This is a genomic window from Phycicoccus flavus (genome assembly GCF_004025965.2).
Lineage (GTDB): Bacteria > Actinomycetota > Actinomycetes > Actinomycetales > Dermatophilaceae > Phycicoccus > Phycicoccus flavus.
This window is the reverse complement of sequence record NZ_SAYU02000026.1, coordinates 1-50,090: the sequence shown is the minus strand read 5'-3', so window position 1 is coordinate 50,090 and position 50,090 is coordinate 1. Positions and strand designations below refer to the sequence as shown.

Sequence of the window (50,090 nt, the reverse complement as noted above, 5' to 3'; positions counted from 1 at the left end):
ACCGAGTGGGCCTACCGGCACGCCTTCACCAGCAACACCGACCGCGCCACCGCCCTTGCCCCCTGGCTCCAGCGGTACAACACTCAACGACGCCACACAGCACTCGGCGGCCACCCCCCGACCAGCCAACTGTCACCAACCTGATGGCCGCGTACACCTAGGGGCCACCTCCGTCAGGCCCCCCGGTCAGGGCGCGGGCAGGTGGTCGCGCGCCCACAGCGCCGCGCTCGTGCGGTCGAGCACGCCGATCTCGCGGAAGACCCGACCGAGGTGGGCCTTGACCGTCCGCTCGGTGATGCCGAGGGCCCGGGCGATCTGCTTGTTGGCCAGGCCCTGGGCCACGAGCCGCAGCACCTCGGTCTCGCGTGGGGACAGCCCGAGCGCGGTGCCGTCCCGCTCGGCGTCGCCGGTGGCCGGGAGCAGGGCCCCGGCGACCCGCGGGTCCAGCGGGACGTGCCCGTCGGCGGCGGCCCGGACGGCGGCGAGCAGGTCGGCGGGGTCGGAGTCCTTGAGGACGTACCCGATGGCCCCGGCCTGGAGCACCTCGCGCACCCGCTCCCGGTCCGAGAAGCTCGTGAGGACGAGCACCCGGGCCGCGGGGTGGACCGCGAGCACCCCGCGGGTGCCGTCGACCCCGTCGACCCCCGGCATGGACAGGTCCATGAGGACGACGTCGGGCGTGGTGTCGGTCGCCAGCCGGGCGGCCTCGTCGCCGTCCCGGGCCTCGCCGACGACCCGGATGCCGGGGTCGGCGTCGAGCAGGGTGCGCAGCCCGGCCCGCACGAGCCGGTGGTCGTCGACGACGAGGACGCGGATCACGCGACCACCCCCAGCGGGCCGTCGAGGTCGAGGCGCCAGCGGCTGCCGGCCCCGGGCGCCGCGGCGACCCGGAGCTGCGCACCGGGGACCGACGCGAGGTCGGCGAGCATCCGCAGCCCGAGGTGGCCGGGCGGCGGGTCGGCGGGGACCGTGGCCGGGTCGAAGCCGGCCCCGTCGTCGGTGACCTCGAGGGTCACGGCCTGCGGACCGGTGCGGTGCAGCGCGAGGACGACCTCGGCCGGGCCGGCGTGCCGGGCGGCGTTGCGGACGCACTCCTGGGCGACCCGGTGGACCAGCCGCTGGGCGTCGTCGGTGAGCGCCAGGCGGTCCTCGGGGTCGGTGTCGAGCCGGACGGTGACGCCGTCCGCCCGCACCGACTGCGCGAGGTCGGCGAGGGCCGCGACGACCCCGGACCTCGACAGGCTCGGCGGGTGCAGGTCGACGAGCAGGGTGCGCAGCGACCGGATGCTGGCGCGGACCGCCCCGGCCGCGGACCCGAGGTCGCGGGCCAGCGCGTCCTCGCCGCGGGCGGCCGCCGTCGCGGCGGCGCCGGCCACGGTGAACGAGGTGGCGGCGAGCTCCTGGACCGGCCCGTCGTGCAGGGTGGCCGCGATCCGCCGCCGCTCGGTGGCCGAGGCGTCGACGGCCCGTTCCAGCAGCCGCAGCCGCTGCTCCTCCGCTCCCCGCAGCCGCCGGAGGAGGGTGAGGACGAGCGGGGTGACGATGAGGACGAGGAGGACGAGGCTGCTCGCCGTGACCCCGGCGAAGCCGCGCCACAGCTGTCCGGTGCGGGCGGCGACGGGCTCGTAGGACACGTAGATCTCGAAGAGCGCCGTCGAGCCGTCCGGCGCCCACACCGGGCGGTAGACCTCGACGAGCCGGTCGCCCTCCTCGAACTGGTTCTCGCCGGCCTCCAGTGTCGAGACCTCGGCGACGACCCGCCGGTCGGCCAGGGCGGCTCGCTGCTCGGCGTCGAGGGGGAAGGTCCGCCCGACCAGCTGCGGCTCGTCGGCGTAGAGCACCCGGTCGTTCGGGCTCCACAGCTTGACGCGGACGACGGTGTCGCGGTCGACGCTGCGGCGGACGGTCTCGTCGAAGCGGGCGACGGCGTCGGCGTCCCCGGCCATGAGGGCGGCGTCGAGGTTGGGCTGGACGACGGCCTCGGCGATGACGCCCGCCACCGTCGCGGCGTCGTTGACGGCCTCCCGCTCCGCGAGCTGGCGGGCCGCGAGCGCGCCGAGGACGGCGACGAGGACGACGGCGCCGAGCACCCCGAGCGCGAGCCGTGCAACCAGACGGCGCGGCCGGAGCGCCTCCGGGGCGGTGTCCGGCCGCACGACGCGCGAGACCCGCAGCCACGCCGGGCGCGCCGGCGACCCGGCCGACGCGGGGTCGGCCGGGGCGGGCGCGGCGGGTGCCAGGGGCTCAGTCGTCGGATCCGTGGCCACCCGAGCGGTCCCCGTCCTCGTGGTCGTCGTGGTCGTCCCGGCTCACGCCGCGGTCGTCGCCGCCGTGGTCGTCCCCGCTGTGGTCGTCACCGGCGTCGTGCGTCACGGGGTCGTCCGAGGCCGCACGCGGCCGGTCCCCGCCGTGGTCGTCACCGGCGTCGTGGGTCACCGGGTCGTCCGACGTCGTGGGCGTCGGGGTCGTGGGCGTCGGGGTCGCGGCGACCGCGGCCGGGGGACGGACGGGCAGGCGCTGGGCGAAGGAGGCGTTGCCGACGAGGCCGACCAGGGCGGGTGTCACGGCCACGGCTGCTCCGAGGGCGAAGAGGGCGATGCGTCGCATGGTGGGTCCTTTCGCGGAAGTGTGACAGCCCGGGCTCAGCCGGGGAGGACGACCCGCGCGCGGCAGGTCTGGCCGGCGTGCGTGGCCCGGGCCGTGACCGTGTCGCTCCCGGCCCGGTCGGGGATCCGGCGCTCGACCGTGAAGGACCCGCTCGGCGCCGTCGTCGTCGCGCTGCCCGAGCGGACGCGTACGCCGTTGTCCGCGAGGGACCACGCCCAGGTCTGGCCGCGGCGGCCCGAGTCGACCTCGAGCTCGACCTCGACCCGGCCGTCGTCGGCCTTGGCCGTGAGCTTCCACGTGGCGCCCGCGCTGCACGCGCCGGACGAGCGGACCTCGAGGTCCTTGGCCGACCCGGCGGGGGCGACGGCGGTGACGAGCAGGGCGGAGGCTGCGGCCGCGGCGGCCAGCCGGACCGCGGCGATCTGGTGCGACATGGGGGCTCCTCGGGGTCGTGCGGGCCCTCGTGACCCGCTGACCGGAAGCGTGCGCGGAGCCGGTGGACGGCCACCATCGGGCGATGGTCGTAGTACCCCGACCGCGTCGAGGGCCTACTCGCCGGTGCTGCCGTCGACCGCCTCGCGGAGCAGGTCCGCGTGGCCGGCGTGCCGGGCGGTCTCCTCGATCATGTGCAGGACGACCCAGCGGACGTTGCCGGGCTCGCCCGGACCGGACCGCGACCGGGCCCGCTGCCCGAGGTCGGGGACCTGGGCGAGGACCGCGTCGCTGCGCGCGCACGCCTCGTCGTACCGCGCGAGCAGCGCGTCCGGCGTCATCGTGGAGGACACGGTCATCTCGGCGTCGATGTCGGCGTCGACGTCGAGCGCCTGCCAGATCGGCGGCATCTCCCCTCCGCCGACGCAGACGGTGAACCACCAGTCCTCGGTGTAGGCGGCGTGGTGCAGCAGGGCGCCGAGGGTCAGGGTCGACGGGGGGTGGGCCGCCGAGAGACCGGCGGCGTCGACGCCGGTGCACTTGCGGCGCAGGGCGTCCCGCTGGCCGGCGAGGAAGCCGAGCAGCTGGGCGCGCTCGTCACCGGTGTCGGGGCGCGGGTCGGGCACGGTCTCGTCGTCGGCAGGCACCGGCCCAGCATGCCCGCGGACGGCCCCCGCGGCCACGGGGTCTCCCCGTGCCCGCGAGAGCGTCCGCCCGGGCCCTCAGCCGGCGTCCGGCCGCTCGCTGCGGTCGGCGTTGGCGTGGATCGCGTCGTGCACGTACCGCGCGAGCCCGGGCGCGAGGTCCTCGTAGGTCCTCGTGAAGCGCGGGTCGGCGAGGTACATGTCGGCCAGGCCGCGGTGGAAGCCGTGGTCGAGGTCGTAGAACCACCGCGCGATCTGCGCGCGGTGGGCCTCGGCGGCGTCCATCGCGCGCGGCGACGTCGGCGGCTCGCCGGACTCCAGCGCGGCGACGAACGCGGCGTTCACGGCGTCCTGCTCGGCCTTGACGGCCGCCCAGTCGGCCGTGGTGTAGGCATCGGTGCGACGCTTGGACTGCTTCCAGGCCTCGGTGTCGCCCCAGCGCTCCTGCGCCTCGGCGGCGTACTCCTCGCCGAAGCCGTCGCCGAACAGCTCCTCGAGGTCCTTCGTGGTCGCGGGCTTCTCCGTCATCTCTCGCTCCAGTGCTCGGTCGATGGCCGCGACGAGCTCGGTGAGCTCGCCCAGCCGGGACGTGACCACGTCGCGCTGACGCCGCAGGTGCTCCTCGGGCGTCCCGTCGCCGGCCAGCAGGTCCGCCACCTCGTCGAGGGGGAGGTCCAGCCGCCGGTACGTGACGACCGTCGCGAGCCGGGTGAGGTCCGCGTCGGTGTAGAGGCGGTACCCGGCGGGCGTCCGGGCGGACGGGACGACGAGACCGATGGCGTCGTAGTGGTGCAGCGTGCGCACCGTGACGCCGAAGGTCTGCGCGACCTGGCCGACCGTGAGCTCCATCCCGGCAGTGTGCTGGTCCGTCGTGGTCATGTCACCCACGGTCCGGCCTCACGCCGCGTGAGGGTCAAGCCCCGGTCTCGGCCCTTCGTTTCTCGCCTGATCCCGGAAGGTTCGGGTTCGCGCACCTTCGGAGGCTGCGCGAACCCGAGGGTCGAGGGATCAGGCGAGAAAGCTCGGGAGGGGCGGCGGTCAGGACTTCCTGGCCGGGGACTTCTTGGCCGTCGACGTCTTGGCGCTCGACGTCTTGGCGGTCGACGACTTCTTCGTGGCGCTCTTCGTCGTGCGCTTGCGGGCGGTCTTCTTCGCCGGCCCCTTGGCGCGCTTCTCCGCGAGCAGCTCGTAGCCGCGCTCCGGCGTGATCTTCTCCGGGTCGTCGTCCTTGCGCAGCGTCGCGTTGGTCTCGCCGTCGGTGACGTAGGGCCCGAACCGCCCGTCCTTGACGACGACCGGCTTGCCCGACACCGGGTCGGTGCCGAGCTCGGCCAGCGGCGGCTTCGCCGCGGCCCGTCCACGCTGCTTGGGCTGGGCGTAGACGGCCAGCGCCTCCTCGAGCGTGATGTCGAAGAGCTGCTGCTCGGACGTCAGCGACCGCGAGTCGGTGCCCTTCTTCAGGTACGGCCCGTAGCGCCCGTTCTGCGCGGTGATGTCGTCGCCGGACTCCGGGTCCTTGCCGACGACCCGGGGCAGCGACAGCAGCCGCAGCGCGGTGTCCAGCTCGATGGTCGCCAGGTCCATGTCCTGGAAGAGCGACGCGGTGCGCGGCTTGACCTTGTTCTTGCCCTTGCCCTGCTCCTCCTCGGGGACCACCTCGGTGACGTAGGGGCCGTAGCGGCCGGCCTTGGCGACGACGTCGCGCCCGGTCGCGGGGTCCTGGCCGAGCACCCGGCCGTCGTCGGCCGCCTGGTCCAGCAGCTCGCGGGCCATGGCCGGCGTCATCTCGTCCGGCGGGACGTCGTCGGTGATCGACGCGCGACGCGGCTGGGTCTCGCCGGAGGACGCGGCCTTCTCGTCGGTGACCTCGCCGGTCCTGGGGTCGATCCCGGCGGGCACGACCTCCTCGACGTAGGGGCCGTAGCGGCCGACCCGGACGACGACGCCGTCGCCGATGTCGATGGTCGAGATGGCCCGGGCGTCGATGTCCCCGAGGTCCTCGACGAGCGAGCGCAGCCCCTCGGCGGAGGCCGCCTCGTCGCCGAAGTAGAACCGCTTGAGCCACGCGACGCGCTGCTCGTCGCCGCGGGCGATGGCGTCGAGGTCCTCCTCCATCGACGCGGTGAAGTCGTAGTCGACGAGCCGGCCGAAGTGCTCCTCCATGAGCCGGGTCACGGCGAACGCCAGCCAGGACGGCACGAGTGCGTTGCCCTTGGTGTTGACGTAGCCGCGGTCCTGGATGGTGCCGATGGTCGAGGCGTACGTCGAGGGTCGGCCGATGCCGCGCTCCTCCATGGCCTTGACCAGCGTCGCCTCGGTGTAGCGGGCGGGCGGCGAGGTCTCGTGCCCGCCGGCATCGGCCTGCCGGACGTCGAGCTCGCGGCCGGCGCCCAGCTTCGGCAGGCGGCGCTCCTCGTCGTCGCCGCCGCGGGGGGCGTCGCGGCCCTCCTCGTAGGCGGCGAGGAAGCCGCGGAAGGTGATGACCGTGCCGCTGGCCGAGAGCTCGACCTCGCGGGCCGGCGCCGACTCCGGCAGCGTCGCCGTGAGGCGCACCGAGGCGGTCGAGCCTCGCGCGTCCGCCATCTGCGAGGCGACGGTGCGCATCCAGATGAGCTCGTAGAGACGGAACTCGTCGCCGCGCAGCTCGCCCGCGACCTGCTTCGGGGTGCGGAAGCGGTCACCGGCCGGACGGATGGCCTCGTGCGCCTCCTGCGCGTTCTTCACCTTCTTCTCGTAGCGGCGCGGGGCGTCCGGCACGGAGGCGGCTCCGTACATGTCGCGCGCCTGCTGGCGGGCGGCGGACAGGGCGGTGTCGGACAGCGCGGTGCTGTCGGTGCGCATGTAGGTGATGTAGCCGCTCTCGTAGAGCCGCTGGGCGACCCGCATGGCGTTGCGGGAGTTCAGGCGCAGCTTGCGCGAGGCCTCCTGCTGCAGCGTGCTCGTCGTGAACGGCGCGCTGGGACGGCGGGTGTACGGCTTCTCGCTGACCTCGGCGACGGTGGCGCGCACCTGACGCAGGGCCTCGGCGACGCCGGTGGCCTGCGCCTGGTCCAGGGCCGTCGTGCGCTCGGCGTTGCGCAGCGTGCCGTCGTCGGCGAAGTCGCGGCCGGTGGCGACGCGCTTGCCGTCGACGCCGGTGAGCCGGGCGGTGAACAGGTCCTCGTCGGCGCCCGGGGTCACCTCGGCCGAGACGTCCCAGTAGCCGGCCCGCACGAACGCCATCCGTTCGCGCTCGCGCTCGACGACCATTCGGGTCGCGACCGACTGCACGCGGCCGGCGGACAGCTTCGGGGCCACCTTGCGCCACAGCACGGGGCTCACCTCGTAGCCGTAGAGCCGGTCGAGGATGCGCCGGGTCTCCTGGGCGTCGACGAGCGCGACGTTGATGTCGCGGGTCTGGTTGGCGGCCCGCTGGATGGCCTCGCGGGTGATCTCGTGGAAGACCATCCGCTTGACCGGGATCTTCGGCTTGAGGGTCTCGAACAGGTGCCAGGCGATGGCCTCGCCCTCGCGGTCCTCATCCGTGGCGAGGTAGAGCTCGTCGGCGTCCTTGAGCAGCTTGCGCAGCTCGCTGACCTTCTTCTTCTTGTCGGCGTCGACGACGTAGTACGGGTCGAACCCGTCGTCGATGTTCACCCCGAACTTGCCGAACGGGCCCTTCTTGATCTCCGCGGGCATCTCGCTCGGGGTCGGGATGTCCCGGATGTGCCCCACCGACGCCTCGACGTCCCAGTCCCCGCCGAGGTACCCGGCGATCGTCTTGGCCTTCGCCGGCGACTCGACGATGACGAGCTTGCGTCCTGCCACTGCTCCCACCTGCCTGTTCCGTCCCACGTGCAGCGGATTCGTCGCTGCTCCGACGTGCGGACGCCGCTGACGGTAGCGCTCGCTGCTGACCGGGCGCACATCAGGGGCCGCGGGACGGGTCGCCGGCTCGCGACGCTGCCCGGCGCGGATCGTGGAGGAACACCCGGACCTCTCCTGTGGTTGAATGCTCAACTAGATGTCAGAGGAGCCGCCATGTCCGACCAGCCCGTCGCCGAGCGCCAGCCCGTCCTGTACCTGAGCCACGGCGCGCCGCCGCTCGCCGACGACGCGACGTGGACCGCCCAGCTCGCCGCCTGGTCCGCGGACCTGCCGCGGCCCCGCTCGGTCCTCATGGTCTCGGCGCACTGGGAGCAGGAGCCGGTGTCGGTGTCCGCCACGTCCGGCGACGTGCCGCTCACCTACGACTTCTGGGGCTTCCCGCAGCGCTACTACGAGGTGACCTACGACGCCCCCGGCGCCCCCGACCTCGCCCGCTCGGTGGCCGGGCTCCTCGCCGGTGCCGGCGAGGAGCTGCACCAGGACTCCGCCCGCGGCCTGGACCACGGCGCCTACGTGCCGCTCGTCGAGATGTTCCCCGAGGCCGACGTCCCGGTCCTCCAGCTGTCGATGCCGACCCTGGACCCGCAGCGGCTGTTCGACCTCGGCCGCCGGCTCGCCCCCCTGCGCGACGAGGGCGTGCTCGTCGTCGGCTCCGGGTTCACGACGCACAACCTGCGCTGGTTCAACCCGAGCGACGGGCCGGACGTCGCGCCGCCCACGCCGTCCGCCGAGTTCGACCACTGGGCCGCCGAGGCGGTCGGCCGCGGCGACGTCGATGCGGTCCTCGACGTCCTCTCCACCGCCCCCGCGGCGCACGAGGCCCATCCGCGCACCGAGCACTGGGCACCGCTGTACGTCGCCCTCGGCGCGGCGTCGGTCTCCGGCGACGTCGCGGGACGCAGCGTCGTCGACGGCTTCTGGTACGGCCTGAGCAAGCGCTCCTGGCAGTTCGACTGACCCGCCCCACTCGTCCCGTCCCGCCCCCGGGCCGGGGAGGTGTCGGAAGGGTCGGGTCAGGCGGCGAGGTGCTCGGCGAGGAAGGCGTCGATCCGGGCCCACGCGTCCGCGGCCGCCCCGGGCTCCGGACCGGCGTGCAGCACGAGTCGCGTCATCGGGGCGAGGTACCAGGCCGAGAGGTCCTCGGGGTTGAGGAAGGAGTGCCCGGCACTCGCGTACTCGCGGACGTCGTGCGGCACGCCGCGCGCGGCCAGCGCCGACTCCAGCTTCGCGGCGGACCCGCGCAGCCACCGGTCGCGTCCGCCGTAGCTCGCGACCACGGGGCAGGCGCCGTCGAGCACGTCCGGGGTGCGCGGCAGCATCCCGTAGTTGGGCGCCGCCGCGTCCCAGCCGGGCCGACCGGCGAGGACCAGCGCGAACCCGCCGCCCATGCAGAAGCCGATGACCCCGACCCGTCCGGTGCAGCGCTCGTCGCCGGCCACCTGGGCGCGCGCCGCCTCGATGTCGTCGAACGCCTGCCCGGAGCCGCGCCGCAGCGCGGTCATCGTCGCCCGCAGACAGGCCGTCCTCCGGCCGCGCGAGAGCAGGTCGGGGGCGAGGGTGAGGAAGCCGGAGCCCGCCATCCGGTCGGCGATGCCCCGCATGTTGTCGTCGAGCCCGAACGCCTCGTGGACGAGGACGAGCCCCGGCCACGGGCCGTCGCCGGCCGGGACGGACCGCCAGGCCGGGAGGTCGCCGACCCGCGTCGGGCCGGACGACACCGCCGTCGCGGACACGTGCTCAGTGCCCGGCGCGCCGGCGCTTCTTCGGCGCGGGGCGCGTCGGGTCGTCCCGCACCTCCTCGACGTCCTCGGGGACGTAGATGGGCCGCAGCCGGCTCCAGGCGATGAACACCACACCGACGACGAGGAGGGCGAGACCGGCCCAGAGGTTGGCGTTGACCCCGCCGGTCTTGTCCGTCTCGGGGTCGGCGAAGATGCCCATGAGCAGCAGGATCAAGCCGTAGCTGCCGATGAGCAGCCCGATGATGTTGCGGATGTCGAAGGCGCCTGCCTTGTGCGTGTCGGCCATGTCGGCGGTCCTCTCAGAAGGCGAGGTTGAGGGCGATGGTCATGACCAGCGCGATGATCGCGAGCGGGATGGTCCGCCGGAACCACGGGAAGGACGCCTCCTCGGGGTCGACGAGGTCCTCCTTCGGGGTCTCGGAGTAGACCAGGCCCTTGAGCTCGGAGACCGGCTTGGGCTCGGTCACCATCGTCACGGCGACGGAGACGAGGATGTCGACGACGAAGGCGGTGGACGCGGCGACGAAGGCCGCGCCCTGGCCGCCGATGGGGATGACCCCGAGGCTCAGCGAGCCCAGGGAGTCCTTGGCCAGGATGGCGACGATGATGGCCGACGCGGTGCCGGACACCAGGCCGGCCCAGCCCGCCGTCGGCGTCATCCGCTTCCAGAACATGCCGAGGATGAAGGTGGCGAAGAGGGGCGCGTTGAAGAAGCCGAACAGCGTCTGGAGGTAGTCCATGATGTTGCCGAAGTTGCTCGCCACGAGCGCGGTGAAGATGGCGATGAACGTCGCCGCCACCGTCGCGATCCGGCCGATCCGCAGGTAGTAGTCGTCCGAGCGGTCGCGGCGGATGTACCGCTCCCACAGGTCGTAGCTGGAGACCGTGTTGAAGGCCGAGATGTTCGCCGCCATGCCGGCCATGAACGCCGCGAGCAGGCCGGTGATGGCCAGGCCGAGGAGGCCGTTGGGCAGCAGGTCGCGCATGAGGTAGAGCAGCGAGTCGTTGTACGCCACCCCGTCCCCGGACGCGCCGCCCGGCGGGCTCTCCCCCTGCTTGAGCTGGACGATCTCGGTGACGAGGACCGCCGCGATCATGCCGGGCAGGATCGTGATGAAGGGGACGAACATCTTCGGGAAGGCCCCGATGATCGGGGTCTTGCGTGCCGCGGAGATCGACTCCGACGCCATCGCGCGCTGCACCTCGACGAAGTTCGTCGTCCAGTAGCCGAAGGACTGGACGAAGCCGAGGCCGAAGACGATGCCGACGACCGCCCAGAACGGGCTCTCGAAGCCGACGAGCGCCTGGCCCGGCCACGAGTTCAGCTGCTGCTCCGCGGGCGGCACCGCGGCCGACGCGGGCGCGCTCGTCGCCACCTCGGCCAGCTGCTGCTTGAGGCCGTCCCAGCCCCCGACGCGGTGCAGGCCGATGAGGGTGAGCGGCAGGAGGCTTGCGACGATGACGAAGAACTGGAGCACCTCGTTGTAGATCGCCGCCGACAGGCCACCGAGGGTGATGTAGCTGAGGACGATGACCGCCGCGACGATGAGCGCCAGCCAGAGCGGCCACCCGAGGAGGGCGTGGACGATCGTGCCGAGGAGGAAGAGGTTGACGCCGGCGATGAGCAGCTGCGCGACGGCGAACGAGATCGCGTTGAAGAGGTGGGCGCCGGTGCCGAAGCGGCGGAGCATGAACTCCGGGACCGAGCGGACCTTGGAGCCGTAGTAGAAGGGCATCATCACGACGCCGAGGAAGAGCATGGCCGGGATGGCGCCGACCCAGAAGTAGTGCACCGTGGGGACGCCGAACTGGGCCCCGTTGGCACTCATCCCCATGATCTCGACGGCGCCGAGGTTCGCGGAGATGAAGGCCAGGCCGGTGACCCACGCCGGCAGCGAGCGGCCGGAGAGGAAGAAGTCGACCGAGTCCGAGACCGAGCGGCGGGCCAGCAGGCCGATGCCGAGCACGAAGCCGAAGTACACGACGAGGATGAGGTAGTCGACCGGTTTCGCGTCGATGAGGGTGTCCGCCGCCGGGACCATGCCCGGCACTGCGGTACCGACTGCCTGCGCTGCTTCGACCACGGACACCACCTGCTCCTCGTCGAGTAGGGCACCCGGCCGGGCGCCGGAGGTCACGCTAGCCCCTCGCGCCTCCCGGGGCACCCCTCCGAGCGACCGGATTCGCGCGATGGATCAGGTCAGGTCCGCGAGCCGCCGCCCGGGCCGGCCGCCGCGCCCGCCGGGACCGGCGCGTCGCCCGGGTCGACGAGCGCTGACGCGAACTGGGCGGCGTGCAACCGAGCGAATGCCCCTCCGGCGGCGAGCAGCTCGGCGTGCGAGCCGCGCTCGACGATCCGGCCGTCCTCCATGACGAGGATGAGGTCGGCGTCGCGGATCGTCGACAGCCGGTGGGCGATGACGAAGCTCGTCCGGTCGGTGCGCAGCGCCGCCATCGCCTGCTGGACGAGCAGCTCGGTGCGGGTGTCCACCGAGCTCGTCGCCTCGTCGAGGATGAGCAGCGAGGGTCGGGCGAGGAACGCGCGAGCGATGGTCACGAGCTGCCGCTCCCCGGCGCTGATGTTGTCGGCCTCGGCGTTGAGCACGGTGTCGTAGCCGTCCGGCAGCGAGTGCACGAAGCGGTCGACGTACGTCGCGCGCGCCGCCTCGAGGATCTCCTCCTCCGTGGCGCCCGGCCGGCCGTAGGCGATGTTGTCGCGGATCGTCCCGGCGAACAGCCAGGTGTCCTGGAGGACCATGCCGGTGCGGCCGCGCAGGTCGTGCCGGGTGAGGTCGGTGATGTCGACGCCGTCGAGGGTGATCCGGCCGCCGTCCAGCTCGTAGAAGCGCAGGACGAGGTTGACCAGCGTCGTCTTGCCGGCACCCGTGGGCCCGACGATGGCGACGGTCTGACCGGGCTCGACGACGAGGTCGAGGTGCTCGATGAGCGGGCGGTCGGCCTGGTAGGAGAACGACACGTCCTGGAACTCGACCCGGCCGCGGGCGTCGTCGATGCGGGCCGGCACCTGCGCCTCGGCGTCCTGCTCGGGGGCGTCGAGCACCTCGAAGACCCGCTCGGCGGACGCGACGCCGCTCTGCATGAGGTTGGCCATCGACGCCACCTGGGTGAGCGGCTGGGTGAACTGCCGGGAGTACTGGATGAATGCCTGGACGTCGCCGAGGCTCATCGCGCCGGTGGCGACCCGCAGCCCGCCGACGACGGCGATGGCGACGTAGTTGAGGTTCCCGATGAACATCAGCGTCGGCATGATGATCCCGCTGATGAACTGGGCCCGGAACGTCGCCTCGTGCAGGGCGTCGTTGCGCTCGGCGAACTCGCGGTCGGCCTCGGCCTGCCGCCCGAAGACCTTGACCAGCTCGTGGCCGGTGAAGGTCTCCTCGACAACGGCGTTGACCTCGCCGGTGCTCTTCCACTGCTGGACGAAGTGCCTCTGGCTGCGCGAGCCGATCGCCGCGGTGACGGCCATCGTCACCGGGATGGTCACGAGCGCGATGACGGCGAGCAGCGGGCTGATGTAGAGCATCATCGCGATCATCGCGACGACGGTGAGCAGGGCCGTCACGAGCTGGCTCAGCGTCTGCTGCAGGCTCTGCGCGACGTTGTCGATGTCGTTGGTCACCCGGCTCAGCAGCTCGCCGCGGGGCTGGGCGTCGAAGTACGGCAGCGGCAGCCGGTTGAGCTTGTCCTCGACGTCGCGGCGCAGCCGGTAGACGGTGCGGTTGACGACGCCGACGAGCAGCCGCCCCTGGACGAGCTGGAGGGCCGCGGCGACGAGGTAGATCACGAGCACGACGACGAGCACCCGCCCGACGGCGCCGAAGTCGATGCCCTGGCCGGGGACGACGTACCGCATCGCCGCGAGGACGTCGGCCAGGCGGCCGTCGCCGGAGGCGCGCAGCCGGGCGACGGCCTCCTCCTGGGTGACGCCGGCCGGGATCCGGGCGCCGAAGACGCCGGCGAAGACGAGGTCGGTCGCCCGGCCGAGCACCTTCGGGCCGACCGCGTTGAGGACGACGCTGCCGAGCGCGAGGGCGAGCGCGGTGAGCACGACCGGCCGCTCCGGGCGCAGCAGCTCGAGGACCCGGCGGGCCGAGGGCCCGAAGTCCTGGGACTTCTCGGTGGGCATGCCGAGCTGCGCGTGCGGCGGGCCGCCGCGCCGCGTCGAGGCCGGACCGCGCCGGGCCTCGGCCGCCTTCTCCTCCGCGGACCTGACCTCGCTCACACCGCCACCTCCCGGGTCTGCTGGCTCTCGACGATCTCGCGGTAGGTGGGGCAACCGGCGAGCAGCTCCTCGTGGGTGCCGGTGCCGACGACGGCCCCGTCCTCGAGGACGACGATGCGGTCGGCGTCGAGGATGGTCGACACCCGCTGGGCGACGGTGACGACCGTCGCGTCCCGGGTGACCGGGGCCAGGGCCGCCCGCAGCCGGGCGTCGGTGGCGACGTCCAGCGCCGAGAAGGCGTCGTCGAAGAGGTAGACCGCCGGGCGCCGGACGAGGGCCCGGGCGATGGCCAGCCGCTGCCGCTGCCCACCGCTGACGTTCGTCCCGCCCTGGGCGACGGGGCTGTCGAGGCCGCCCGGCAGGGCGCGCACGAAGTCCTCGGCCTGGGCGATGCGCAGCGCCTCCCACAGCTCGTCGTCGGTGGCGTCGGCACGGCCGTGGCGCAGGTTGCTCGCCACCGTGCCGGTGAAGAGGTACGGGCGCTGGGGCACGAGGCCGATCCGGCTCCACAGGTCCTGCGGGTCGGCGTCGCGGACGTCGACGCCGCCGACGAGCACGGCGCCCCCGGTGACGTCGTGCAGGCGGGGGACGAGCCCGACGAGCGTCGTCTTGCCGGCCCCGGTGCTGCCGACGACGGCGGTGGTGCTCCCGGGCTCGGCCGTGAACGAGACCTCGCGCAGCACCGGGGCGTCGGCGCCGGGGTAGGCGAAGGTCGCGGCCCGCAGCTCGACGGCGACCGGGCCGTCCGGCAGGGCGACGGCGCGCTCCGGCGGCCGGACCGTCGTGCTCGTGTCGAGGACCTCCGCGATGCGGCCGGCCGAGACGGTGGCACGCGGGATCATCATCGACATGAAGGTCGCCATCATCACGGACATGAGGATCTGGATGAGGTAGGCCATGAAGGCCGTGAGGGCGCCGATCTGCATGTCGCCCGAGGCCACCCGGTGGGCGCCGAACCAGATGACGGCGACGGTCGAGGCGTTGAAGATGACCATGACGATGGGGAAGGCCAGGGCCATGAGCCGGCCGACGGCCAGCGCGGTCCCGGTGTAGGTGCGGTTGGCCTCGGCGAAGCGCTCGCGCTCGACGTCCTCGCGGACGAAGGCGCGCACCACGCGGATGCCGGTGATCTGCTCGCGCAGGATGCGGTTGACGGTGTCGACCGCCTTCTGCATCTCGCGGAAGTGCGGCACCATCCGGCTGATGACGGCGCCGACGGCGATGCCGAGGGCCGGGACGGCCACGGCGACGAGCCAGGACAGCCCGGCGTCCTCGCGCAGCGCCATGACGACGCCGCCGACCATCATGATCGGCGCGGTGAGCATCATGGCCAGCGCCATGTAGGTGACCTGCTGCACCTGCTGGACGTCGTTGGTCGAGCGGCTGATGAGCGTCGGGGCGCCGAAGCCGGACAGCTCGCGGGCCGAGAACGTGCCCACCCGGCCGAAGACGGCGGCCCGCAGGTCGCGGCCCAGCGAGGCGGCGGTCAGGGCGCCGATTCGGGTGGCGGCGACGGCGGCACCGATCTGCACGAGGGAGACCCCGAGCATCCAGAGGCCGGCGGTGAGGATGAAGCCGGTGTCGCCGACGGCCACGCCCTCATCGATGATCCGGCCGTTGAGGCTCGGCAGGTAGAGGGAGGCCAGGGTGCCGGCCAGCTGGAGGACGACGAGCACGACGAGCATCGGCCGGTAGGGGCCCAGGTGGTCGCGGACGAGGCGGTAGAGCATCAGCGGTCCTTCCGGACCCCGTCGAGGACGACGGAGACGATCTCGGCCGCGTCCAGGCGACCGGTGGACATGAGGGGGTGCACGCTCGAGAGGGTGAGCACGCGCAGGATGGCGATGACCTCGTCGACCGGCTTGCGCAGGCGCATGGCGTCGTCGCCGACGAGGTCGGTGAGGGCGGCGTCGACCGCCGGGTCGGACGGAGAGCGCCGCCGCTTGCTGTCGATCGGGGCCGGGGCGCCCGCGTGGTGCAGGACGGAGATGAGGCCGACGATCCGCTCGACGTGCCGCTGCATGACCGCGACGCCGCAGGTCAGCCGCTCGTCGAGGTCCAGCGTCGTGTCGATCCCCCGCAGCTCGGCGACGGCGGGGGTGGAGTCGAAGACCGCCGCCACGCAAGCCTGGACGAGGTCCTCCTTGGTCGGGAAGGCGCGGAAGACCGTGCCCTCGGCGATGCCGGCGGCCTCGGCGACCTGCTTGGTCGTGAGGCCGGGACCGTGCTCGCGCAGGAGCGGGATCGTCACCGCGACGAGGGCGGCCCGGCGCTCGTCGGGGCTCATCGCGGGGGCTCGGGGCGTCACGCCCTGCAGCATAGAGTGAGTGAGCACTCACTCACAACCGCGTTTCCCCGTCTCGACTTTCCCGCCCCATCCGGGTTCCCCGGGGTTCGCAAGGCTGGACCGGGCACGTGAACCCCCGGTTTCCCGGATGGGGCGGGAAAGTCGGGGTTCGCAAGGCTGGACCGGGCACGCGAACCCCCGGTTTCCCGGATGGGGCGGGAAAGTCGGGGTCAGCGGGGGAGGAGGAGGCCGTCGGCGGCGACGTCGCGGACGAACGCCACGACCTCGGCCCGGACCCGGGCGTCGTCGAGGTCGAGCAGACCGGCGATGGCCGCGGCCGCGGCGCGGGCGGTGAGGTCGCCGTCGCAGACCGACGCGAAGGCGGCCGTGACGGTGGTCATCGGGACCTGACGCCGCAGCCCGCCGCCCTGGCGCAGGAGGATGACCCGCGGGTCCGCCTCCCCGGGGACGGCGTGCCGCTCCTCGGTGACGTCGTCGGCCCGGTGCCAGGCGACGTCGAGCAGCGCGTCGTCGTCGTGCTCGGCCAGCCAGGTGCGCGCCGCCACCCCGGCGAGCACGGCCGGCCCCATCGGCTGCTCGACCGGCCCCGGCACGTCGACGAGATCCCGGAACGGCTCGCGGTCGGTGGCCGGGCGCTGGAGGGTGACGACGCCGAAGCCGATGGCCTCGACGTCGCGGGCGGCGAAGTCGTCGAGCCAGGCGGTGTACATCGCGTTGAAGTCGGCCGTGCCCGGGTGGTGCCCGCCGTCGCGGGTCCAGGTCTCGGCGTACTCGGCGGGGTCCTGGGTCTCGCGCTGGACGACCCACGCGTCGAGCCCGGTGCCCTCCAGCCAGCCCTCCAGGCGCTCGGTCCACGTCGTCCCGTGGGCCACCTCCCAGTTGCCGAGCAGCTGGGCGACGCCGCCGGGCTCGAGGTGCCCACCGAGCCGCCGGACGAGGTCGGCGACGACGTCGTCGCCGCTCACGCCGCCGTCGCGGTAACCGAACAGGGGCACGGCGCCCGAGCGCGGGGTGATGACGAACGGCGGGTTGCAGACGACGAGGTCGAAGCGCTCCCCCGCCACCGGGTCGAGCATGGAGCCGGAGCGCACGTCCCACGACAGGCCGTTGAGGGCGGCGTTGAACCGCGCGAAGGCGAGCGCCCGCTCGGACAGGTCGGTGACGACGACCTCGTCGGCGTGGGCGCCCAGGTGCAGGGCCTGGACCCCGCAGCCGGTGCCGAGGTCGAGGGCCCGCCGCACCCGGGGGCGCGGTGTCCAGGAGGCCAGCGTCGCGGACGCCCCGCCGACGCCGAGGACGTGATCGGGCAGCAGCGGCCGCCCGGTGGCGAGTTCGCCGAGGTCGGAGGCGACCCACCAGTCCGCCCCGTCTGCGGCGTAGGGCCGCACGTCGCACCGCGCGACGACGGCGTCGCCCTCCGGCTCGACGAGGCCGAGGTCGACCGCGCCGGCCACCCCGAGGGTCGGCAGCGCCGCGGCCACCTCGGTGGCGTCGACGGGGTCGCCGAGGGTGAAGAGCCGGACGAGGGCCGCCACCGGGTGGCCGGAGGAGTCGGTGGCCCGCTGCGCCGGCAGGGCCTGGTCGCGGTCCAGCGCGGCCGCCGCCATCGGGCCGAGCAGGTCGGTGACGCCGCCGACGGTGAACCCCGTCGTGCGCAGGTCGTCACCGAGCCGCGCAACCAGGTCGGCGTCGACGCGGGGCGGGTTCGCGGTCATCGCGTCCGAGCCTAGAGCGTGGCACCCGTCCCCGGCTCGGCGGTCCGGCGGGCCTCGAGCTCGGACTGCAGCCAGTCCGTCATCGCGTCTCGGTCGTAGCGGGCCGTCGTCGGCAGGGGCAGCGCGGGACCGCCGGTGATCCCCTGTGCGACGCCCGAGAACAGCCGTCCGCCGCGGCTGCGCGCCGCGATCCGGTCGTACTCGGCCGACGTGAGCAGCAGCATGACGGTGCGGTTCCGGTGCAGGTCCACCGCCTCGACGGCGAACATCTCGTTCCACGGCGCAGGCGGCCATCCCGCCCGCAGGACGACGCCGTCGGTGGTGACCGAGAACGCGAGCCGGGGCGCGACGATCATCCGCAGGGTCAGGATCAGGGCGACGCCGAAGAGGAGCGTCGAGAACCCGCCGAACAGCCGCGCCAGGAGGACCTCGACCCGGCCGTCGGTCGAGAGGTCCGGAGGGCCCCCGTCGAGCTGGACGACCCCGGCCAGGACGAGCCCGAACGCCACGAACACGACGGAAGGGAGCGCGAAACCCGCGGCCCACCGGCGCGACTCGACGAGGTCGACCCGGCCCTGCGACCGCAGCGTCCGCGCCCACTCCTCCCCCGGGTCGGTCATCCCTGGGCGATGGCCTTGATGGTGGCCAGGGTGAGTGGGATGCCCTCGTGGGCCGACCGGCTGCGGGACTCGATCTCGGCGTCGGCGCGGTCGCCGAACTTCTCGTGGAAGAACGCGATGCCGCCCTCGAGGAACTGCCACGACTCGGTGAGCCGCGTGCCGTCGCCCGCCGGCTCCATCGTGTAGCCCCAACGGACCCGGCCCGGGCCCACCTCCCAGGCGAACTCTCGCGGCCGGTCGGCGACGACGACCTCGGAGTGGGTGGTCCACGTCCGGTCCGGGGTCTCGTTGTGGCCGGTGAAGCCCGCGCCGACCTCGGCGCCGCGGGCGGGGTCGTCCCACACGCAGCCGCGGCAGACCGGGCTCCACTCGCCGGTGCGGGGGACGTCGGAGACCAGGTCGTAGACGACGGCGGGGTCGGCGGCGACGAGGACGGACTCGGAGTAGGAGAGCACGTGGTCCATGCGGGCGAACCTACGCCCGGCGGCCGCCCGGCGACGCGCGAAGGGCCGGCCCCGTCGCCGGGACCGGCCCCTCGTGGGTGCTGCTGCGGGTCAGACCTGCGCGGGCGCGGGGCTGTCCTCGGTGGACTGCACGTCCGGGTCGATCTCGTCCCCACCGATGGCGAGGTCGCGGCTCTTGGTCACCGCGACGGCCGCGACGACGATGAGGAACGCGACGGCGGCGATGCCGTACCGGATCGGGGCCGAGGCGCCGGTACCGATGCTCAGCGTGACGATCGCCGGGGCGACGAGCACCGAGACGAGGTTCATCACCTTGATGAGCGGGTTGATGGCCGGGCCGGCGGTGTCCTTGAACGGGTCGCCGACGGTGTCGCCGATGACCGTGGCGGCGTGCGCCTCGGAGCCCTTGCCGCCGTGGTGGCCGTCCTCGACGATCTTCTTCGCGTTGTCCCAGGCGCCGCCGGAGTTGGCGAGGAAGACCGCCATGAGGGCACCGGAGCCGATGGCGCCGGCGAGGAACCCGGCGAGTGCGCCGACACCGAGGCCGAAGCCGACGGCGACCGGCATGAGCGCGGCGAGGAGGCCCGGCGTCGCGAGCTCGCGCAGCGAGTCCTTGGTGCAGATGTCGACGACCCGGCCGTACTCCGGCTTGGCCGTGCCCTCCATGATCCCGGGGATCTCGCGGAACTGGCGGCGCACCTCGAAGACGATGGCGCCGGCCGCGCGGGTCACCGCGTTGATGGCCAGGCCGGAGAAGAGGAACACGACGGCCGCGCCGATGATGAGCCCGACGAGCGTCGACGGGATGGTGATGAGGCCGTAGGCGTCCTGCAGCCAGAGCGCCTCCTCGAGGCTGCGCGGCTGGAGGCCGGGCATGACCTCGGCGGCGGCCTGGTTCCAGGCGTCGGTGTAGGAGCCGAAGAGGGCCGTGGCCGCGAGGACGGCGGTGGCGATGGCGATGCCCTTGGTGATGGCCTTGGTCGTGTTGCCGACCGCGTCGAGCTCGGTGAGGATCTGCGCGCCCTCGCCGTCGACGTCGCCGGACATCTCGGCGATGCCCTGCGCGTTGTCGGAGACCGGGCCGAAGGTGTCCATCGCGACGATGACGCCGACGGTGGTGAGCAGGCCGCAGCCGGCGAGCGCGATGAGGAACAGGGAGAGCGAGACCGCGCCGCCGCCGAGGAGGAAGGCGAGGTAGACGGCGCCGCCGATGATGGCCGCGGTGTAGACCGCCGACTCCAGGCCGACGCCGATGCCCGAGAGGACGACCGTCGCCGGGCCCGTGAGCGAGGTGCGGGCGACGTCCATCGTCGGGCGCTTGTCGGTGCCGGTGAAGTGGCCGGTGAGCCAGAGGATGATCGCCGCGAGCACGATGCCGATGACGACGGCGAGCAGCGCGGTGAGACGCGGGTCGCCGGTGAGGGCGTTGATCTGCTCGTTCTGCGTCCCGAGCTCGCCGTAGGTGGCCGGGAGGTAGACGTAGGCGGCGATCGCGGAGAGCACCACGGAGATCCCGGCGGCGATGTAGAAGCCGCGGTTGATGGCGGTGAGCGCGTTCTGGCCGGGGCGGGCCTTGGTCACGTACACGCCGAGCAGGGCGGTGAGCGCACCGATGGCCGGGATGATGAGCGGGAAGACGAGGCCGTAGGCGCCGAAGGCGGCGGAGCCGAGGATGAGCGCGGCGACGAGGGTGACGGCGTAGGACTCGAAGAGGTCGGCGGCCATGCCGGCGCAGTCACCGACGTTGTCGCCCACGTTGTCGGCGATGGTCGCCGCGTTGCGCGGGTCGTCCTCGGGGATGCCGGCCTCGACCTTGCCGACGAGGTCGGCGCCGACGTCGGCGGCCTTGGTGAAGATGCCGCCGCCGACGCGCATGAACATCGCGAGCAGCGCGGCGCCGAAGCCGAAGCCCTCGAGCACCTTGGGGGCGTCGCCCTGGTAGAGCAGGACGACGACCGAGGCGCCGAGGAGGCCGAGCCCGACGGTGGCCATGCCGACGACGCCGCCGGTGCGGAAGGCGATCTTCATGCCGAGGTCGCGGCCGCCCTCCATGCGGGCGGCGGACGCGACGCGCACGTTCGCCTTCACGGCGAGGCTCATGCCGAGGTAGCCGATGGCCGCGGAGAACAGCGCGCCGACGATGAAGAACCCGGACCGGCCCCAGCGGATGCCGGCGCCGTCGGCCGGGAGGAGCAGGAGCAGGCCGAAGACGAGGACGACGAAGATGCCGAGGGTCTTGAACTGGCGCGCGAGGTAGGCCTGCGCGCCCTCCTCGACCGCCGCGCCGATCTCGCGCATCGAGTCGGTCCCGGTGTCGGCCGCGAGGACCTGCTGCCGGAACACGACGCCCATGACCAGCGCCACGAGCGCGATCACCGCGACCGTGACGACCAGGGTCAGGTTGGTCCCGGACAGGTCCAGGGCGCCCGACTCGGCGGTCGCGAGTGCGAGGGGTGCCATTCCATCCTCCTTGACGGCGGTGCTCCGTACCCCGGGCGCGGTCGCGCGCCGACGCGGGGACGGTCGGCACGGACTGTACCTTCCGGTTCAGGCCGTCCGCTCCCCAGGGTCGCCGTGACGCGCTTCACACGGCGCGGCCGGACGAGCGGGGTGGGGGCCGGTGCCGGGCTCAGGCGGCGAGGGCCTCGTCGACGCTGGCGTGGATGCCGAACACCTTGTCGAGACCGGTGATCCGGAAGACCCGCAGGATGCGCTCGCTGGAGCACACGATGCGCATCCAGCCCGAGGCGTTGCGGACGAGCTTCAGGCGGCCCACGAGCACCCCGAGGCCGGTGGAGTCCAGGAAGGTGACGGCGTCGAGGTCGACGACGAGCCGGACGTGGCCGTCCGCGATCTCCTGGTCGAGGGTCTGGCGGAGCTGGGAGGCGCTGTGCACGTCCACCTCGCCCTCGACCGTCACGACGGTCACGTCGTCGTGGTGGGAGGTGGTCACGGAGAGCTCCACGCTTCTGGCTCCTCGGATGGCCGATGGCGGTCGATGTCGTCGTGGTCGCCGACCCCGGGGGGTGTCGGCACCAGGGATTACCGTAACCGGCGTGTCCAGCCCTGCCCAGCACCTCCTGCGGGTCGCGGGCGGTGCGGACGACTCCCGCCTCGTGCACGTCGAGGTCCTCCCCGCGCGTCCGGCGGTCGTGGCGGACTGGCCGGCGTCGGTGCCGCCGGTCCTGCGCGGGGCCCTGGAGGGCGCCGGCCTCGCGCGGGCGTGGAGCCACCAGCGGGAGGCCCTGGACCTCGTGGCCGATGGCGAGCACGTCGTCCTCGCCACCGGGACGGCGTCCGGGAAGAGCCTCGGCTACCTCGTGCCGGTCCTCGGCGCGCTGAGCGACGGCCGGTCCGGGGGCGTGGGGGTCCACGGGCCGACGGCGCTCTACCTCGCCCCCACCAAGGCCCTCGCCGCCGACCAGCTGGCGCGGGTCGAGGGCTTCGCCCTGCCGGGGGTGCGGGCGGCCACCTACGACGGCGACACCCCGCCGGACGAGCGCCGCTGGGTCCGTGAGCACGCCGACCTCGTGCTCACCAACCCCGACCTGCTGCACCACTCGCTGCTGCCGGGGCACGCCCACTGGAGCCGCTTCCTGCGCGGGCTGCGCTACGTCGTCGTCGACGAGTGCCACGTCTACCGCGGGGTGTTCGGCGCCCACGTCGCAGCGGTGCTGCGCCGGCTGCGGCGGGTCGCCGGGCGGTACGGATCGGCGCCGACGTTCGTCCTGGCCTCGGCGACCGTCAGCGACCCCGCCGAGCACGCCGGCCGCCTGACCGGTCTGCCGGTACGCGCGGTCACCGAGGACGGCTCGCCGCGCGGCCCGATGACCTTCGCCCTGTGGGAGCCCACGACCGGCGAGGACGGCAGCCGCCGGTCGGCCACCACCGAGGCCGCCGAGATCCTCGCCGGGCTCGTCGACGGCGGGGTGCGCACCGTGGCCTTCGCCCGCAGCCGGGCCGGGGTGGAGGCGCTGGCCACCGGCGCGCGCCGGCGCCTCGAGGAGCGCTCCCCCGACCTCGTCGACGGGGTCGCCGCCTACCGGGGCGGCTACCTGCCCCAGGAGCGGCGGGCCCTGGAGAAGGACCTGCGCTCGGGACGCCTCACCGGGCTGGCCGCGACGAACGCGCTCGAGCTCGGGGTCGACGTCAGCGGCCTGGACGCCGTCGTCATGGCCGGGTGGCCCGGCCGGCGGGCGAGCCTGTGGCAGCAGGCCGGGCGGGCCGGTCGCGGCGGTCAGGAGTCGCTGGCGGTGCTCGTCGCGGCAGACGACCCGCTGGACTCCTACCTCGTCCACCACCCGGGCGCGATCTTCGGGACGCCGGTGGAGGCCACCGTCCTCGACCCCGACAACCCGCACGTGCTCGCACCGCACCTCGCCGCCGCCGCCGCGGAGCTGCCGCTCGGCGAGGCCGACCTCCCGCTGTTCGGCGACTCGGCGCGCCGGCTGCTCGGCGTGCTCGTCGAGGGCGGCATCCTGCGCCGCCGGCCGACCGGGTGGTTCTGGGCCCGGGAGGACCGCCCGACCGACCACGTCTCGCTGCGGGGGGCCGGGGAGGTCGTCGCCGTGGTCGAGACCCGGACGGGGCGCGTCGTCGGCACGGTCGACGGCGCCGCGGCGCACGCCCAGGTGCACACCGGCGCCGTGCACCTGCACCAGGGCGAGACCTGGGTGGTCACCGACCTCGACCTCGAGGCCCGCACCGCGCACGTCGTGCGCGGCGACCCCGGCTGGTCGACGCACGCCCGCTCGACGAGCCGGTTCGACATCCTCGACGCCGAGCGCCGCACCCCCCGGGCGCGCGCCGACGTCGGCTTCGGAACGGTGCGGGTGACGACGCAGGTCACCTCCTTCGTCCGGCGGCTGCCGTCCGGCGAGGTCATCGGCACCCACCCGCTGGACCTGCCCGAGCACGCCCTGACGACCAAGGCCGTCTGGTGGACGGTGTCCGCCGAGGTGCTCACCGCCGCCGGCGTGCGCGAGCAGGACGTCCCGGGGGCGCTGCACGCGGCGGAGCACGCGGCCATCGGGATGCTCCCGCTCGTCGCGACCTCCGACCGCTGGGACGTCGGCGGGGTGTCGACGGCGCTGCACCCGGACACCGGCCTGCCGACGGTCATGGTCTTCGACGGCTACCCGGGCGGCGCCGGGTTCGCCGAGCGCGCCCACGCGGCGTTCGAGGACTGGGTCCGCGCCACCCGCGACGCCGTGCTCGCGTGCCCGTGCGCCACCGGCTGCCCGGCGTGCGTGCAGTCGCCGAAGTGCGGCAACGGCAACGAGCCGCTGGACAAGGCCGGCGCCGTCACGGTGCTCGAGCTCGCCCTGGCCCGCGCCGGCTGAGCCCCCCGTCCGCAGGGGACGTCGTGGCCGGTCGGCGGGGGTAGGGTCCGATCCATGGTCGTCATCGGGGTGCTGCTCATCCTCCTCGCCGTCGCCGCGGCCGTCCTCCTCTTCCTCGGCACCGGCTCGATATCGACCCCGGTCACCGTCGACATCCCCGGCGGCAGCGTCGAGTTCGCCCCCGTCGTGCTGCTCGTCACCGGCATGGTCATCATCACGATCTTCTGGTTCGGCTGGTTCCTCCTGCGGGTGGGCACGGTCCGGGCCCACCGCCGCCGGGTCTCGCGCCGCGAGGCCGAGCGGGAGGCCGAGGAGCAGCGGCTGGCCCAGGAGGCCCGGATGAAGGAGGAGGTCGAGGCCCGCGAGCGCGAGCTCGCGGAGGAGCGCCGGCAGGGCGAGATCCGCGAGGCCCGGCTGCGGCAGGAGGCCGAGGAGCGGGCCGCCGAGCAGCACGTGTCGACCGAGACCGCCCGCCGCCGGGCCGAGGTGGCCGAGGCCCGCGCCGGGGACCGCCCGTCCGCCGAGGCCGTGACCCGCGGCGACGCCCCCTCCCCCGACGCCACCGACCCCGGCCCGCGCCGGGACACCACCGACCCTCCCGGGGGCCGCGGGCGCTGAGCCCTCGGGTCCGGCCCGGGCCCGGGCCGACACCGCGGCCGGGAGGCCCGGCCACCGCACCCCCGTGCGCAGCGGCACCCGCACCACCACCTCGACGGTGTCCCCCCGGGCGGCGGGCTCGCACGAGACGAGGTCCGCCCCCGCCTGCCGGGCGACCGTCCACGCCGCCGCGCAGTCGACGTCCGCTCCCGCGGCGGACGGGACCGCGGCGGCCAGGGCGGCCCGGTCGGCGGCCCCGCGGGCGCGGTGGACGTCCCGGACGACCGCGGCCAGCACCAGCGCCGACAAGAGGACCACCCAGAGCACCCCGAGCACGCCGAGGGCCAGGACGGTGCCGCTGCCGGCCTCGCTCTGAGCGCAGCCGCTCACGGCGACCCGTCCGGCCCGGCCCCCTCCAGCCGGGCCGTGGCCTCGCCCCGCGCGACGGCGCCGAGCCCGATCGCCCCGAGCACCGGTGGGGCCGGGGCGGTGACGACGACCCGGACCGTCCCGCCGCCGACCGACACCGAGACCTCCGAACCGGTGGGCGCCGCGGCGGAGGCGGCGGCGCGGGCGGCGGACCCCGGCTCGCCCCGCGCGACGACGCGGGCGGCCAGGTGCGCGGCGTCGACGACCCGGACCCGGTCGATGCCGAGCCGCACGGCCGCCAGCCCGAGGGCGAGGACGACGACGAGGGCCGGGACGGCCACCGCCAGCTCGGCGGTGGCCATCCCGGTCTCGCGCCCGCGCCTCGGGGTCACGTGCCGAGCGCGGAGACGAGGATCTTCGTCAGCGCGCTCTTGACCGGCCCCGACTTCACGACGGCGAGCAGGAGGCCGGCGAAGGCCACCGCGGCGACCGTGCCGACCGCGTACTCGGCCGTCGTCATCCCCTGCTCCCCGAGCCGTCGGCCCGCCTGGCGTGCGCGCCGCACCCATCGCGTCATCCGTGCTGTCATGTCGTCCTCCCCTACGTCCGGCGCGTGGTTCGCGCCGCTGCTCCCAGCCTCGGCCCCGGCCGCGAGAGCCACGAGCCCCGGAGGCGGATCTGTGGACGACGGGCGGGTGGGTGAACCCCCTGTGGACGGCGCTCACCCGCCGAGGCCGTCGGCGAGGAGCACGAGGACGACCGGGACGACGGTGGTGGCGACGAAGCCGGGCAGGAAGCACAGCCCGAGGGGCAGGACGACGAGGACACCGGCCCGGTGCACGGCGGCCTCGACCCGGCGGGCGTCCTGCTCCCGGATGCGCCGGGCGGCCTCCTCGACGAGCGCCGCAGGAGCAGCACCGGCCGTCACCGCGGCGTGCCAGGCGGTGGCGGCCGGGGCCCACCCCGGCCCGACGTGCGCCCACGCCTGCTCCGGCGGCACGCCCCAGCGGTGCGCCGCGGCGACGACGGCGAGCTCGGTGCCGGCGGCGCCCGGGTCGACCGCGGCCACGGCCTCCAGGCTCTCGACCGTGCCCCCGCCGCCGCGCAGGACGGCGGCCAGCAGGGTGAGGGCCACGGCGGCGTCCCCGAGGCCGGCGGGACCGGCGCCCTCGGACGCCGCAGGCGGCGGCCGCACCGCGAGGCCGGGGCGACGCCGTGGCCACAGCAGGACCGCCGCCGCGGCGAGCAGCGCCACAAGCACCGGTCAGCCCGCCGTGGTGCCGGGACGGGACGCCCTCCGGACGAGGCGGCGACACCACCACCATCCGAGCCCGGTGAGGGACACCCCGACGACGACGGCCAGCCGCGCCGCGGCGCTCCCGTAGAGGCTCCGCACGTCGAGACCGACGAGCAGCGCGGCACCGGGCCCGGCCAGCGGCAGCAGGGTGAGCAGCCGCATCGACGCGGTCGGACCGGCCAGCGCGGTCTCGACCCGGCGGCGGGTGGCCGCCGTGGCGCGCACCGCCTCGGCCGCGGCCGCCGTGGTGTGCGCGGCCGAGGCGCCGGTGACCTCCGACAGCCGCCACGCCCGCGCCAGCACCTCGAGGCCCTCGGCCGCCACCCCGTCCGGGCGGGCGGCGAGCACCTCCGACGGCGTCGCGCCCCCGGGGCGCCGCTCGAGCGCCTCCCCGAGCCACGGGGCGGCGAGGACCACCGACGGCGCCGAGGCGGCCGCGCGCAGTGCGGACGCCAGGTCCAGGCCGGCCCGCAGCCCGACGGCGACGACCTCGGCGAGGTCGGCGACCCACTCCTCGCCCGCCCCGGCTCCCGCCCGCGGACGCCACCTCCACCCGAGGGAGGGGAGCCGGCAGCGGACGACGTCGGACCAGGGCCCGCCGCCGCCGACGGGACGGGCCGCCAGCAGCACCGCGGCCGCGAGCAGCAGCGCCGCGACCACCGACGAGGCGGTCACCCCGACCCCGCGTCCTCCGCGGGACCCACCAGCCGCCGCAGGACGGCGGCACCCGGGCCCGGCTCCGGCCCACCCGGTCGCTCGCGCAGCGCCGTGAGCACCTCGACCTCCCCACCCGCCCCGGCGACGAGCACCCCCACCCGCTCGACGTGCCGGCCGCGCCCCGGCGAGCGCGCCACGTGGACCACCGCGTCCAGGGCGCCGCGCAGCTGGGCGTGCACGGCCTCGCGCGGCATCCCGGCCAGAGACCCCAGCGCCTCCAGCCGGGCCGGCACCTCCTGCGGCCCGTTGGCGTGCAGGGTGCCCATCCCGCCCTCGTGCCCGGTGTTGAGCGCCGCCAGCAGGTCCCGCACCTCCGGGCCGCGGACCTCGCCGACGACGAGCCGGTCCGGGCGCATCCGCAGCGCCTGGCGCACGAGGACGGCGAGGGTGACCTCGCCCGCGCCCTCGACGTTCGCCGCCCGGCCCTGGAGGCGCACGACGTGCGGGTGGTCGGGGTCGAGCTCGCGGACGTCCTCGACGACGACGATGCGCTCGCGGTCGGGGCACTCGGCGAGCAGGGCGCCGAGCACGGTCGTCTTCCCCGCGCCCGTGCCGCCGGTGACGAGGAGGCTCGCGCGGGCGCGCACGAGCGCGCGCAGCGTCACGGCGACAGCGGAGGACGCCCCACCCGCGGCCACGAGGGCGTCGACGCCGCCGAGCCGCCGCCGGGCGACCCGCAGGCTGAGGTGCGCGGCGCCGTCGGCCAGCGGCGGCAGCAGCGCGTGGAGGCGTACCCCGCCGGCCAGCGTCCCGTCCACCCACGGCTGGGCGTCGTCGAGCCGCCTCCCCGCGAGCCCTGCGAGGCGGACGGCCAGCGGCCGCAGGTCGGCGGCGTCCAGCACCTGGCCCGTCGGCTCGACCCCGCGGCCCCGGTCCACCCACACCCGACCGTCCCCGTTGACGAGCACGTCGGTGACGTCCGCGTCGGCGACGAGCCCGGTGAGCGGGCCCAGCCCGACGAGCCGGTCGTGCAGGCCCTCGGCGGCGAGGTCCCGCCCGGCGCGGCCGAGGAGCGGCACCTGCTCGTCGGCGATGCTCGCGATGATCTCTCGCGACGGCCCGCGGCCGGCGCGGATGGAGCGCTCCACCCCCTGCGGCACGGCCGCGGAGGCGGTCACGAGGCCCGCCGTCCGTCGACCCCGGCCTCGGCCGCGGCCCCGCCGTCGGCCGCGGCCCCGACGACCGCCTCGGCGCAGCGCCGGACCGCGTCGCGGCCGGTCCCGGGCCACAGGCCCCGCTCGGCGTCCCGCACGACCGTCGCGTCGTCGGGCAGGTGCGCCAGGCGCTCCACGCCGAGGTGGGCCTCGACGTCGTCCAGCACCGCCGCGGGTGGCGCGGGCCCGCCCGCCCGGGTCACGAGCCGCAGCCGGGAGTCGCCGGACCCCGGGGGCGACGCCTCCAGCAGGGTGGTGACGCACGCGTCGGCGTCGGCCAGCAGGCGGGTGCGCAGCCCGCAGAGCACGACGACGAGGTCGGCCACGGCCAGGGCGGCCGGCAGGTGCGGGGACCAGCGCGGCAGGTCCAGCACGACGCCGGGCACCCCCTGCGTGAGGGCGTGCAGCACGTCGGCGACCGCCGGGGCGGGCGGCGGCGGCGCGCCCGGACCGCCGGAGGACAGGACGTGGCAGCCGTCCTCGTGCGGGAGCGAGGCGACCAGCGGCCCGGGCGGCACCTCGCCGCGCAGCTCCGCGAAGGCCGGCCAGCGGCGTCCGGCCAGGTGCTCGACGCCGGCGGTGACGTCGAGGCCGCCGGACGGCAGGTCGAGGTCGACGACGACGCTCGGTCCAGCGGCCGCGGCCAGCCGTCGGGCCACGGCGACGGCGAGGGTGCTCGCGCCGAGGCCCCCGGAGGCGGCGACGACGGCGACGACGGGTGGCGGTGACATGCGTCCGAGCCTGCGGTCGCGACGGCGGCCGCGGGACCCCCGGCCGTCGATCTGTGGACGACGGGAGCCCGATTTGGGGGCCTGTGGACGACGGCCTCACCGGATACGGGAGGGGGCATGGGACGGCCCCGGTCGGGGGGACAACCGGGGCCGTCGGCGAGCCGAGCTCCGGGGGGGAGAAGCCGGTCCGCCAGTCGCTCAACCCCGAAGGGGAGCGAGTAGGTCAATCGTGTCCTATGCATGCCACCGAGCGCAAGCCCGCGCCAATGCCTGCGGAAAATATCCTCAGGGGCTGCTCAGATGTGCGGAATCCGTAGTTTCGAGCCGAACAGTTGAAGGTTTGACGACCGCCCCGCAGCGGTCATCCCGGAGGCGGCCACGGCCAGACCGGCGACGAGGCCCCCGCCGCACGCGGCGAGGGCCTCGTCCTGCCGCGGACTCCGGGCGACCAGGCGTGCAATGCAAGCCGTCGCACCGGGGCGTTGCCCGGGGCGACCGGTCCATCAGTGGACTGCCCGCGCGTGGGTGTCCCGTCGTCCCGCGGTAGGTCGTGCGCCGGAAACCGGGGCTTCCGACCCCTCCTGTCTACTCCCCCCACCCCGCCCCCGACAAGGGGTGGGGAAACGCCGGCTCCGCGGCAGCCGGTGGGCCTCAGCGGAGCCGCCCGGCGAGCACGGCGTCGGCCACCCGGACCCCCTCGGCCGCCGCCGCCTCGGTCGCGGTGCAGCAGTGCTCGACCCACAGCCCGACCCCGGCGGCGTCCCCCCGCCCGTAGGCCGCCAGCGCCCCGACGTAGGGCGCCCCGCCGCCGGCGCCGTGGCCGTGCTCGGTGACCGCCACCCCGGTGGGGTCGAGGCCGCCGGCCTGGACCAGGGCCCGCTCCAGCGCCCGCGCCACGACGGCGTTGCCCCGGGCGAAGGGTCGGACGGTGGCGATCTCGGCGTGGACGACCGCCGCCGCGACCACGAGCGGCAGCCCCGGCGCCGCCAGCAGCACCTCGACGACGCCCCGCAGCCGCCGCGCGGCGTCCGCGGCGGCGGGCGCCGGCCCGAGGTCGGCGAGCTCGGCGCAGTCCTCCCCCGCGACCCGGGGCCGCCCCAGCGCGGCGTCCGGCACGAGCCCGGCGGCCGCGACGGTGTGCAGCCGCGCCAGCGCCTGCAGCGGCGCCGTGAGCACCGTCGCCCGCACCCGCTCGGACTCGACGGTGGCGGCGACCGCGCCCCGCACGACCCGCTCGACCGGGTCCGGCTCGGGCGACCACGTGACGGCGCCGCGCACGACGTCGCGCACGACGTCGACCGGCAGCGACGCCCCCTCGAGCTCGGCGCTGGCCACCGCCCCGCGCACCCGGGACTCGGCGGCCGCCTCGGCGGTGCGCCGGCGCAGCGCCTGGTGCCACCGCAGCGACGTGCACGCCGCCCGGGCCGCCTCGACCCGCTCGGGCACCCCCGGCAGCTCGGCGAGCCGCCGGACGGCGTCGACGGCGGGGCTCTCGGAGGACATCGCCGATGACTCTAGGGTGTCGACATGACGGGCATCCACTGGCCGACGGCGGTGCTCGTCGCCGGGACGGTGCTCCTCCTCTGGCTCGCCGTCGAGCTCCTCCGGCGCAGCCGCCGCCGGGGCTTCATCTCCGACACCGACCGGGCGACCTACGCGACGCTGCACACCGCCTCCCTCGCCTCGCGCCACCTCGGCGAGGGCCTCACCCCCGAGGCCGCCGAGCGCGCCGGGCGCCACCTGCTGTCCATCCTCGGCGCCCAGGCCGTGTCGATCACCGGTCCGGCGAGCGTCCTGTCCTGGACCGGCCGCGGCGAGTCCCACCACCGCGACCTCGCCGTGCCGCTCGGCACGCAGACCCTCGAGACCGGACGCACCGTCGCCCACCGCGGCGAGTCGGTGTCCTGCGGCGACCCCGAGTGCATGCTGCGCGGCGCCGTCACCGCCCCCCTGGCCACGGACGACCTCGTCGTCGGCACCCTCACCGCCTGGACCGACCGCCCCTCGCCGGGCCTCACCCGGGCCACCGAGGAGGTCGCGGCCTGGGTGAGCAGCCAGCTGGCGCTGGCCGAGCTCGCCCGCACCCGCAGCCGCGTCATGGAGGCCGAGCTGCGGGCCCTGCGCGCGCAGATCAGCCCGCACTTCATCTACAACAGCCTCGCCGCCATCGCCTCGTTCGTGCGGACCGACCCCGACCGCGCCCGCGAGCTGCTGCTCGACTTCGCCGACTTCACCCGCTACGCCCTGCGCACCGGCGGCACGTTCACGACCCTCGCCGAGGAGCTGCGCAACGTCGAGCGCTACCTCGTCCTGGAGCAGGCGCGCTTCGGCGAGCGCCTCCAGGTGAGCCTCCTCGTCGCCCCCGAGGTGCTGCCGGTGACGCTGCCCTACCTCGCCGTGCAGCCGCTCGTCGAGAACGCCGTCCGGCACGGGCTGGCCACCAAGGAGGGCACCGGGCACGTGTCGATCACCGCCACCGACCTCGGCTCCGAGGCGGAGATCGCGGTCGAGGACGACGGGGTCGGCACCGACCCCGAGCGGGTGCGCAGCATCCTCGACGGCGCCCACGCCCACGACTCGGTGGGCCTCGGCAACGTCGACGCCCGGCTGCGGCAGGTGTACGGCGACGAGTTCGGCCTCGCCGTCGAGACCGCACCCGGCGCCGGGACGAAGGTCACCTTCCGGGTCCCCAAGTTCGCCCCCGGGGTCCATGCACAGGAGTGACACCCGGCCGTATCCTCCCCCCATGGCCGCTCCCGGGCTCGTGGTCCTCGTCGTCGACGACGAGCTCCCCGCCCTGTCCGAGCTCGGCTGGCTCCTGGACCGCGACCCCCGCGTCGGGCAGGTGCTCACCGCGTCCGGCGGCACCGACGCCCTGCGCCTCCTCGACACCCGCGACGTCGACGTCGTCTTCAGCGACATCTCGATGCCCGGCCTGGACGGCATGGCCCTGGCCCGGGTCATCTCCCGGTTCGCCGTCCGCCCGCAGGTCGTCTTCGTCACCGCCCACGACCGGCACGCCGTCGACGCCTTCGCCCTCGACGTCACCGACTACGTGATGAAGCCCGTGCGCGAGGACCGCATCGCCGAGGCCGTGCGCCGCGTCGTCGACCAGCGCGAGCGCGCCGGCCGCCCCGACGACGGCGGCGCCCTCGGGTCGTCGGCCGCCGCCCCGGTCGAGGACGAGACGATCCCCGTCGAGCTCGGCGGCGTCACCCGCTTCATCACCCGCAGCCGGATCCGCTACGCCCAGGCCCACGGCGACTACGCCCGCCTGCACACCGACGCCGGCTCGCACCTGGTCCGCGTCCCGCTGAGCGTCCTCGCCGAGCGGTGGGCCGACCACGGGTTCGTGCGGATCCACCGCTCGACCCTCGTCGCGCTCCAGCACGTCCGCGAGGTCCGGATGGACCACGGGCGCTGCTCGGTGCTCGTCGGCGACCACGAGCTGCAGGTGAGCCGCCGGCACACCAAGGAGCTGCGCGACACCCTCCTGCGCCGTCCGCTGGTCGAGCGCCGGGCGGGGGTCTGAGCCGCCGGTGAGCACCGACCAGCAGACGACACCCTCCCGGGTGCGGGTCACGAGCTCGCGGCGGGGCGCGGTGCCGGTGGGCCCGCGGCCGCCGGTGCGCGACCTCGACGAGCAGACCGCGCTCGGCGACGTCTACCTCGCCGGCCTCATGCGCGCCCAGCTGCGCCTGTCCCTCGCGGTGGTCGGCCTCACCGTCGTCGGCCTCGCGGCGCTGCCGGTGCTCGTGACGCTCGTCCCCGACGCCGCCGGCACGACAGTGGCCGGCATCCCCTTCCCCTGGCTCGTCCTCGGCGTCGCCGTCTACCCGGCCGCGTGGGGGCTGGCGCGCTGGTACGTCCACGCCAGCCAGCGCATCGAGGCCGACTTCTCCGAGGTCGTCGAGGAGCAGTGAGGACGCCGTGAGCCACCCGCTCTCGCTCGCCGCGGTGGTCCTCGTCTGCCTGACGACGCTCGTCGTCGGCGGGCTGGGGCTGCGGCTCTCCCGCCGGACGAGCGACTTCTACGTCGCCGGGCGCACGGTGTCGCCGCGGCTCAACGCCTCGGCCATCGGCGGCGAGTACCTGTCCGCCGCGAGCTTCCTCGGCGTCGCCGGACTGGTCTACGGCAGCGGCATCGACATGCTGTGGCTGCCGGTCGGCTACACCCTCGGCTACCTCGTGCTCCTCGTCCTCGTCGCCGCCCCGATGCGCCGCTCGGGCGCCTACACGCTCCCCGACTTCGCCGAGGCCCGCCTCGGGTCGCGGGCGGTGCGGCTCGTGTCGTCCTTCCTCGTCGTCGCCATCGGGTGGCTCTACCTCGTGCCGCAGTTCCAGGGCGCCGGCCTCACCCTCACCCTCGTCACCGGGGCTCCGGGCTGGGTGGGCGGGCTCGTCGTCATGGTCGTCGTCGCCGCCGCGGTGGGCGCGGGGGGCATGCGCTCGATCACCTTCGTCCAGGCCGTGCAGTACTGGGTGAAGCTCACCGCGCTGGCGGTGCCGGCCTTCGCGCTGCTGTTCCTGTGGTTCCGGGCCGGCCACCCCGCGCCGACCGTGCCCCCGGACTGGCACGCGCCGCTCAGCACGAACGGCCCGGGCGACCACCCGGCCTACCGCACCGCCTCGACCGTCGTCGCGCTCTGCCTCGGGACGATGGGCCTGCCGCACGTCCTCGTCCGCTACTACACCAACCCCGACGGTGTCGGCGCCCGCCGCACGACCGTCACCGTCATCGCGCTGCTCGGGCTCTTCTACCTGCTGCCGCCGGTCTACGGCGCCCTCGGCCGGGTCGTCTACCCGGTGCTGCCGGACGGCGTGCGCAGCGACTCCATCGTCCTGCGCATCCCCGGCGAGCTCGCCGACGGCCTGTCCGGCGACCTCCTCACGGCGATGCTCGCGGGCGGCGCCTTCGCCGCGTTCCTCTCGACGGCCTCGGGCCTGGCCATGTCGGTGACCGGCGTCCTGGACCAGGAGGTGCTGCGCCCGCGCCTCGCCCGGTTCACCGGCGGCGACGCCCCGTCCGTCCGCGGGTTCCGCTACGCCGCGGTCGTCGCCGTCGTCCTGCCCTACCTCGTCAGCCGGGTCACCGAGCCGCTCGGGCTGGCGACGACCGTGGGGCTCGCCTTCGCCCTCGCGGCGGCCACCTTCGCGCCGCTCATCATCCTCGGGGTGTGGTGGCCCCGGCTGTCGGTGGCGGGCGCGATGGCGGGGCTCGTCGTCGGCGGGGTCTCCACGGTGCTCGCGCTGGGGACGACGATGGCGCGCGGCGACCTCGGCGGCTGGGCCGGGGCGCTGCTGGCCAACCCGGCGCTGTGGGCCGTGCCGCTGGCCTGGCTCACCGCGGTCGTCGTGTCCCTGGCCACCCCCCGACAGGTCCCGGCGTCGACCACCCGGGTGCTCGTGCGGCTGCACACGCCCGAGGGCGTGGCCGTCGCACGGCCGGGACTACGGGACTGAGGTCAGCGCCACTCGTCGCGGCGGCTCTCCGGTCCGTCGCCGGCGCCGCGCTGCCGCTGCAGCTCGGCCATCTGCGGCTCGTTCATGAACCGCAGCCGCTGGACGAGCCAGTCGAACGCGGTGCCGACGCCCGAGAGCGCCCGCCGGGCGGGGGATGCGGCCGGGGCCGTCGTCGTGTGCTCCATGACGAGAGAGTAGGCGCGACGGCGGCGTCTGGCCAGCGTTCCGCCCGCTCAGCCCACCGCGTCGCGGGCGGCGACGAACGCGTCGACGCAGCGCCGGACGTCGTCCTCGGTGTGCGCGGCGGACAGCTGCACCCGGATCCGGGCCTTGCCCTTCGGCACGACGGGGTAGCTGAAGGCGATGACGTAGACGCCCTGCCCGAGCATGTGGTCGGCGATGTCCGTGGCCTGCCGGGCGCCGTCGTCGCCGGGGAACATCACCGGCACGATGGGGTGGCTGCCGGGCAGCAGGTCGAAGCCGGCGTCGTCCATGAGCCCGCGGAAGAGCGCCGCGTTGCGCTCCAGGGCCTCGCGCCCGTCCGAGGAGGACGCGACGAGGTCGAGGGCGGCCAGCGACCCCGCCACCGTGCCCGGCGCGACGGAGTTGGAGAACAGGTAGGGCCGGGCGCGCTGGCGCAGCAGGTCGACGACCTCCCGGTGGCTCGCGACGTACCCGCCGGACGCGCCGCCCAGCGCCTTGCCGAGGGTGCCGGTGAGGACGTCGACGCGGTCGGCGACGCCGAACCGCTCGGGCGTGCCCCGGCCGCCCTCGCCGACGAAGCCCACGGCGTGGCTGTCGTCGACGAGGACCATGGCCTCGAACTCGTCGGCGAGGTCGCAGATCTCGTCCAGCGGCGCGTACGAGCCGTCCATCGAGAAGACCCCGTCGGTGACGACGCAGACCCGCCGGGCGCCGGCCTCGCGGGCGGCGGTCAGCTGCGTCCGCAGGTCGGCCGTGTCGGCGTTGCGGTACCGGTAGCGCGCGGCCTTGGACAGCCGGATGCCGTCGATGATCGAGGCGTGGTTCAGCTCGTCGCTGACGATGGCGTCCTCGGCGCCGAAGAGCACCTCGAACACCCCGCCGTTGGCGTCGAAGCAGGACGGGAAGAGGATGCTCGCCTCCGTGCCGAGGAACTGCGCGAGCCGCTCCTCGAGCGCGGTGTGCTGGGTCTGGGTGCCGCAGATGAAGCGCACCGAGGCCATCCCGAAGCCCCAGGTGTCGAGCGCGTCCCGGGAGGCGGCGACGACGTCCGGGTGGTCGGCCAGGCCGAGGTAGTTGTTGGCGCAGAAGTTCAGCGACTCCCCCGCCGTCGTCCCGACGTGCGCCGCCTGCGGCGTGGTGATCTCGCGCTCGCGCTTGTAGAGCCCGGCCTCCTCGATCTCCCGCAGGGTCGCCGCCAGCTGGTCCTTCACCGCTCCGTACACGTCACTCTCCGTTCGTCGTCGTCGGACCTGCTGCCGGCAGAGGTCGGCGGTCGGGTCAGGACCAGTCGAGCACGACCTTGCCGCCGTCGCCGGACCGGGTCTCCGCGAACGCCTCGGCCCACCGCTCCGCCGGGTGCCGCCCGGTGATGACCGACGCCACCGCCGCCCGCAGCCGCTGCGAGCTCGCGAGCATCGACCCCATGAGGTACCAGGTCTCGAACATCTCCCGGCCGTAGATCCCGCGCAGCGTCACCATGTGCGTGATGACCCGGCCCCAGTCGATGGCGTAGCGGTCCTGCGGCAGCCCGAGCATCGCCACCCGGCCGCCGTGGTTCATGTTCGCCAGCAGGTCCTCGACGGCCGCCGGCGACCCGGACATCTCCAGCCCGATGTCGAAGCCCTCGACCATGCCCAGCGAGCGCTGGGCGTCGGCGAGCGCCTCCCCCCGCGAGACGTCGACGACGTGGTCGGCGCCCGCGGCGACGGCCAGCTCGAGGCGGCGCGGCGACAGGTCGGTGACGGCGATCCGCCGCGCCCCGGCGTGCCGGACGACGGCGGTCGCCATGACCCCGATCGGCCCGGCGCCGGTGACGGCGACGTCCTCGCCGACCACCGGCCACTGCAGCGCGGTGTGCACGGCGTTGCCGAGCGGGTCGAAGACCGCACCGAGGTCTGGGTCCATGTCCGGCGGCTGCACCCAGGCGTTCGTCGCCGGGACGACGACGAGGTCGGCGAAGGCGCCGTCGCGGTTCACCCCGATCCCGACGGTGTCGATGCACAGGTGCCGCCGGCCCGCCCGGCAGTTGCGGCACACCCCGCACACGACGTGCCCCTCGCCCGAGACGCGGTCCCCGACGGCGACGTGGTCGACGTCGGCGCCGACCTCGACGACCTCGCCGAAGAACTCGTGCCCGAGGGTCAGCGGGGCGCGCACCGTCGCGGCCGCCCACTCGTCCCACTGCTCCAGGTGCAGGTCCGTGCCGCAGATCCCCGCCCGCAGCACCCGCACCAAAACGTCCTTGGGGCCGCACACCGGCTCCGGCACCTCGACGAGCTCGAGCCCGGGACCGGCGTCCACCTTCCGCAACGCACGCATCCCGCCATCATGCCGGGTGCCGTCCGGCGCGCCGCGCCGACCGTTCGGCGCTGTCCGCGCGCGATCGGGGTCCGCCTGGCGCATCTGCGGGCGGTGTCACTTCCGCGGAGGACCGGCCGGTCACATCCTGTGTCGGTTCCGGGCGCCCCGCCCGGCCTCACACCGGAGGTGACCGTGAGCAGAGCTGCTCGCACCCAGGGCGAGACCCCCTACCTCGCCCTGCAGTCCTCGTCGGAGTTCCAGGAGCTCCGACGGACGTTCCGGGGGTTCGTGCTCCCGATGACCGCGTTCTTCCTGGCCTGGTACTTCCTGTACGTCCTCCTGTCGATCTTCGCGCCGGGGTTCATGGGCGCCCGGGTCGGCGGGACGATCACGGTCGGCCTCCTGTTCGGGCTCGGCCAGTTCGTCACGACCTTCGCCATCACCATCCTGTACAGCCGCTGGGCCACCCGGCGGTTCGACCCGGCCGCCGACGCCCTCGGGGCCTCCCTCGACGGCGTGAAGGAGCACTGACGATGACCCGCTCCCTCGGCGCCGCCGACGCCGCGACGACCGTCGGCACCCCCGCGCTCAACATCGGCATCTTCGCCGCGTTCGTCGTCATCACCCTCGCCATCGTCATCCGGGTCGCCTCCGGCAAGAAGACCGCGGAGCAGTACTACACCGCGGGCGGGGCCTTCAGCGGACGGCAGAACGGGGTCGCCATCGCGGGCGACTACCTGTCCGCGGCCTCGTTCCTCGGCATCGCCGGCGCGATCGCGCTCCAGGGCTACGACGGGTTCCTGTACTCCATCGGCTTCCTCGTCGCGTGGCTCGTCGCGCTGCTCCTCGTCGCCGAGCTGCTGCGCAACACCGGCCGCTACACGATGGCCGACGTCCTGTCCTACCGGCTCCGGCAGCGCCCGGTGCGGGTCGCGACCGCCATCTCGGTCATCTGCGTCTCGTTCTTCTACCTGCTGGCCCAGATGGCCGGGGCGGGCGGGCTCGTCTCGCTCCTGCTCGGCGTGAGCGGCGAGGCGGCGCAGAACATCGTCATCGCCATCGTCGGCGTCATCATGATCGCCTACGTCCTCATCGGCGGGATGAAGGGGACGACCTGGGTGCAGATCATCAAGGCCGCCCTGCTCATCGCCGGCACGTTCGTCATGACCGTCTGGGTGCTCGGCAAGTACGGCTTCAACGTCTCCGCGCTGTTCCAGGCCGCGGCGGACAACTCGCCCAAGGCCGGGGAGAAGCTCTTCGAGCCGGGGCTGAAGTACGGCAAGAGCACGACGACGAAGATCGACTTCATCTCCCTCTCGATGGCCCTCGTCCTCGGCACCGCCGGGCTGCCGCACGTGCTCCAGCGCTTCTACACGGTGCCGACGAGCAAGCAGGCCCGCAAGTCCGTCGAGTGGGCCATCTGGCTCATCGGCGGGTTCTACCTGCTCACCCTCGTCGTCGGCTACGGCGCCGCGGCGCTCGTCGGGCCGGAGCGGATCGCCGCGGCCCCGGGCAAGGCGAACGCCGCCGCCCCGCTCCTCGCGTTCGACCTCGGCGGGTCGGTGCTGCTCGGGCTCATCTCCGGCGTCGCGTTCGCGACCATCCTCGCCGTTGTGGCCGGGCTGACCATCACGACGTCGGCCACGTTCGCGCACGACCTCTACAAGGAGGTCTTCAAGCGCGGGCGGACCACGCAGGACCAGGAGGTGCGGGTGGCCCGCATCGCCGCCGTCGTCATCGGTGCCATCGCCATCGTCGGCGGCATGTACGCCAAGACCCAGAACGTCGCGTTCCTCGTCGCCCTGGCCTTCGCCGTCGCCGCCAGCGCGAACCTGCCGACGATCCTGTACTCGCTGTTCTGGAAGCGGTTCAACACCCGCGGCGCGCTGTTCTCCATCTACGGCGGGCTCGTGTCGGCGATCGGGCTCATCGCCTTCAGCCCGGTCGTGTCCGGCAAGGTCGACGCGGCGACCGGCGCGAACCTCGCGATGCTGCCGCCCGGGGTGGACTTCCACTGGTTCCCCCTGGACAACCCGGGTCTGGTCTCCATCCCGCTCGGCTTCTTCCTCGGCTGGCTCGGCACGGTGACGAGCAAGGAGTTCGACGCCGAGAAGTACGCCGAGATGGAGGTCCGCAGCCTCACCGGGCACGGGGTGGCCGGCGCGGTCGACCACTGACGGCAGGCGGCGGCCGGCGGCCGGCGGGGCGAGGACCCTCCTCCTCCCGCGGACGCCGGCCGCCGCCCGCGTCAGTGCCGCTCGCGACCGGGGGCGAGAAGCAGCACGACGACCGCCCCGACCGCCACGACGACGGCCCCGATGGTCAGCGCGTGCCCGACACCGGCGACGAACGCCTCCTGGGCGCCGACGACGACCTCCTGCGCCTTCGGGCCGAGGGCCGACAGCATCGGCGAGCGGGTGGCCGCCACCGACCCGGCGACGGCCTCGCGGGCCTGCTCGGGCAGCCCGGCGGTGACGGAGGCGACGTCGGCCCGGTAGGCGGACGCCAGGGCCGCGCCGAGGACGGCGATCCCGAGCGCGGACCCGAGCTCGCGGGCGGTGTCGTTGACCGCCGACGCGACGCCCTGCTTGCTGGGCGGCAGTGCCTCGGTGATCGCCGTCGTGGCGGGCGTGCCGGCCAGCCCGGCGCCGGCGGCGAAGGCGACGAGGCCGCCGAAGAACACCCACGGCGACAGGTCCCGGGTCAGGTGGCTCATCGTGAACAGCCCGAGCGCCAGGAGGGCCAGGCCGAGCGCACCCACCCGGCGGAAGCCGAGCCGGGCCGCCACGTGGGGCGCCCGCCGGGCGACCGGGATGAGGACGAAGGGCAGCGGGAGGAGCCGCAGCGCGGCCTGCAGCGGGGAGAGGCCGACGACGAACTGCAGGTACTGCAGGACGGCGAAGAAGAAGCCGAACATCGCGAAGAACTGGAGGGAGATCGACAGCGACCCGGTGGCGAAGCCGCGCTCGCGGAACAGCCGCGGGTCCAGCAGCGGGTCGTCGGTGTGCAGCTCCCAGGCGACGAAGGCGGCGAGCGCGAGCAGCCCGACGGCCAGCGCCGACAACGTGAGGGTGTCGCCCCAGCCGTTCTCGGCGCTCTCGATGATCCCGACGACCAGGCCCGAGACGGCGACGAGCGAGAGGACGCCGCCGGTGACGTCCAGCCGGCCGGGGGCGGCCTCCCGCGACTCCGGGACGAAGGCCAGGGCGCCGGCCAGCGCGAGCACCGCGAGCCCGAGGTTGAGGGCGAAGAAGCTGTTCCACGCGAACGCCTCCAGCAGCAGGCCGCTGCCGAACAGCCCGATGACGGCGCCGCCGCCGGCCACGCCCACCCAGATGCCGATGGCGCGGGGGCGCTCGGCCGCGGGGAAGGAGGTGGTGATGACCGAGAGGGTCGTCGGCATGATCCCGGCCGCACCGAGCCCCATGACGGCGCGGAGCGCGACGAGCAGGTCGGGGTCCTCGGTGAACAGGGCGCCGGCGGCCGCGAGGCCGAAGACCGCGAGCCCGGCGACGAGCACGCCGCGCCGGCCGAACCGGTCCCCGAGCGCGCCGACGAGCAGCAGCAGCCCGGCGAAGACGACGGTGTAGGCGTCGACGACCCAGGTCAGCTGGGTCTGGGTGGCGCCGGTGGCGGTCGCGAGCTCGGGAAGCGCGACGTTGAGGCCGCTGACGGCGGAGACGACCGTCATCAGCGCCAGGCCGACGGTCGCGAGGACGAGCCGGCGGCGCCGGGGGTCGTCGATGGTGGACGCGTCGGCGTCCTCAACACGCGTTGAACTCAACATGCATTGAGTTATGCCATCCTGGGGGCATGGCTGTCAAGGGCGGGGAGCGCGACCCGCAGGGGTCCAGGCGCTCGGGGCGTCGTCCGGGCCGGCGCACGGGCGACTCCGACACCCGGGGGGCCATCGCCGAGGCCGCACGGAAGCACTTCGCGGAGAAGGGCTTCGCGGGGGCGACGCTGCGGGCCATCGCCGCCGACGCCGGGGTGGACCCGGCGCTCATCGTCCACTTCCACGGGTCCAAGCGCGAGCTCTTCCTCGAGGTGCTGCAACCCCCGGAGGCCGCCGTGACCCGGGTCCGGGCCGCGCTGGACGGCCCCCTGGACACCCTGCCGGAGCGGTTCGCGGCCGTCCTGGCGTCGGTGCTCACCGACCCGCGGCTCGGGCAGCGGATGGAGGCGATGCTGCGCACCGCGGCCTCGGACCCCGAGGCGGCCGCGGCGATCCGGGCGGCGCTCGGCCACGCCGTCCTCGCCCCGATGGCCGAGCGGCTGCGCGAGGGCGCGGGGCTGAACCCCGACGACGCGGCCCTGCGCGCGACGATGGTCGGCTCGGCGGTCGCCGGCGTCCTCTTCGCCCGGCGCGTCGTCGGCATCGAGCCGCTGGCCACCGCCGACCCGCAGCGGGTGGCGGCCCTGTTGGCCGGCGCCGTGCGCTCCTACCTCACGCCCGGTCCCACCGGCACCTGAGCCCGCCCGCGGCGGGCCCGCGCGTCAGACCGCGGCGGCGGCCTGCGCCCGCAGCCGGGCGGCGCCGTCGTCGTCGACCGTGGCGAAGAACTGCCCGACGACGTCCTCGAGGTGGTCCACGCCCTCGGCCCGGAACAGCACCGGCTGGTAGGCCGTGATGTCGTAGTTGAGGGTGCCCATGTCGGCGAGGTCGAGGGGGCGGATCTCCATGGCGCGGAACTCGTCCATCTCGCCGTAGCTGCTGAGGATGCCCGCGCCGTAGGCCTTGAGCTCGGGGCCGTCGGCCATGACGCCGAACTCCATCGAGAACCAGAAGACGTCGGCGACGAGCTTGACGGCGTCGTCGGTCTCGAGGCGGGCCACCGCCTGCCCGGCGGCCTCGGTGACGGCGGCGAACCGGGGGCTCGCGAGCTGGTTCCCGTGCCCGACGACCTCGTGGATGATGTCCGGCTCCGGGGTGTACAGCGGACGGCTGCCGTGCCGCAGGTACTGGGTGGAGTTGAAGACGCGGCGGCCGAGGTCGCCGTAGAAGTCGCACAGCGGCACCAGGCCGGGCGCGCAGGTGTAGGACCAGCCGGTGAGCGGCTCGAGGAGGGCCGTGACCTCGTGCAGCTGGGGCACGTGGTCGGTCGGCAGGCCGAGCGCGTGCTTGCCGGCGAGGAACTCGGGGTGGGCGTAGCGCTCGTGCTTGGCCGAGAGCTCGGTGCACACGGTCCGCCAGATGCCGTGCTCGTCGTCGTCGTACTCAACGGTGGGCACCGGCTCGCCCGGCCGGTGGGCCAGGGAGATCCCCGCGATCCGCCCGCGTCGCGCCCGGTACGCCGCGTCGTGCAGACCCGGGTGGTTGTCCGCCAGGTGCACCTGCACGGTGCCGTCGTCGTCGGTCGTCACGGCCGAGTAGAGCTGTCCCTCCTCGAACACGGACCCACCTCCTCGTGAGTTGTCGGGGCCTCGTGGGCCGGCTCCACCGAACCACGGAAGACGGCCCGGACGGAACCGGTGTCGACCGTGGTGGGCAACCCGTGCACAGGTCGTCCGGCCGGACCGGCGCGAACCCGGACAACGTGTCCACCCACGGGCCGAGGACCGGCCGAACGGACGAGGGGGTCGTCCGTCCCGCCGATTTCGGCCGATCGGAGTGCGGGCCGCGCGGCGCCGCCCCTACAGTGAGCCGCGATCCGGTATTCGCGCAGGGGCGCTCTCCGGGGTGGTGCGCAGGGGTGCCCACCCGGAGGACCGGTGTGACCCGTAAGTCCCGGACGCGGTCGCCGTACCGCCCCGGACCAGGATCCACGTCCCAGGAGGGACCGATGCGCACCCCTGCCGGGTGGCTCCGTGCCGCCACCATGACCGCTGCCGCGGGGCTCCTCGTCCCCGCGCTGCTCGTCGCCGCCGCCCCCGCCGGCTCCGCCGCCGGATCCGGGTCGAGCGTCCTGCGACCCCGCCCCCTCTCGACCTCGGTCGAGCTCCCCAACCCGCTGCGCGGCCAGTACACGTGGATGGGCCAGCAGGTCCAGCCCACCGGGTGGCCGGCCGCGGACCGCTACGACCGCGACGTCACCTACTGGGGGATGCTCGAGCCGACCAAGGGCGCCTACGACTTCCGCCGCATCGACGCCGGCCTGGCCGCCGCGGGCGCGGTCAAGGGCAAGTACGGCTTCCGCGTCATGGCGTACTGCCCCGGCTGCTGGATGGAGCTGCGGACCGACTTCCCCTCCGTCACGCCGTCCTTCGTCCCCCGCCAGCCCGGCACGGCCGTCCCGGACTGGAACAGCGAGGCCTTCCTCTCCCGCTGGGAGCTGCTGTGGTCGGCACTCGGCGCGAAGTACAAGGACGACCCGCGCCTGGGCTACGTCGACGTGGGCGGCTTCGGCCCCTACGGCGAGTGGATGCCGGCCGGCACGGACATCACCAAGGCCAACGCGATGCGGCTCATCGGCGCCGTCGCCAAGGCCTTCCCGAGCAAGCACGTCCTGCTGAGCGCCGTCCCGCTGTGGACGAACCGCCCGGCCGTCACCGGCGACGCGCTCAAGGCCTTCGGCAACCTCGGCCTGCGCAGCGACTGCCTCGGCGGCACGGCCATGCAGTACCCCGGCAACGGCTTCGAGGACGTCTGGAAGACCCGGCCCTTCTACACGGAGTGGTGCACCAACGGCGACCCGCTCGTCGCCGTCTCCCAGGTGCCGAGCTACCACGTGTCGACGATCTCCAGCGGCAACCGCCGTCTCACCTACGACAGCATGACCGCGGCCCAGCGGTCGGCGTACGAGAAGACCCTGCGCACGAGCGGCTTCCGCTACCAGGTGACGTCGGCGACCTTCGGCGCCATCACCGCCGGGCAGACGATGAGCGTCGCGCTGGCGCTGCGCAACCAGGGCGTCGCCCCCACGTACGAGCGCTGGCAGACCAACCTCGTCTTCAAGGACGCCGCCGGACGCCGGCTGGCCACCGTCCCGCTCTCGCTCGACCTGCGCGGCCGGCTGCCCGGCAGCTCGACGTACAGCCAGAACGTCACGGCCCCCGCGCTGCCGCCGGGCTCGTACGACGTGGCCGTCGAGGTCGTCGACCCGCAGAACTACTCGCCGAAGATGCGGCTGGCCAACACCGACCGCGACGACGACGGCTCGTACATCCTCGGCGCGGTCATCGTCGGCGACCCGCGCCAGTCCACGCAGCGCTTCATGCGGCTGCGCGGCGACGACCGGTACGCGGCGTCGGCGACGATCAGCCGTGCCACCTTCGCGCCCGGCGCCGAGGTCGCGTACGTCGCCACCGGCACGAAGTTCCCCGACGCCCTCTCCGGCGCCCCCGCGGCCGGCCGGCTCGGCGGACCGGTGCTGCTCACCCGGCCCACCACCCTGCCGCCGGAGACCGCCGCCGAGCTGAGCCGCCTGCGGCCCAAGCGCATCGTCGTCCTCGGCGGCAGCGACACCGTGAGCGACGGGGTGCTGGCCGCCCTGCGGGCCTACTCCGGCTCGGTGACCCGGCTCGCCGGGACCAACCGCTACGACGGCTCGGCGAAGATCAGCGCCGCGACCTTCGCGCCCGGCGCCGCCGTTGCCTACGTCGCCACGGGCACGAAATTCCCGGACGCGCTCGCCGGGGCGGCCCCCGCCGGCAAGCTCGGCGGACCGGTCCTGCTCGTCCGTCCCACGAGCCTGCCGAGCCAGATCGCCGCCGAGCTGACCCGGCTCAAGCCCCGGCGGATCGTCATCCTCGGTGGGACCGACACGGTGAGCGCCGACGTCGAGCGCAGCCTGCGCGCGTACTCGGGCTCGGTGAGCCGGCTCGCGGGCACGAACCGGTACGACGGTGCGGCGCGGCTCAGCGCGGCGACCTACGCCCCGGGTGCCCCCGTCGCGTACGTCGCGACCGGCACGAACTTCCCGGACGCGCTGTCCGGCGCGCCGGCGGCCGGTCGCCTGGGCGGGCCCGTGCTCCTCGTCACGCCGAACGCGGTGCCCACGCAGACGGCGCTCGAGCTGGCCCGCCTCAAGCCCCAGCGCATCGTCATCCTCGGTGGCCGGGCCTCGATGTCGACGGCCGTGCAGCGGCAGCTGGTCAAGTACGCCCCCGCCTCCTGACCGGGGCGGGTCCTCCCCGCACGACGAGCGGCCACCGGCACCCCGCCGGTGGCCGCTCGTCGTCCGCCCCGGCCGCTTCGCCGTGGCCGCCCACCCGGACGGTTGCCTCGACGGGCGCACTGGGGTTGGCTGGAGCGGAAAGCGAGTTCTCGACGACGAGGAGGATCCAGCCGTGAGCGACGACAGCCTGTCGAGCCACCTGCACGAGATGGACCTGAGCCCGGACCCGGAGTTCACGGCACAGGCCAACGGCACCGCGGAGATGTACGACGAGGCCGAGGCCGACCACGAGGGGTTCTGGGCGGAGCAGGCGCGGCAGCGGGTCTCGTGGTCCACGGACTTCGAGCAGACGCTGGACTGGTCCGAGGCGCCGTTCGCGAAGTGGTTCGTCGGCGGCGAGCTCAACGTCGCCTACAACTGCGTCGACCGGCACGTCGAGGCCGGCAACGGCGAGCGCGTCGCCATCCACTTCGAGGGCGAGGGCGGCGACACCCGCACCATCACCTACGCCGACCTCCAGCGGGAGGTCGCAAAGACGGCCAACGCCATTGCGTCGCTCGGCGTCGAGAAGGGCGACCGGGTCGCGGTCTACATGCCGATGATCCCCGAGACCGTCTTCACGATGCTCGCGTGCGCGCGGATCGGCGCCCCCCACTCGGTGATCTTCGGCGGGTTCTCGGCGGAGGCGCTGCGCACCCGCATCGACGACGCGAAGGCCAAGCTCGTCGTCACCACCGACGGCCAGTTCCGTCGCGGCAAGCCCGCCCCCCTCAAGGCCGCGGTCGACGCCGCCCTCGAGGTCGGCAAGGACGAGGGGTCGGTGACGAACGTCCTCGTCGTCCGGCGCACCGAGCAGGACGTCGAGTGGTCCGAGGGGCGCGACGTGTGGTGGCACGACGTCGTCGACGACCAGCCGGACACCCACGAGGCCCAGCCGATGGACAGTGAGCACCCGCTGTTCATCCTCTACACCTCGGGCACGACCGGGAAGCCGAAGGGCATCTTCCACACCTCCGGCGGCTACCTCACCCAGGTGGCGTACACGAACGCCGTCGTCCACGACGTCCACCCCGAGACCGACGTCTACTGGTGCTCGGCCGATGTCGGATGGGTCACCGGCCACAGCTACATCGTCTACGGGCCGCTCGCGAACGGCGCCACGCAGGTGCTCTACGAGGGCACCCCGGACACCCCGCACCAGGGCCGCTGGTGGGAGATCATCGAGAAGTACAAGGTCTCGGTCTTCTACACCGCGCCCACGGCGATCCGCACCTTCATGAAGTGGGGCGCGGACATCCCGGGCAAGTTCGACCTGTCCTCGGTCCGGGTGCTCGGCAGCGTCGGCGAGCCGATCAACCCCGAGGCCTGGCTCTGGTACCGCAAGCACATCGGCAACGACACCGCCCCGATCGTCGACACCTGGTGGCAGACCGAGACCGGCGCCATCATGATCAGCCCGATCCCCGGCGTCACCACCCTCGAGCCCGGCAGCGCCCAGAAGCCCATCCCGGGCATCTCCGCCGAGATCCTCGACGACGACGGCAACCCGTTCACCGAGGCCGAGAAGGTCGGCTACCTCGTCCTCACCAAGCCGTGGCCCTCGATGCTGCGCGGCATCTGGGGCGACCCGGAACGCTACAAGGAGACGTACTGGTCGCGGTTCGGCGAGAAGTACTACTTCGCCGGCGACGGTGCGAAGTACGACGAGAAGGGCAACATCTGGCTCCTCGGGCGGGTCGACGACGTCATGAACGTCTCGGGCCACCGGCTCTCGACCGCCGAGATCGAGTCGGCGCTGGTGTCGCACCCGTCGGTGGCCGAGGCCGCGGTCGTCGGCGCCACCGACGAGACCACCGGCCAGGCCGTCTGCGCCTTCGTCATCCTGCGCGGAGACGCCGTCGACAACGGCGACGAGACCGTCCAGGAGCTGCGCAACCACGTGGCCAAGGAGATCGGCCCGATCGCCAAGCCACGCCAGGTCATGGTCGTCCCCGAGCTGCCGAAGACCCGCTCGGGCAAGATCATGCGCCGGCTGCTCAAGGACGTCGCCGAGAACCGCGAGGTGGGCGACGTGACGACGCTCGCCGACTCCTCGGTCATGAACCTCATCAAGGAGGGCATGTCGGGCGACACGTCCGACTGACCTCCCCACCTTTCCCGGACGACGGGGTGCCGCGCGCGAGAGCCTGCGGCACCCCGTCGCTCACGTCGCGCCCCTGGCCGAGCCCGTCGCCCTCTCTCGACACACACCCAGCGACCTGACCCACGGTGCAGTGGGTCCGAGGTGGGAGCACCGTCGGCAATACGACTACCTCCCAATCGACCCATCGCGCCGACGGGTGTGGAGGATGGGTCTCGGATAGGCTCGTTGGGGTGAGCATTCCACCCAATGCTGTTCCCCCGTCTAAGCCCTACAAACCGTTCCCCCCTTTCGAGGAGTTCGCCGCTAGCGTCCAGTTTGACGGCGAAACGCTGCGTCAGTTTGTGGCGATGTTGGATCGCGTGAAGAGTCAAGGGGATTCAGAGTCCTTCGAGGCAGCAATCCGAACTGCAACCAAGTGGGCGGCCGTGGATACGGGCGCAATCGAGGGCCTTTACGAAGTGGAGCGAAGCTTCACCTTCTCCGTGGCAGCAGGAGCGGCTGCGTGGAACAACATCCACCTCGTGATGGGAGAGTCGGCCGAACGCGCGATTCATGATGCGCTAGAGGCATATGACACGGTGCTCGATGCCGTCACGCATTCACGACCCATAACGCAGGCATGGGTTCGTGAGTTGCACGCCGTCATCTGCGCCTCCCAAGACGAATACACTGTAATTACCGATTTGGGAAGGCAATCTCACGATCTCCCGAAGGGGGAGTACAAAAAGTTCAAGAACAACCCCTTTAACATTAAAGCTGGCCTGATTCATTCATACGCACCTGTGCTTGATACTCCGGCTGAGATGGCAAGGTTAGTGTCGGAACTTGGCGGGAAGTCGTTCGCTGACGCACATCCAGTGCTACAAGCGGCCTATTCGCACTACGCCTTTGTCTGCATCCATCCGTTCGCGGACGGAAACGGGCGAGTGTCGCGGGCCCTGGCATCCGTTTACCTTTACCGATCGCCAGGCGTTCCGTTGGTCATCTTCGCGGATCAGAAGAATGAATACATCGACGCGCTAGAGGCTGCGGATGACGAGAACTACCAGCCCTTTGTGGCCTTTGTTTCTGATCGAGCGGTTGATGTCGTCCGGATGGTTGTGCGAGCTCTCGAACGACCGAAGAGCCCGTCCATCAAGACGCAGATGGCCTTAATGCAGGAGAAGTTGCTGGGGAGGGGGGGCCTAACCCACCCGGAAGTTGATGGGCTCGCGTCAGTCATCATTGACGCATTCTCCGCTGCCTACGACAAGGTCACCAAGGATGATCCTCTGTTTGCGCCGGTGAAGATGCAGAAGCAAGTCGTGCAATCTAGGCATCAGCCGAGGAATTCAGCGTATAGAAGTCCACCAAACTCGCGCAGCATCACCATAACCGTCAGTTCAGCCGCTCCCGCCACAGCACAGGTCTCGCGTTCGTATACGGTCTGGATCGCAAAGGGTTCGACCGATATTGAGGACTTTATTCTGGTGAGGCCTGACGGCACTGTGCTGGAACAAATCCTTATCCGCGATGTCCACCCAACGGTGAATCCTTCGCTCGCCTATCGCCTACAAGTTGTCGCGGAGGACGAGTACAGGGCAACGGTGAGTGAGGTTGTAGCGGCAGCTGAGCAGCGATTGCGGTCTGCCGGGTACTGACAGGGCTGGCGGGGGATGAGCCGCTTAACTTGAACTAGCAACACAACTCGTCGGGGGTGAGTCCAGGGGTGGGCGTCGTCCCATAGCGGCGGTCGTGCGCGGCGGGGGAGCCGGTCAAGGGCGCGTAGCGGCGGAGCAGACCTTTGACGGGCGGGGGAGGCGCGGGAGGCTGGCGTGGCGGGGCGGCGACCGCCAAGGGTGGCCGAACGGATGAGGTGACAGCCACCCATGCCCAGTCCGGCTCGATTCTTCGAGATGCGGCCTTAGGTCGCGGCGGCTATCGGCAAGAGGGCCGAATAGCGACAGTGGGTCACCCCACTCTGCTCCCGCTGTGAGATCAGAAGGGGATGGGGACGTCGTCCCACGCGTCATCGCGCGGGTTCGGTGAGACCGGTGGCGGTGATGCCGGTGGCAATTCCGGGACGGTGCGGTGGGCGGGTTCGGTGACGCGGGTCCGCCCGGTGGGGTCGGTCCAGGTAAGGGTGCCGTCGGGGTCGAGGGATGGTCGCCAGTGGCCTTGTTGCTTGAGGCGGTGGTGGCGGCGGCAGAGCCCGGCGAGGTTGCCGGGGGTGGTGGGGCCGGTGGGCCAGGGCCGGACGTGGTCGAGGTCGCACTTCTCGGCGGGGCGACTACAGCCGTACATGCGGCAGGTGCCGTCCCGGGTGGTGACGAGCTGCCGCATCCGCGCGGGCGGGCGGTAGGCGTCCGACGTGATCGAGGCCAGCGTGCCGGTGTCGGCGTCCAGGACCGCCCGGGCGACCTGCAAGGGGAGGCTGGTGAGGATGCCGGCGACGGTGGTGGCGTCGACCCAGCCCAGGCCGGGCAACTGCACCCCGGAGACCAGGGCGGTGGCGCGGGTGTCGCTGCCGAGGCGGGTGGGAGCCATCTCGAGCGCAGTCGGCACGCCGGGACCGTCGGCGGTGTCGTAGTCGGCGAAGTCGTGCCAGCCGAGGTCTTCCTGGGTGTCGGCGGGGAGGTCGCCGATGCGGACCTCCTCGCCGGTGGTGGCGTCGATGATCGTCTCGTCGGGGTCCCGCGGGGAGAAGGTCCGCACCGTCGGGACCGGGGCGGAGTCCGGGACGCCGGTGACGACAGGGACGCCGAGCGTCACCTGCGCGCTGACGCTCACGTTGCGCAGCAGCAGGTCCCCGAACGCGTCGGCCCGGGACTCCGGAACGGTGAGAGTGTCGTCGACGTCGCGGTACTCCGCAGCAAGGGACTCGACGGCGCTCCACGCCGCCTTGCTGGTCGCGGTGGGCAGCAGCGCGAACCACTCGGTGAGGCCGTCCTCGCTCGGGCAGACCTCGACGGTCCGCACCTTCTTCGTCTTCGCGGCGTGCTCGGCGACCTGGTCGGCGGCCACGCGGGCCGCGATGCGGCGGGTCTCGGAACTGACCCGGGCCGGGTCCATGCCCGCGAGCCGCGGCGCGAGC

The 50,090-nt window shown here is 73.9% G+C and carries 44 protein-coding genes and 2 pseudogenes; 14 read left to right on the top strand and 32 right to left on the bottom strand.

The features are described from left to right. Window positions 1-144: integrase core domain-containing protein (locus tag EPD83_RS09635; RefSeq protein WP_165566518.1), on the top strand; the 144-nt coding region annotated here is incomplete at its 5' end. Between the two features lie 42 nt (window positions 145-186). Here EPD83_RS09635 and EPD83_RS09630 read toward each other — a convergent pair. The 7 genes from EPD83_RS09630 to topA form a co-directional block, all read right to left on the bottom strand. Next, a complete protein-coding gene (locus EPD83_RS09630) occupies window positions 187-819 on the bottom strand; it encodes a response regulator (RefSeq protein ID WP_128368187.1) in 633 nt (210 codons plus the stop codon). Continuing rightward, window positions 816-2,267, bottom strand: a complete 1,452-nt coding sequence (locus EPD83_RS09625) for a sensor histidine kinase (RefSeq protein ID WP_165566517.1) — start codon at window positions 2,265-2,267, stop codon at window positions 816-818. The genes EPD83_RS09630 and EPD83_RS09625 overlap by 4 nt, the downstream gene beginning before the upstream one ends. After that, window positions 2,245-2,607: a hypothetical protein gene (locus EPD83_RS09620; protein WP_165566516.1), complete on the bottom strand. Its 363-nt coding sequence runs from the start codon at window positions 2,605-2,607 to the stop codon at window positions 2,245-2,247. Before EPD83_RS09620 ends, EPD83_RS09625 begins: the two co-directional genes overlap by 23 nt. 35 nt (window positions 2,608-2,642) lie before the next feature. Next, window positions 2,643-3,041: a hypothetical protein gene (locus EPD83_RS09615; RefSeq protein ID WP_165566515.1), complete on the bottom strand. Its 399-nt coding sequence runs from the start codon at window positions 3,039-3,041 to the stop codon at window positions 2,643-2,645. Window positions 3,042-3,155: 114 nt separating this feature from the next. Further along, a complete protein-coding gene (locus tag EPD83_RS09610) occupies window positions 3,156-3,686 on the bottom strand; it encodes a DinB family protein (RefSeq protein WP_164896261.1) in 531 nt (176 codons plus the stop codon). Window positions 3,687-3,761: 75 nt separating this feature from the next. Beyond that, entirely contained in the window at window positions 3,762-4,562 is an 801-nt protein-coding gene (locus EPD83_RS09605) for a MerR family transcriptional regulator (RefSeq protein ID WP_205859487.1), read from the bottom strand. A gap of 159 nt (window positions 4,563-4,721) precedes the next feature. Further along, a complete protein-coding gene (gene topA / locus EPD83_RS09600) occupies window positions 4,722-7,499 on the bottom strand; it encodes a type I DNA topoisomerase (protein ID WP_128366261.1) in 2,778 nt (925 codons plus the stop codon). A gap of 204 nt (window positions 7,500-7,703) precedes the next feature. Here topA and EPD83_RS09595 point away from each other — a divergent pair, with 204 nt between their 5' ends. Beyond that, window positions 7,704-8,507 (top strand): dioxygenase family protein, encoded by an 804-nt coding sequence (locus tag EPD83_RS09595; protein WP_128366262.1) that lies wholly within the window; start codon window positions 7,704-7,706, stop codon window positions 8,505-8,507. A gap of 56 nt (window positions 8,508-8,563) precedes the next feature. Here EPD83_RS09595 and EPD83_RS09590 read toward each other — a convergent pair whose 3' ends face one another. The 11 genes from EPD83_RS09590 to EPD83_RS09540 all read right to left on the bottom strand — a co-directional run bounded on the left by EPD83_RS09590 (window position 8,564) and on the right by EPD83_RS09540 (window position 21,607). Continuing rightward, window positions 8,564-9,283 carry a dienelactone hydrolase family protein gene (locus EPD83_RS09590; protein ID WP_205859486.1) on the bottom strand — a complete coding sequence of 240 codons (720 nt, stop codon included), beginning with the start codon at window positions 9,281-9,283 and terminating at the stop codon, window positions 8,564-8,566. Window positions 9,284-9,287: 4 nt separating this feature from the next. Next, window positions 9,288-9,578: a hypothetical protein gene (locus tag EPD83_RS09585; RefSeq protein ID WP_128366263.1), complete on the bottom strand. Its 291-nt coding sequence runs from the start codon at window positions 9,576-9,578 to the stop codon at window positions 9,288-9,290. 13 nt (window positions 9,579-9,591) lie between these two features. After that, window positions 9,592-11,334 (bottom strand): sodium:solute symporter family protein, encoded by a 1,743-nt coding sequence (locus tag EPD83_RS09580; protein ID WP_165566521.1) that lies wholly within the window; start codon window positions 11,332-11,334, stop codon window positions 9,592-9,594. A gap of 158 nt (window positions 11,335-11,492) precedes the next feature. Further along, the gene (locus EPD83_RS09575) at window positions 11,493-13,535 is read right to left on the bottom strand and encodes an ABC transporter ATP-binding protein (protein WP_407676021.1); all 2,043 of its coding nucleotides are present in this window, start codon (window positions 13,533-13,535) and stop codon (window positions 11,493-11,495) included. Further along, window positions 13,532-15,265: an ABC transporter ATP-binding protein gene (locus EPD83_RS09570; RefSeq protein ID WP_165566514.1), complete on the bottom strand. Its 1,734-nt coding sequence runs from the start codon at window positions 15,263-15,265 to the stop codon at window positions 13,532-13,534. Before EPD83_RS09570 ends, EPD83_RS09575 begins: the two co-directional genes overlap by 4 nt. Further along, the gene (locus EPD83_RS09565) at window positions 15,265-15,843 is read right to left on the bottom strand and encodes a TetR/AcrR family transcriptional regulator (RefSeq protein ID WP_165566513.1); all 579 of its coding nucleotides are present in this window, start codon (window positions 15,841-15,843) and stop codon (window positions 15,265-15,267) included. Before EPD83_RS09565 ends, EPD83_RS09570 begins: the two co-directional genes overlap by 1 nt. A gap of 209 nt (window positions 15,844-16,052) precedes the next feature. After that, window positions 16,053-17,558, bottom strand: coding sequence for a DUF7059 domain-containing protein (locus EPD83_RS09560; protein WP_165566512.1), 1,506 nt, complete (start codon window positions 17,556-17,558; stop codon window positions 16,053-16,055). A gap of 11 nt (window positions 17,559-17,569) precedes the next feature. Continuing rightward, window positions 17,570-18,178 (bottom strand): hypothetical protein, encoded by a 609-nt coding sequence (locus EPD83_RS09555; RefSeq protein WP_165566511.1) that lies wholly within the window; start codon window positions 18,176-18,178, stop codon window positions 17,570-17,572. After that, window positions 18,175-18,642: an SRPBCC family protein gene (locus tag EPD83_RS09550; protein WP_165566510.1), complete on the bottom strand. Its 468-nt coding sequence runs from the start codon at window positions 18,640-18,642 to the stop codon at window positions 18,175-18,177. Before EPD83_RS09550 ends, EPD83_RS09555 begins: the two co-directional genes overlap by 4 nt. A 90-nt stretch (window positions 18,643-18,732) precedes the next feature. Further along, window positions 18,733-21,102 (bottom strand): sodium-translocating pyrophosphatase, encoded by a 2,370-nt coding sequence (locus tag EPD83_RS09545; RefSeq protein ID WP_128365737.1) that lies wholly within the window; start codon window positions 21,100-21,102, stop codon window positions 18,733-18,735. 169 nt (window positions 21,103-21,271) lie between these two features. Next, entirely contained in the window at window positions 21,272-21,607 is a 336-nt protein-coding gene (locus EPD83_RS09540) for an STAS domain-containing protein (RefSeq protein ID WP_128365736.1), read from the bottom strand. A 91-nt stretch (window positions 21,608-21,698) separates the two neighbouring features. Between EPD83_RS09540 and EPD83_RS09535 the strand changes: the two genes are divergently transcribed. Both EPD83_RS09535 and EPD83_RS09530 read left to right on the top strand, forming a co-directional pair. Beyond that, window positions 21,699-23,984, top strand: a complete 2,286-nt coding sequence (locus EPD83_RS09535; protein WP_235950455.1) for a DEAD/DEAH box helicase — start codon at window positions 21,699-21,701, stop codon at window positions 23,982-23,984. A 54-nt stretch (window positions 23,985-24,038) separates the two neighbouring features. Further along, window positions 24,039-24,602, top strand: a complete 564-nt coding sequence (locus EPD83_RS09530) for a hypothetical protein (RefSeq protein ID WP_205859485.1) — start codon at window positions 24,039-24,041, stop codon at window positions 24,600-24,602. 18 nt (window positions 24,603-24,620) lie between these two features. Here the strand turns inward: EPD83_RS09530 and EPD83_RS21050 are convergent. The 8 genes and pseudogenes from EPD83_RS21050 to EPD83_RS09490 all read right to left on the bottom strand — a co-directional run. After that, window positions 24,621-24,971: pseudogene (locus EPD83_RS21050) on the bottom strand (Rv3654c family TadE-like protein); the annotation flags it as partial. Further along, window positions 24,968-25,342 (bottom strand): TadE family type IV pilus minor pilin, encoded by a 375-nt coding sequence (locus EPD83_RS09520; RefSeq protein ID WP_128365734.1) that lies wholly within the window; start codon window positions 25,340-25,342, stop codon window positions 24,968-24,970. The pseudogene EPD83_RS21050 and the gene EPD83_RS09520, both read right to left, overlap by 4 nt. After that, a complete protein-coding gene (locus tag EPD83_RS09515) occupies window positions 25,339-25,539 on the bottom strand; it encodes a DUF4244 domain-containing protein (protein WP_128365733.1) in 201 nt (66 codons plus the stop codon). Before EPD83_RS09515 ends, EPD83_RS09520 begins: the two co-directional genes overlap by 4 nt. Window positions 25,540-25,671: 132 nt before the next feature. Further along, window positions 25,672-26,211 carry a type II secretion system F family protein gene (locus EPD83_RS09510; protein ID WP_128365732.1) on the bottom strand — a complete coding sequence of 180 codons (540 nt, stop codon included), beginning with the start codon at window positions 26,209-26,211 and terminating at the stop codon, window positions 25,672-25,674. A 3-nt stretch (window positions 26,212-26,214) separates the two neighbouring features. Beyond that, complete coding sequence (locus tag EPD83_RS09505; RefSeq protein WP_128365731.1) at window positions 26,215-26,922, bottom strand: type II secretion system F family protein; 708 nt, start codon at window positions 26,920-26,922, stop codon at window positions 26,215-26,217. Next, window positions 26,919-28,082, bottom strand: coding sequence for a TadA family conjugal transfer-associated ATPase (locus EPD83_RS09500; RefSeq protein ID WP_235950453.1), 1,164 nt, complete (start codon window positions 28,080-28,082; stop codon window positions 26,919-26,921). The genes EPD83_RS09505 and EPD83_RS09500 overlap by 4 nt, the downstream gene beginning before the upstream one ends. Next, window positions 28,079-28,849, bottom strand: coding sequence for a hypothetical protein (locus EPD83_RS09495; protein ID WP_128365730.1), 771 nt, complete (start codon window positions 28,847-28,849; stop codon window positions 28,079-28,081). The genes EPD83_RS09500 and EPD83_RS09495 overlap by 4 nt, the downstream gene beginning before the upstream one ends. Before the next feature lie 651 nt (window positions 28,850-29,500). Beyond that, window positions 29,501-30,352 (bottom strand): hypothetical protein, encoded by an 852-nt coding sequence (locus tag EPD83_RS09490; RefSeq protein ID WP_128365729.1) that lies wholly within the window; start codon window positions 30,350-30,352, stop codon window positions 29,501-29,503. Window positions 30,353-30,376: 24 nt separating this feature from the next. Here EPD83_RS09490 and EPD83_RS09485 point away from each other — a divergent pair, with 24 nt between their 5' ends. From EPD83_RS09485 to EPD83_RS09470, 4 genes are read left to right on the top strand one after another with little or no spacing between them, the layout of a single operon-like run. Next, on the top strand, window positions 30,377-31,573 hold the full coding sequence (locus EPD83_RS09485; protein WP_128365728.1) for a sensor histidine kinase: 1,197 nt from the start codon (window positions 30,377-30,379) through the stop codon (window positions 31,571-31,573). Between the two features lie 22 nt (window positions 31,574-31,595). Then, window positions 31,596-32,381 (top strand): LytR/AlgR family response regulator transcription factor, encoded by a 786-nt coding sequence (locus EPD83_RS09480; RefSeq protein WP_128365727.1) that lies wholly within the window; start codon window positions 31,596-31,598, stop codon window positions 32,379-32,381. A 7-nt stretch (window positions 32,382-32,388) separates the two neighbouring features. Continuing rightward, the gene (locus EPD83_RS09475) at window positions 32,389-32,772 is read left to right on the top strand and encodes a DUF485 domain-containing protein (protein ID WP_128365726.1); all 384 of its coding nucleotides are present in this window, start codon (window positions 32,389-32,391) and stop codon (window positions 32,770-32,772) included. A gap of 7 nt (window positions 32,773-32,779) precedes the next feature. Continuing rightward, window positions 32,780-34,312, top strand: a complete 1,533-nt coding sequence (locus EPD83_RS09470) for a sodium/solute symporter (RefSeq protein ID WP_165566509.1) — start codon at window positions 32,780-32,782, stop codon at window positions 34,310-34,312. Between the two features lie 2 nt (window positions 34,313-34,314). Here the strand turns inward: EPD83_RS09470 and EPD83_RS09465 are convergent, their stop codons facing one another. The 3 genes from EPD83_RS09465 to tdh are packed head-to-tail and all read right to left on the bottom strand — an operon-like array spanning window position 34,315 to window position 36,835. After that, the gene (locus EPD83_RS09465; RefSeq protein WP_128366098.1) at window positions 34,315-34,497 is read right to left on the bottom strand and encodes a hypothetical protein; all 183 of its coding nucleotides are present in this window, start codon (window positions 34,495-34,497) and stop codon (window positions 34,315-34,317) included. A 48-nt stretch (window positions 34,498-34,545) separates the two neighbouring features. Then, complete coding sequence (locus EPD83_RS09460; protein ID WP_128366099.1) at window positions 34,546-35,739, bottom strand: glycine C-acetyltransferase; 1,194 nt, start codon at window positions 35,737-35,739, stop codon at window positions 34,546-34,548. 55 nt (window positions 35,740-35,794) lie between these two features. Further along, a complete protein-coding gene (gene tdh / locus EPD83_RS09455; protein ID WP_128366100.1) occupies window positions 35,795-36,835 on the bottom strand; it encodes an L-threonine 3-dehydrogenase in 1,041 nt (346 codons plus the stop codon). Window positions 36,836-37,009: 174 nt separating this feature from the next. Here tdh and EPD83_RS09450 point away from each other — a divergent pair, with 174 nt between their 5' ends. Both EPD83_RS09450 and EPD83_RS09445 read left to right on the top strand, forming a co-directional pair. Beyond that, on the top strand, window positions 37,010-37,348 hold the full coding sequence (locus EPD83_RS09450) for a DUF485 domain-containing protein (RefSeq protein ID WP_235950451.1): 339 nt from the start codon (window positions 37,010-37,012) through the stop codon (window positions 37,346-37,348). A gap of 2 nt (window positions 37,349-37,350) precedes the next feature. After that, a complete protein-coding gene (locus tag EPD83_RS09445) occupies window positions 37,351-38,994 on the top strand; it encodes a solute symporter family protein (RefSeq protein WP_128366102.1) in 1,644 nt (547 codons plus the stop codon). A 71-nt stretch (window positions 38,995-39,065) separates the two neighbouring features. Here the strand turns inward: EPD83_RS09445 and EPD83_RS09440 are convergent, their stop codons facing one another. After that, entirely contained in the window at window positions 39,066-40,604 is a 1,539-nt protein-coding gene (locus tag EPD83_RS09440) for an MFS transporter (RefSeq protein WP_128366103.1), read from the bottom strand. 26 nt (window positions 40,605-40,630) lie between these two features. Here EPD83_RS09440 and EPD83_RS09435 point away from each other — a divergent pair, with 26 nt between their 5' ends. Further along, complete coding sequence (locus EPD83_RS09435) at window positions 40,631-41,290, top strand: TetR/AcrR family transcriptional regulator (protein ID WP_128366104.1); 660 nt, start codon at window positions 40,631-40,633, stop codon at window positions 41,288-41,290. Window positions 41,291-41,314: 24 nt separating this feature from the next. Here the strand turns inward: EPD83_RS09435 and EPD83_RS09430 are convergent, their stop codons facing one another. Then, complete coding sequence (locus EPD83_RS09430) at window positions 41,315-42,211, bottom strand: phenylalanine 4-monooxygenase (protein WP_128366105.1); 897 nt, start codon at window positions 42,209-42,211, stop codon at window positions 41,315-41,317. A gap of 389 nt (window positions 42,212-42,600) precedes the next feature. Between EPD83_RS09430 and EPD83_RS09425 the strand changes: the two genes are divergently transcribed. The 3 genes from EPD83_RS09425 (at window position 42,601) to EPD83_RS09415 (ending at window position 48,657) form a co-directional block, all read left to right on the top strand. Next, window positions 42,601-44,874 (top strand): cell wall-binding repeat-containing protein, encoded by a 2,274-nt coding sequence (locus EPD83_RS09425; protein WP_165566508.1) that lies wholly within the window; start codon window positions 42,601-42,603, stop codon window positions 44,872-44,874. A 208-nt stretch (window positions 44,875-45,082) separates the two neighbouring features. Next, window positions 45,083-47,017, top strand: a complete 1,935-nt coding sequence (gene acs / locus EPD83_RS09420; RefSeq protein ID WP_165566519.1) for an acetate--CoA ligase — start codon at window positions 45,083-45,085, stop codon at window positions 47,015-47,017. A gap of 230 nt (window positions 47,018-47,247) precedes the next feature. Further along, complete coding sequence (locus tag EPD83_RS09415) at window positions 47,248-48,657, top strand: Fic family protein (RefSeq protein WP_128367588.1); 1,410 nt, start codon at window positions 47,248-47,250, stop codon at window positions 48,655-48,657. 337 nt (window positions 48,658-48,994) lie between these two features. On the opposite strand, the pseudogene EPD83_RS09410 reads toward EPD83_RS09415, so the two are convergent. Continuing rightward, window positions 48,995-50,090 (bottom strand): annotated as a pseudogene (locus EPD83_RS09410) (hypothetical protein); the annotation flags it as partial.

What these genes read in the sequence shown, in the direction of transcription:
- EPD83_RS09585 (WP_128366263.1), bottom strand. Translation starts at nt 9,578, where the DNA reads ATGGCCGACACGCACAAGGCAGGCGCCTTCGACATCCGCAACATCATC.
- EPD83_RS09605 (WP_205859487.1), bottom strand. Translation starts at nt 4,562, where the DNA reads ATGACCACGACGGACCAGCACACTGCCGGGATGGAGCTCACGGTCGGC.
- EPD83_RS09595 (WP_128366262.1), top strand. Translation starts at nt 7,704, where the DNA reads ATGTCCGACCAGCCCGTCGCCGAGCGCCAGCCCGTCCTGTACCTGAGC.
- EPD83_RS09560 (WP_165566512.1), bottom strand. Translation starts at nt 17,558, where the DNA reads ATGACCGCGAACCCGCCCCGCGTCGACGCCGACCTGGTTGCGCGGCTC.
- EPD83_RS09425 (WP_165566508.1), top strand. Translation starts at nt 42,601, where the DNA reads ATGCGCACCCCTGCCGGGTGGCTCCGTGCCGCCACCATGACCGCTGCC.
- EPD83_RS09615 (WP_165566515.1), bottom strand. Translation starts at nt 3,041, where the DNA reads ATGTCGCACCAGATCGCCGCGGTCCGGCTGGCCGCCGCGGCCGCAGCC.
- EPD83_RS09485 (WP_128365728.1), top strand. Translation starts at nt 30,377, where the DNA reads ATGACGGGCATCCACTGGCCGACGGCGGTGCTCGTCGCCGGGACGGTG.
- EPD83_RS09515 (WP_128365733.1), bottom strand. Translation starts at nt 25,539, where the DNA reads ATGACAGCACGGATGACGCGATGGGTGCGGCGCGCACGCCAGGCGGGC.
- tdh (WP_128366100.1), bottom strand. Translation starts at nt 36,835, where the DNA reads ATGCGTGCGTTGCGGAAGGTGGACGCCGGTCCCGGGCTCGAGCTCGTC.
- EPD83_RS09570 (WP_165566514.1), bottom strand. Translation starts at nt 15,265, where the DNA reads ATGCTCTACCGCCTCGTCCGCGACCACCTGGGCCCCTACCGGCCGATG.
- EPD83_RS09480 (WP_128365727.1), top strand. Translation starts at nt 31,596, where the DNA reads ATGGCCGCTCCCGGGCTCGTGGTCCTCGTCGTCGACGACGAGCTCCCC.
- EPD83_RS09495 (WP_128365730.1), bottom strand. Translation starts at nt 28,849, where the DNA reads ATGTCACCGCCACCCGTCGTCGCCGTCGTCGCCGCCTCCGGGGGCCTC.
- EPD83_RS09580 (WP_165566521.1), bottom strand. Translation starts at nt 11,334, where the DNA reads ATGGTCCCGGCGGCGGACACCCTCATCGACGCGAAACCGGTCGACTAC.
- EPD83_RS09465 (WP_128366098.1), bottom strand. Translation starts at nt 34,497, where the DNA reads ATGGAGCACACGACGACGGCCCCGGCCGCATCCCCCGCCCGGCGGGCG.
- EPD83_RS09530 (WP_205859485.1), top strand. Translation starts at nt 24,039, where the DNA reads ATGGTCGTCATCGGGGTGCTGCTCATCCTCCTCGCCGTCGCCGCGGCC.
- EPD83_RS09490 (WP_128365729.1), bottom strand. Translation starts at nt 30,352, where the DNA reads ATGTCCTCCGAGAGCCCCGCCGTCGACGCCGTCCGGCGGCTCGCCGAG.
- EPD83_RS09445 (WP_128366102.1), top strand. Translation starts at nt 37,351, where the DNA reads ATGACCCGCTCCCTCGGCGCCGCCGACGCCGCGACGACCGTCGGCACC.
- EPD83_RS09550 (WP_165566510.1), bottom strand. Translation starts at nt 18,642, where the DNA reads ATGGACCACGTGCTCTCCTACTCCGAGTCCGTCCTCGTCGCCGCCGAC.
- EPD83_RS09440 (WP_128366103.1), bottom strand. Translation starts at nt 40,604, where the DNA reads ATGTTGAGTTCAACGCGTGTTGAGGACGCCGACGCGTCCACCATCGAC.
- EPD83_RS09555 (WP_165566511.1), bottom strand. Translation starts at nt 18,178, where the DNA reads ATGACCGACCCGGGGGAGGAGTGGGCGCGGACGCTGCGGTCGCAGGGC.
- acs (WP_165566519.1), top strand. Translation starts at nt 45,083, where the DNA reads ATGGACCTGAGCCCGGACCCGGAGTTCACGGCACAGGCCAACGGCACC.
- EPD83_RS09545 (WP_128365737.1), bottom strand. Translation starts at nt 21,102, where the DNA reads ATGGCACCCCTCGCACTCGCGACCGCCGAGTCGGGCGCCCTGGACCTG.
- EPD83_RS09435 (WP_128366104.1), top strand. Translation starts at nt 40,631, where the DNA reads ATGGCTGTCAAGGGCGGGGAGCGCGACCCGCAGGGGTCCAGGCGCTCG.
- EPD83_RS09620 (WP_165566516.1), bottom strand. Translation starts at nt 2,607, where the DNA reads ATGCGACGCATCGCCCTCTTCGCCCTCGGAGCAGCCGTGGCCGTGACA.